Genomic DNA, 57,671 nt, shown 5'->3' with positions numbered 1-57,671 from the left:
CAGCTGTAAAATAGTATACCGATGGCTGGAATTTTAAGCCTGGCAAAATATCCCAGTTCGCACCGATTTGGATATTCGTACGATATACGTTAACATCATTGTACTTCGTTTTATAATATATTTCATGCAAACGATTCCTAAAAGAAGATATTCCTTCACCCGGTGCAGGTAAACCATCTTCATAATACTGCCGATACGTTGGAGGCATCAAAACACTTCTACTGAGCACCCATTCGTAGTTATTAGGGGCGTTGGATTTCCTTTGTTGATATGTAAATTTCGTATTTACGCTCCACTTGTCGCTAAGCTTGAAATCACCATTAAACAACGCACTATAATTCCGGTAATCCGTTCCACGAACGATTCCTTCCTGATTCAGATATCCCAAACCAAAATAATACCTCGCGCGTTCGGTCCCACCACTAATATCAAAATCCAACTCCTGCTTCCCGCCTGTTTGAAAGGTAGCATCCTGATAATCATTATCTTGAAAGATTAACATCTTACCGGTTGCTGGGTCTTCCATGGTCTCCCATCCTTGGTTAGCTAATAAATCATCAACATATTCCTGGCCATAGTCACGAATATATACGTCTAAAAACTCCAAGGTGTTATTCGAATTTCGCGGGTTACCTGTAGACATGCCATAACGCCCGCCCCCCAGATAGAAATCTGGATTGGTCGTATTAAATTCCATCGTATTTTTACGCGTCAAATAGACGTATTCCCGGGCGTTTAATAAGGGTAGTCGCTTCATCTGCTCTTCAATACCGTGTGTATAACGAAGATTGATTACCGGCTTGCCTTCTTTACCGGTTTTGGTTTTAACGATAATAATACCGTTCGCTGCACGGGCTCCGTAGATGGCGGTAGATGCAGCATCCTTCAACACTTGAACAGACTCAATATCATCAGGGTTCAGGTCATTAATACTGCGCGTACCTTGTGAAACCAGCCCATCAACGATAAACAAAGGAGCGTCACCCTCAGGAGAAGTAGAACTACCTCCCCGAATAAATATCTGAGGACTGGATCCGGGCTGTCCGTCTTGGACTTGCAATGACAATCCAGCTACCTTTCCTTGCAACTGGAGCAATGGATTTTGCCCAGGAGCTTTATCAAACTCCGCAGCTCCAACCCGAGATATCGAATTGGTTACAGTTTCCCTGCTTTGCTCTCCATATCCAATAATAACTACCTCATCTAGAGTTTCTGTATCAGCTTCCAGCGAAACAGGTATGTTCCTCTGTCCATTTATGGGAACCTCTTGTGTAATAAATCCTAAAAAAGAAAAAACCAAAACACCGTCCGGGGTCTTGGTTTCAATCACGTAACTACCTTCCTGGTCAGTTACAGTACCAATTGATGTTCCCTTTAATTTTACATTAACACCCGGGAGAGCCATCCCATCATTGCTCGCAACAACTTCACCTGAAACTGTAAAGCCATTTTCTTGGGCATTAGATTGAAAAAAGGAGACACACAATAAGCAGATAAGCAAAAAAGTTAGGTTTCTTTTCATTGTTTAAATGGTTATTTATTTAAGTTTATATGTTCTACATATCGAATGTAGAAAAGATAACCATAAAAGCAAAATAAATTTAACCTAAGATTGCTTATGTAACTGAATTATTAAAATTTTTTAATGCGGTCGAAATGAGGCTGCAAGTGTTCTTCCATCCCCTTATTGAACTCCTCTAAAGTTCCGTTCTTTAAGATTTCCACCAAATCTAAGTGACTTGTTTTTCCTCTCGTCGGCTTACCTTCTAAAGAGGTGACATAGCCAAAAATTGGCAATAACATTTTTTGGAAACGCTTTAGTGTATCATTTGCCGTAATTTCGTAAAGCTTCCCATGAAAATCGATCTCATGCTTAATTCGAAAAGAATCATCTTCAAGATCCTGATCCTTCGCTATCTTTTCCAGGTCGGCAACATCCTTTTCCGTCTTGTTTTGAAACAATAGTTTACCTAACCCCATTTCCAATACCAATCGCAGCTCAAAGATGTCTTTTATAGTTGCATCATCGATAATCAATGGATCTAATATTTTCTCAAACGAACCTAATATATCTGGGTTGACGAACACCATTCCTCTTTTCTTCCGCGATTCGATCAATCCCAGCATTTTCAGACGGCTAAGCCCTTCTCGTACAACATTTCTGCTTACCCCCAAAGCTTCGGCCATTTCCATTTCTTTTGGCAAAGCATCACCTGCCTTAAAAGCCTTTTTTTTCAAAAATTCAATTAATCTAACTTCGACAATATCAGCCATCGTCGGCGCAGTTATCTTTTGCAAATCATTTGTGAGTCCGTTTATGCCCATTGTAACTTTTATATTGAAATCAACAAATATATCAATCTTATTGATTTTGTCCATATGTAGAACAAAATATTTTCTTCAGAATATTAGCTATTCGTAACAAAAACACTCAGTCTTGGTTGTTTTTGACTGGAATTATTATTTTTATAACAAATAACCTCTCTATATGATCCGAATCCTGTTAGTATTGAGTCTTCTCTTTTCTTTGCGTCCTGTTTTTTCTCAACAAATCCGACCGAAATCCTCTGACAGGATCCATAAAGAGATCAAGATGTTGAAGAATCTACCACGGGTTCTCTATCTGGCAGCTCATCCGGATGATGAAAACACAGGGCTTCTATCATGGTTGGTTAACGACCAGCATATTGAAACTGCCTATTTATCCCTAACTAGGGGCGACGGCGGACAGAATCTAATCGGCAGCGAACAGGGAGCTGCATTAGGGCTAATCAGAACCTATGAACTATTGGAAGCCCGAAAAATAGACGGAGCCAAACAACTTTTCAGTACTGCCATAGACTTTGGCTACTCGAAGAGCTCGGAAGACACATTTACCCAGTGGAACCTGGATAGTATTACAAAAGATGTTGTATGGATTATCAGGAATTTCAAGCCTGATCTAATTATTACGCGCTTCCCTCCGACGTCCGCAGCTGGTCATGGGCAACATTCTGCGTCAGCTACGATCGCTGAAGCAGCATTCAAGGCTGCGGCGGATCCCAATAAATATCCTGAACAGTTAAAAGCGACTCAACCCTGGCAGACCAAACGCTTGCTTTGGAATACATTCCGGTTTGGGGACAATAACACGACCGACCCGAGCCAGTTTAAAGTGGAGGTAGGTCAATATGACCCTCTTTTGGGGATGGGCTATGGAGAGCTGGCCGGTGTTAGCCGCAGCAAACATCAAAGTCAAGGCGCTGGAACACCTTCGGTAGCGGGTGTTCGGAGTGACTATTTCTCCCCTGTCGCCGGCGAACCTCTACAAAGCTCTCTGTTTGATGGACTTACTCATAGCTTTGCCGATATTGATCGTGCGGATATCGACCAAGCGATTGATCAGCTATTGGATGAATATGACTTCAAACAGCCGAGTGCAAGTTTACCCTCTTTATTGGAACTTCGGTCTAAACTCAAATCATTAGAAGATGCCGACCTAAAAAAGAGAAAACTCGCCCTGATTGACCAAATAATCCTATCGTCGTCCGGGTTTATGGGGGAAATGGTGAGCAATCAAAGTAGCGCTATTCCCGGAGAAATTTTAACGTTCGATCTGAACCTTATTTCGAGGTCTCAAATACCGGTCACTGTTCAAAAGATAGTCTTACTAACGAAGGAAGACAACCCTCAACGTCAGCTACCTGCCGACTCATTGGTCAACTTTCATTTTCAACTGGAAATTCCAAAAGACACAAAGCCTACAGAACCCTACTGGCTCAGCACCCCACAAAAAAGCACTTCGCAATACGCTGTTGAGTCAGCCGAACAGGTCGGACTTCCTTTTCAAAAACCTGATTTAAACGCCAAAATCCTATTAACTATTGGCGAACAGGAATTCTGGGTACACGTCCCCTTTTCTTATAAAAAGCTTGACCCAATTAAGGGTGACGTTGTCGAACAATTGCAAATTACTCCACCTCTCAATATTTCTTTTACGCAACCCATTTTCTTTGCTAAAGGAGACTCAACGTTGGATTTAACAATTAACATTCAAAATCATAAAAACAAATACACAGGAGACCTTATTCTAACTCAAAACACAAAAGAAATCGGCGTACTCAAAGATGTCACACTTTTCCCCAATCAGGATTCAGTTTTCACGATCACACTCGCAAAAGAAACTCTTGATGAACTTCAGCCCAACGAAGCGATAGAAGCTACTTTTCATACATCGGAACATGCCTTCAACAAAAACCAGCATATTATAAAATACGACCATATACCAACACTGCAGTATTTTACACCGGCCAGCACCCTGGTATTAAATGGGAACTTGACAACGACCGCTAAGAGGATAGGTTATATTCAGGGTGCAGGCGACTTTATACCTACCTTTCTGCGACTTGCAGGTATTGATGTCACTTTCCTAACAGAGGCAGATTTAAGTAATGCAGAGAACTTAAAAGAATACGACGCGGTTATTACTGGAATCCGCGCTATTAATGTAGAAGAAAGAATGGCACGCTGGATGTCCGTTCTTAATCAATATATTTTTAACGGCGGCACAGTGATCATGCAATTTAATACACTGCAAGACATGTCTACAACCGAAATAGGTCCCTACCCCTTTACAATAAGTCGTAATCGGGTTGCCGAAGAGAATGCGAAAGTAACTTTCCTCGATCCAAAGCACCAACTTCTAAACACACCAAATAAAATCACCGAAGATGATTTCGATGGGTGGATTCAAGAAATGGGTCCATATTTTCCGTCCGAGTGGGACTCAGCCTATACCCCTTTATTTGAAATGCACGACCAGGGAGAAGAGCCACGGAAGGGGGCCTTGCTATACGCGAGCTACGGGAAAGGTCATTTTATTTATACACCACTCTCTTTCTTCAGGCAATTGCCGGTGGGACATAGCGGAGCTTCAAAACTATTCTTCAATCTGCTTTCAATCGGCCAGGATGAAAAATAAACGATTAAATAACTGGAACACCTGGTACATCCTGCTCGTCGTGGCATTGGTTGTCCAGATCGTGTTGTACTATATCTTTACTAAATATTGGGAATGAGTTTAACCGACTGGCTTGTACTTTTCTTGACTCTGATTTTTATCTTGCTATACGGAGTGTATAAAGGTCGTGGCCAAAAAGACGCGAAATCGTATCTCTTGGCAAATCAAGAACTCCCTTGGTACGTTGTACTGATCGGTCTGATGGCTACTCAGGCCAGTGCCATTACATTTCTGTCGGCTCCCGGCCAGGCTTACACCGATGGTATGCGTTTCGTACAATACTATTTTGGTCTGCCGCTCGCCATGATCGTCATATCCATCACGTTCATCCCTATTTTCCAACGACTCAAAGTCTATACTGCCTATGAATACCTGGAAAGTCGTTTCGACAAAAAGACCCGGATTCTAACCTCTTTTCTTTTTCTAATGTCGCGGGGCTTATCAACCGGTATCAGTATTTATGCTCCCAGCATTATTTTATCAACCATTCTAGGCTGGAACATCTACCTTACGAATATCCTTACCGGGGGTTTACTACTTCTCTACACCTATTCTGGCGGTGCCAAGGCCATCGCACATACACAAAAGCTATTATTCCTGATTATTTTAGGAAGCATGGCCTTTGCCGGCTATCTTTTAATTAAGCAGATGCCCGATGGAGTTACTTTTAACGATGCCCTTTTCATCGCCGGTAAATCAGGCAAACTCAATGTTATCACAACTGATTTCGATTTAAGCGATCGATATAATATATGGAGTGGTATTATTGGTGGTTTTTTCTTGGCACTTTCCTACTTCGGAACCGACCAAAGCCAGGTTGGCCGGTATATTTCAGCCAAAAATGTCCGCACCGGAAGGATCGGGTTACTTTTGAACGGATTGGTTAAAATACCCATGCAATTCAGCATCCTCCTTATCGGAGCTCTTTTATTTGCCTTTTTTGCTCTCAAACCAGCGCCGGTCTATTTCAATGAACGCTCTTATAATATCCTGGAAGAACAGCACCCAGAACTTGCAACCCAATTTAACCAGCAGCACAATGCGTTGCAAAAGAAACAAATGGCCTTATCCAACCAACTGCTGCAAGACCGTGATTCTGGCTCGGAAAACTTAGACCAGACCGTAGCTGATTATAAAGCTGTACAGAAGGAAATCAAAGAGTTACATACAACCGTAGAAACTACCATTAACGAGGCGGGTATCACCATTGAAAAAACCGATACGAACTATATATTCTTATATTTTGTCCAAAACACCTTACCCCAGGGAATGATCGGCCTTGTCTTCGCCGTTATTTTCCTCGCATCATGGGGATCCATTTCCGCTGCTCTAAACTCCCTAGCTTCATCTTCATACAAAGACATCCAATTACGATGGCGCCCTGGAGATCAAGAACACGACGGCAAACAACAGCTTCTTTACAGTCGTCTACATACACTGATATGGGCAATATTTTCAATCGGTGTGGCGATGTTCGCTACCCAAATGGGATCATTGATTGAAGCTGTCAATATCTTGGGATCACTGTTCTACGGACCTATCCTTGGCATCTTCTTGGTTGCTTTTTATTACAAGAAAATTAATGGGCATAATATGTTCATCTCTGCAATCCTCGCCGAGCTTAGCATCATTATCATATATAACCTCGACCTTATCTCATTTTTATGGTTAAACGTAATTGGTTCAGCAGCTGTATTTTTCTTTTGTTTTATCATTGATCTCTTCGGAAAGAAGAACCCTCTCTGATACTTAATTGTTACAAAACACAATCTTTTATCCCCGTTTTCATGTTTATCAAAAAATATCATAAATATTACGTTATCTTTCGCTAAAGCGACAATATCTATTACATATAGTTACGCGAACATTAAATTAATGTTATGAAAGCTGCTTTTTTTTGCAAGCAGCGAAATTATTAGTGATATTTATAGCCTCGATTAACAATAAAGAGAGGAGTCTACATGTAAAACAAACTTACTATCCAAACCTACAATCCATTTTTGTTCTGATTATCCGGTGTACAAAACACATTGGGTAAGCTGCTGCTTATCAGATAAGCCAGCGATAAGATACGTCAAAAAAACGAAATAATATGAAACACTTTAACTAAATCTATTATGCTTAAAATAAGGACTTTAATAGCATTTATGATGCTATTCTTTACGTTCCACGCCGCGGCACAGCAAAAAACAGTCTCGGGTACGGTCACGGATGAGAACGGAGAAACCCTCCCTGGGGTCAACGTACTTGTAAAAGGGTCAAACATCGGAGCCAATACCGACAATAATGGCCACTATCAAATTACAACCAATGGTGATGTGACATTAATATTCAGTCTACTCGGCTTTAATGATGTCGAGGTCAATACTGAAGGAAAAACAAGAATCGAAGTTACCTTATATGAATCCAGCCAAGACTTAGACGAAGTCGTTGTGATGGGCTACAACGCTGTGGAACGCCAGCACCTTGCTTCATCCATTGCTGAAGTCGACATGGAAAAGGTAAAATCAAGACCTATTTTTAAATTAGAAGAAGCTTTTGCTGGAACGATTCCGGGAGCAACAGTTCTACAAGGTCACAACTTACCGGGAACCGGCCCGGGTGCGGTTGCTATTCGAGGTATCAGTACTTTGCAAAGTGCCTCACCATTGGTAATTGTTGACGGAATGGAGCAGTCGCTTTCTGACTTGGATCCGAATCAAATCAAAAGTATTACAGTTTTGAAAGATGCCGCTTCAGCATCAATGTATGGATCGCGAGGTGCTAATGGTGTAATTGTAATTGAGACAGAACGAGGAGATCGTGGTCAATTTAAAGTGGATCTACATACGTGGACAGCTATTAGCGACCCAATCGATTTACCAGACTTCGTAAATGGAGCAAACTATATGCGTCTGAACAATGAAGCCAGAGCAACACAGAACCAAAGCCTTCTTTACACCGACGCTATGATCGATTCTGCAGATCGCGGCTTAAGTGCTACCACAAATTGGTTAGATGCGATCATGGAAAGAAAAGCTATTGCTCATAATACGGCTGCTAGTGTTTCCGGCGGTGGGGGTGTAGGGACGTTTAACCTTATGGTTGGCTATATCCAAGAAAATGGGTTAAACAATCAAGAAGGAACCGAAAAGTTTTCCGCCCGTTTCAATACAAACATTAATATCGATGATAAATTTTTACTACTTGCGGATTTCTATGCACATCGTTTACAAGTAGATCGTCTTTATGCAAATAATAACGGTCACGGACTCTATGCGAATGCCTGGAAAATGAATCCTACACAGGACATCTTTTACGAATCTGACCGCCCCGACCATTATATTCTACACAATAACTTAAACCCTCTTGCGTCAATTCATCATGGTGGAGCATGGAGTGCTTTACACGATCGGAGTACAATTAACTTAAGACCTCGTTATAACATCAACGATAATTTTCGCATTGAGGGAAATGTTTCTTACATGATTAACAAATCAGCCAATAAACATCAAAGGTCAACCTTTAAGTTTTTTGATGGTGACGGTAAACCTGTTACAACTTGGGCTAACGCAGTCGGCGCAAGTCAGGGTGTGAGCTCCAGCCAATTGACAGCGAGAGCCAATGTCAACTATGAAACCGACCTTAGACAGGATAAAGATAAGTTATATGTGGTGGCAGGTTCTGAAATGATGAGCTTTACCTATACAGATTATCGCGAAATAAGTAAAGCTTCTTTCTTTGGTAAAGTGAATTATTCATTTGATAATCGCTATCTGATTGAAGGTACGATACGCTCCGATGGAAGCAGTAAATTTGCACCAGGTCATCGTTGGGGTTTATTTCCATCGGGAGCGATTGCTTGGAATGCACATAATGAGAGCTTTATGAATGGATTGAGAGAGTCTGGCACTCTAAACAACCTGAAATTCCGTTTCTCATATGGTTTGATTGGTAATGAAAATGTTGAGCCTTATTTATGGCAAGAAATTGTTAACAATTGGGGTTGGACCATGCGTGTTCCAAATCCTTTATTCTCTTGGGAAAAACAAAAGCAATGGAATGTTGGTGTCGACATAAGCATGCTCGAAAACCGTCTAAATTTGACGGCTGAGCTTTATAATAAACATTCTTATGATCTAATCTATTCAGCTTTCCCGGTTCCTCCACTAACAGGTTCACATACTCTTGAGTCTTCAATAAATATAGGTGAAGTAGAAAACAAAGGATGGGAACTCTCGGCCAGCTGGGGAGAAACCAAAGGAGACTTCTCTTACAGTATCGGAGGTATGATATTCGACAACAAAAACAAAGTATTAAAGGCGGGACACACCACAACAGACACGTTGATATTCAAAGACAATGCTGATAAGATCTGGTACAGAGGCATCGCAATTGACAACTACTATGGTTATCAAAGCAATGGCTATTTCCAAGACCAGACAGAGGTTGATGCTACCGATGCAAAACTTCCTAATACACTGCCAGGCGATATAAAATATGTTGATCAAAATGGTGATGGGGTTATCAATGATATGGACCGTGTCGACTTAGGTGACCCTTTTCCTCATTTAAATTATTCTGTAACACTCGACTTACGTTATAAAAAATGGGACTTCTCCATGTTAGGCGTTGGTGTCGGCAAGCGGACCGGTCGTTTAGCTGGTTTGGAGGGATATCCCGTATTGATGGATGGGACAGATAATAACATGGGAAGTCCAAGACAATACTATATGGATAACCGTTGGACTCCGGACAACCCTAATGCACGTTTCCCTCGCGTATGGACTGGAAACAGCTCAAATGCCGTTTTAAGTGACGTGTGGTTAAGTGACGCAGCCTTCTTTAGAATTAAAACTATTCAGTTAGGATACACATTCCCACAATTAGGAAGTAGCATTCGCAATTTTCGAGTTTATGTGAATGCACAGGATGCAATTACCTTCACCAATTGGGAAGGTCTTGAGCCAGAAAGAAACGGTGGTAACGGTAATTATCCCCGGATGGCTACATTCAGCTTAGGGATAAAAGCAACAATTTTATAAAGAATCAAATTCATTAAAATGAAAAAGATAAAAATATATTTCATTGTCTTACTGACATTCGCACTTACTGGGTGTGAGAAATTTCTGGACAAAAGTGACCCCACTGCGACGGCATTTACAGAATTCTTTAATACTGAAGCCGACTTGCAGAGAGTAGCCTACAGTAGTTTTTATGATTGGTTTACACATCACAATAACCGTCGTACAATTTTTTATATGCTCGACGGTAGAAGCGACAACGGATACGCACGGGTTGCTGGCGATCATCATCAGATTATTGCTAATGGCAATATGAATAGCAACTCCGTACTGGCGCAATATTACTACAATGAAAGTTTAAAACATGTTGGCCGACTAAACAATTACATAGCAAATATTGACGAACCCTATGTTGAAAATGAATCCATCAGAACGCGTTATGAGAATATCTTAAAAGCGTTAAGAATGTGGCATTATTTCCGTCTCACGTTCCACTTTGGAGATGTTCCTTTCTTTTTAGAGCCTGCAGATTTGGAACAAGCATTACAGCCTGCAATGCCGAAAGAGGAAATTCTAAATATCATCTTCCCGATGGCAGAAGAGATAGCCAATGCGCTTCCACCAGATGAGTATACGGTTGACAAATACATGTTCAATCGCTATTCATTCAAAGCTCTAATTATGCGCTATGCATTGTTCCACGGCCGCTTTGAAACAGCGGCCCGCTTGGCAAAGGAAATTATGGACAGCGGCAAATATTCATTGCATCCAAATTATGGCGATTTATTCCAATACACTGCTGCTTCGGATAACAATGAATTTATTATGCACATGAACATTGAAAGTTTTAGTGGTGCTAATACATTTTCATTTAGAGATCTAGGTCCTCATTTCAGAACCGGCGCCGGCCAATCTTATATGGTTCCTATCAAATCATTGGTAGATGCATACTGGACAAAACAAGGTCGCCCAATTGACCAATGCCCATTGCATACTAAACAAGAATATGAATTGGATCCACACCTGAATCGCGATCCCCGTTACGATGTGAGTATTTTTGGACATGGTGATGAATTCTATGGCGAAACAATCGATATCTACAATCAAAACAACCCGATGTATTACGAAAATCAACGTGCAAGTAAATCGGGTTATTGGTGGAAGAAATTTGTATCTGAAAATGACGCATTCCGTAATGGAAATATGGAATTTGGACTATTGCGCTATGCAGAAGTTCTGATGACCTACGCAGAAGCAAAACTCATGATGGGAGACTTTGATGCTTTGGCTAAGAAGTGCATCAATGACATCCGCACCAGAGCTGGACTGGATATGACTGTTGCCGATGTTACGCTACCTTCTTACAGTAGTTACACGCAAGACCAATGGTTGAAGCTCATTCAGAATGAAAGAAGAATTGAGTTTGCAGGAGAAGGCCTTCGTTACTATGATATCATCCGTTGGAGAATCGCAGAAGATGTCTTAAATCAGCCTGCTATGGGCCATACAAGATTAGTAAACGGACAGCTGGTTTCTCTGAAGATTGAGGATAGAAAATTCTCTCCACATCAATACTTGTGGCCTTTCCACGAAAGTGCGTTAAAAGTAGAACCAGGATTAACCCAGAATCCAGGATATTAACAAAACGATACTTATAACAAGGTATCTAGTAAAAGAAAGAGAGGCAATCCCGTTAGTGGTTGCCTCTCTTTCTTTTATTAGATCTTACTTATTCCACCCGGCTCCAAACCTCATAAATTTTATCTCCTTTAGAGCTTAAACCACTGTGGTGCCACTTACCACCTTTTAATTCGCCATCGAAAGATAGGCTGGCTCCCACCCGGCTGTTATCACGCGAGAAAAACTCAATATTCTCGGTATACTTACCGTTTTCAAAAGTATAAGTTCCGCCGCCTGTGCCAGAAAATTGCTTTGTACCCGCATCAATAGCAAACCATTGAAAACGATCCTCTGTCAAGACCTTCAGGGTTTTCCGAGTGCCGGACTGATGAATCGCTACTAAATTTCCGTCTTGCATACGTTCTGTAATATGCCAGACACCGGCAAGTGGAGCATCGCCATGATCTGTCTTTTTCCAGGTTTTTGTTTTTCCCTCCTGTGTTATTGTTAACTGATCGCCGTCAATCGCTATCTTTCCGTTGAGTTTTGATCCTACACGAGCGTTGTTTTCCGAATCAAATTCCAGATTAATTTCTAACTCTGAACCATTGACCTTAAACGGCCCACCAAAACTTTTAACATATTCATTGCTTTTGAATATGCTTTCCGTGAAGTAATTATCTTGAAAGATGAGAACAGAAGTTTTATCCCCATCTTTCATTTCCCAAGCACCACCTATGGCAGCCGCTGACTGAGCATAGGTACCAGCTCCAACCAAAACTAATACTAGAGCCAGGCTATTCCTTAAATAATTCATGTAATTTTCCATAATTCTGCATTTATAGTTTTTATCTAAAATTAATCTGCCGCTGATCGAACAAAACTCAAAAACCCCTCTGTCTAAAATACACATTCTCACCTAATTGTTTGTCATTTTATAAAAACTCGTTACAAAACGGTTTAGGATTTGTTTTAGATGAACCCGTAGTGCTCCCGTTGCCAACCCGTTATGAACCCGTTCAAATCATTAAATGTACGGGTTCATGACGGCAAGGATACCAGTTTAAAATGCGAGTACCCTAAACCAGTGTTAAAGAGGTTTGCTCCGAAACTTTTCGAAGATGGAGGTTACTGAAGATGGAGGTTACTTTTGTGTGAAATTGGCGGACGGCACTCGTTTTTTGATAGCGAATTGATTAAATTGCTCCTATCTGATTAACCATAAAAAACGAGAAAAAATGAGTAAAAAAATTTTAATGTTGGCCGGCGATTTTGTAGAAGATTACGAAATCATGGTACCTTATCAGGCTCTTCTCTCTGTAGGCCTAGAGGTGGATGTAGTATGTCCAGACAAGAAAGCTGGCGACTCGATCGCGACTGCTATTCACGACTTCGTGGGATTTCAGACCTACGCCGAGCTAAAGGGTCATAATTTCGTATTGAATAAAAACTTCGATGAGGTCAATGCTAGTGACTATGATGGTCTGTACGTTTGTGGCGGACGTGCACCGGAATACATCCGCCTAAATGAAAAGGTTCTGGATTATACTCGCCACTTTTTTGACAACAACAAACCGGTGGCGGCAATCTGTCATGGTATCCAGATCCTGACTGTTGCAGGAGTTCTAAAAGGCCGGACGCTCACGGCCTATGACGCTGTCGGACCTGATATTGATTTGGCAGGCGGTACGTATAAAAAGATTCCAGCTACGGAGGCCATTACCGATGGGAACCTGACAACATCGCCAGCCTGGCCCGGTCACCCCGCGATCCTAAAAGAGTTCTACAAATTACTGGGCATAAAAATATCGGTAGAATGATAATTTGGTGCAAAAAGTAAGCCCCTGAAACGGGGAGGATCAGGGGCTTTACTAACCAATTATAAACCTAAATTATGATAGTACAAATATAAGCCCCATAATTTAACTAAAACCATATTCTACGTTAAATAATGTTAAAATTCTTGTAATTTTTCCTTGACGATCTCCTGTGGATATGCGGTTCAATCTCGATAAGCTTCTAGGAATGAAGCCAATTGTGCAGGAGAATCGGTATTTAGATAGTCAACCCCTATTTCCAAAAAAATTTTCCAGGCCAGCTCGGTATCCGGACTACCCCAAAAACGAACTTTTTTCTTTAAGCGATGTACGGAATCGGTGAATGTTTTTACTTTACTATAATCTTCAGCCGAGATGGGTTCTTCACCCTTCCATTGTGCAAATTGATTGAAGGGCGCGCTAAAAATTGGCACACGGTCTAATTGTTCGGATGTATAGTCCAGATTCGACCTGCCGTCAAAATAAAAAATTTCATCATACTTACGAAAGTCACTCGGATCAGGCATATTCCCGCTGATGACGATCCGCACAGCGTTGGGGTTATCCATTATGTCGAAAAGCTCGCGAATAGGTTTGAGCAAAGTTTCAAGAGCACGAAGCGTGGGTTCTGCCTCTGATTTTAAGTCAATAAGGAATTGCAAGCGTTCCCCGTCCCGATAAACCGCACCATCATGTTCTGCCTGCTGTTTCATCAGCGGATCTAGGTACAGACTCTTTATCGTTCGCGTCGGATCGATACTTTCCTTTTCATGCGCGACATATAACTCACCTTTCTGTAAAATAACATCAATTTCAATCGACCCGAAAGAATATTGAGCTGCTTCAAAAAACGGACGGTCCTGCAAATAGTCGTTGTGTGAATGCCCATGGCTGCTTGCTGAATAGTTTTGAGCGAAACCAATAGGAACAAGCATCACGAGAAATACATGGATGAGCGATATTTTTTGGATGAGCGATATTTTTCTTTTCATAAAATGAAATTATAAAAATGGAATTATCAGTCAGTTATCAAAAGTTTCCATTATAAAAATATAAAAGTTTCCATTAGTAGCGGAAGATTTTTCGGATTTTTAGGACTATGTAGGATTGCATAAAAAAAGCCCCGGAGTTCGGGGCTTTTTGTTGTGGGAGATACTGGATTCGAACCAGTGACCCTCTGCTTGTAAGGCAGATGCTCTGAACCAGCTGAGCTAATCTCCCTTTGGGGACTGCAAATATAGATTAGAATAATGGATTTCAAAAATATTTATAATGTTTTTTTTATCATTATGATTAATAATCTAATTTCCAGCTCATTAATTTTATAGACATCAAAAAAAGCCTGATTGATCAGGCTTTTTTTGATGTCTATAAAATTTGGGTTAAAGATACTCCAGTCTTCATTCTTTAGTTTCTGCTGAAATTAAAGATTAAATGAGCTGTCGTTCCGCCAACATCTACGGGCATACGCATTACTAAACCGCTATCATTGGCGCTCATGAGATCTAAACGGAACCCTGCTGTAACATCCTTTGGACGATCGCCAGGCATTATTTTCTTAAACTGGAATTGAGAGCTGGAAGACCCTTCAGCTTGAAATATCGACCAGAAGATATCTCTTACGGCTCCAGGTGCACAAAGTTCACCCGCGTTGGAAAAAGTAATGGATCCCTTTCCGCTTCCAGTAAGGTTCCAAGTACTACCAATAAAGCAATCGATAGGAGCTTCTTCAAAAATAGTTTTAACGGAAGCACCAGTCGGGAAGCCATCCTTTTCAACCGAATTCAAAGTCCATTGCCCCTTCACACCGTTACGCCATGCTGATGCAGACGGCCCTCCACTACCTTGCTGTGCTGAACATGCTCCTAGAAAAAGAGCAAGAATGCCTATAATTCCAAAAAGTTGAATTGATCGTTTCATAATATTCGCGTTAATTTTAGTATGTACAAGTTTACATATAAAATGTCAAAAACTATACCATGACATTGATCATTTAATTTATAAATGAGGTTTACGTTAAATTATATAGCTTTGTTTACCTTTGAAAACTAAACAAGCCCGGGTACAAGAATTAATGACTAAACAGAAACTCTGGAGCCTAACCAAGCTCTTTATTAAAATAGGCGTAACTGCTCTTTCCTTATATTTGGTATTTAGTCGGGTATCTATAAAAGATTTGGAAGAAGCAGTAACCACTTCCGATCCGATTTTCTTTCTGTTGGCTTTTATTTCATTTGGTATATCTCAAGTAATCACGTCTAGAAGATTGAACGGTTTTTTCAGAGGAATAGACCTGCGTATTACTGAGTGGTACAATTTCAAACTATACCTGTTAGGGATGTTCTATAACCTATTTTTGCCCGGTGGTATTGGTGGTGATGGATATAAGATCTTCTTTTTACGCAAGAAATTTGGCATCAAAGGGAGGCGGATATTGAAGGCCATCTTCTTTGATCGCCTAAGTGGCTTATGGGCATTATGCCTTATTACAGTAGGCTTGATTATTTTTATGCCCCAACTCAATATCCCTAACTGGATGCCGATAACGGCCATAAGCTTAGGCACGGTAGTCTATTTTATAGTCATGAAAAAAGTTTTCCCCCGATATAGTAAAACTTTCTTCATGACGCATTTTCGTGCCATCTGCGTTCAGTCTTTTCAGTTAATAAGTGCAATATGTCTTTTGTATGCGCTTCATTTTGATGGCAAGTTTTCCCCTTATCTTTTTATGTTTTTGGCTTCTTCACTGGTGGCTATCTTTCCGTTTACGGTTGGCGGACTTGGAGCAAGAGAAGTTGTATTTCTATATGGAGCGGAGGTATTTAATCTAGACCCACACTTAGCCGTTTTGATAAGTCTGCTCTACTACTTTGTCGCAGCTTTCATGTCAATCACCGGAAGCTACTTTATTTTTCATCCACAGGCTTTAGGTGAAAAGGAGCTGCCTAGAAAAGAGGAGAAAGAGGATGGCGAGGAAGACTGAGTTTTATTTTCAATTTCGTAACTTTAGATATTAGCAATTAAGAAAAAATGAACATTGTAATTACAGGTGCAAGTAGCGGCGTAGGATTTGAGGCCGTATTGGATTTAATTTTAGACTCAAAGCACAAGGTTATAGCGCTCGCCAGAAATCAACGTAAATTGAGCACGCTATATGAGATTGCTAAGGGTCTAAACCCGGACTGCACCTTGTATCCCGCACAATTTGATATTGTGCATGATGATTATGCTGGCGGACTGGTGCCCTTTGTTTCCGAACGTTTGGGAGAGGTGGATATTCTAATAAACAATGCGGGTGCGCTTATCAACAAACCTTTTATGGAGGTTAGTCAGATCGAATTTGCACAGATGATCCAGTCGAACTTGTTGGGACATGTTAAAATGATTCAAAACTTACTTCCGCTAATGAGCGAAAAATCACATATTCTTAATATCGGGAGCATGGGGGGATATCAGGGTAGTGTTAAATTCCCAGGCCTAAGCGCCTATTCAGCAAGTAAAGGGGCTCTCCATATTTTAACCGAATGTCTGGCTCCTGAATTAGCGGAAAGAAAAGTAAGCATCAACTGCCTGGCTTTGGGTTCTGCACAAACGGAAATGCTGGAAAAGGCATTCCCAAAGTTTCAGTCTCCTGTAGCTGCATTTGAAATGGGGAAATACATCGCTGACTTCGCATTGACAGGTCATAAATTTTTTAATGGGAAAGTATTGCCTGTTGCAGTAAACACACCTTAATGTTTTGTGTTGTATCTATAATAACAAAAACAAAACGAAATCATGAAGACCCTGAACTACTCACTTTTATCAGTCTTGTCGGTATCGCTAATCCTGACTGCTTGTGTAAGTGAAAATAATCAAGACGAGCAGGAGCAAGATTCTGTAGTAGTTATCGATAGTGCTTCTATTGTCGATACGACATCTTATGTTGACCTGACCCCGCCAGCACTACCATACGTGGTAGTTTTCGATGAAGAAGCTGCTCGTTTTAATATTATCGAAAACCCGGACAACTCTGGTTTCACACCCGACGGAGACGGGTATGTTGACGCGCTGAATACAAAGTATCCGGAAATCTTAATCCGCTTAGGAGAACGCAGCAATGACACGTTGAATGTTTTCATAGATAATGCAACGCACCTGACCCAAAGTATCGGATCGGCCGGGGCGAATAGCTATTTGGTAGAAGCCACTTACGCATTTACAGAATTGGATTCCGTGAATGTAGTCAACTTTAATTTTGAGACAGGTGACCATGCTGTTCCTGGCTCTTATACTCGTACATCCTTTAAGGATTTTCGTTAGAACTGAACTGCGGCATATTAAATAAACCAAAGCTACTTAACCTTGGATTCAACCTTGATGAAGTGATTCGCAAGCGTATTTTGGAACTTGTAACCGGGTCAAAATTCAGGATCCGCTTGTACCCAATGGTTGTCCCCTCTCCTGCTGTTTCCCAGGCATTTTCATTCCAGTATTCTACGACAAAGGATTCCACCCGCTGTCCTAAAGCGATGTATTCCTGTAGCTGGACTGTATTGAATTCAACCGGTTGATCTGCTTCAAATTCGATAGTTGCTGTTGTGTCAGACTCAGAATTGGTCGTCCAATAGCTATCGAAGTCATCATCCAGCAAACTGTTAAGGTTCTTTCCATCACCAGTAACTTCTGCATCCTTAATCAGGTTGATACTGAACACATCTTTGATTATTTTTCCAAATTCAGCTAATACCAAACTGTCCTTTTCGTGGATTCTGCCACGTTTATCAGGTGGTACGTTTAACAACAGCACGCCGTTTCTTCCAACTGAACTCACATAAATATCAAGTAGCTTTTCCAGACTTTTAGGTTCCTGATCTTCATGAAAGAACCAGCCTTGACGGATCGAGACATCGGTTTCTGCAGGGTACCAAACCAAACCGCTAGCATCTTTGATAACACTTCGGCTTCCGAGATCCTCACCACGCAGGTCTTTCTTAGGAGCGAAACTTACCTGACTTTGAGACTCAGCCGCTACCTTATCAATCGTTGTCCCATCAGTGGGAACAACGCTCCATTCTGTTAGACGACCGTAGCCGGTCTCGGTACCAACCCAACGCACGTCAGGTCCCATAATCGCGATCACTGCATTGGGTTGTAATTCATTAATCAATTGATAATATGATGGGAAATCATACTCTTGCGTCTTCCCATTCGGACCTTCTCCATTAGCTCCATCAAACCAAACTTCATCAATGGGTCCATAATTACTCAGCAATTCAGTCAACTGCTGACGAAAAACTTCATTATAAGCGGGCGAATCTCCGTAAGTGGGGTGGTTCATGTCCCAAGGTGAAAGATAAATTCCAGCTTTTATACCGTATTTTTTACAAGCATCGGTAAACTCTTTGACGATATCGCCTTTACCATCCTGATAAGGACTGTTCTTTATGGAATGTTCTGTTTGCTCCGAAGGCCATAAACAAAAGCCATCGTGGTGCTTAGCGGTTAGAATCGCTAATTTAAAACCTGCATCTTTCATGGTTTTTACCCACTGATCAACATCAAGATCCGTAGGATTGAAAATTGCGGGATCTTCCTTACCCGTACCCCATTCACGTCCTGTAAAGGTGTTGACTCCATAATGAAAGAACGCAGTCAATTCATATTTTTGCCACGCCAGCTGTTTTTCAGACGGACGAACATTCGCTGCTTTTCTGACAATATCAAGTTCGGTGTCAGCCGAATCGATAAATACGATATTGGAGTACTCCACATCATCTGCATTCTTGACAGCTGTGCAACTTGCTATAACAATAAGGGTAACAAACAGGAATGCAAATGGTAGTTTTATTTTCATACCTTAAACTTATTATGTATTATTTATTTTTTTTGAAGATAGAAATTTTAATCTATGAAACCGACTATTTATGAAAGATAGCCTACAATTAATTTCGCTGTTCTTTCTGATGCTCCAACCTCACCCATTTTATGGTCTAACGCTCTGTAGTTCTGAAGCATATTTACCCGGTAAGACTCGTTGTGAAGCAAACGATCCACTTCATCCTTTACCAAGTCTAGATTATATTCATCCTGAATAAGCTCACGAACAACCGGTACATTCATAATCAGATTAACCAATGAGATATATTTGACCTTGATCAACATCCTGCCCAACCAAATCGACAGTGCATTAGCCTTATAGACTACAACTTGAGGTACATGAAACAGAGCGGTTTCTAAGGTCGCAGTGCCACTGACCACAACCGCAGCTTCTGAATGGCTTAGCAAATCGTAGGTATGATTGAAAACAACAGGTAGTCTATCTCCACTGAAAAAATTTTGATAATAGCTCTCCGAAAAGTTAGGCGCTCCTGCTATGACAAACTGATATTCTGGAAAATACTTGGGTAGAGATGCCATAAGCGGCAGATGTTTCGATATTTCCATTTTCCGGCTACCGGGTAACAGGGAAACAATCGGTTTTGACGACAATCCGCATTTTTCCTTAAAATCTTCTTCTGGCTCAAAACGGCTAATGGCATCGAGCAAGGGATTTCCAACATAATCAATCTTCATTCCCCATTTTTTGTAAAAATCTACTTCAAAGGGTAATATGCAAAACATATGATCTACTACCTTCTTGATTTTTAGAACTCTTTTCTGGTTCCAGGCCCATACTTTCGGAGAGATATAATAAAAAACCCGGATGTTATTTTTCTTGGCAAATTCAGCGATTTTCAGATTAAAACCCGGAAAATCGATTAGGATCAACGCGTCAGGACGATGGTTAAGTAAATCTTTTTTTACCCGCTTCAGGTTCTTCAGAATCGTAAAAATGTTCGCCAGCACTTCCACGAAACCCATAAAAGCCATAACAGAAGTATGGATCACTGCTTTTTTATCTGCCTCTTTCTCCATAGAATCTCCGCCAACAAAGCGAAAAGATGCTTGAGTATCTAGCTTCTTTAGAGCACGTATTAAATTTGCACCGTGTAAATCGCCTGACGTTTCACCGGCTATGAGATAGTAGTTCATGTATCAGATACTTAAAGGAAGATTACTCAAAAATAACAAAAACAGCAATGCGATGAAAGTACTGAAAATTACGCCCTGCGCGCTTTTACTCAATTGAAAATGATAAAAATAACGCATGAGTAAAAGATTCAGTAAACCAACGACGGCAAAAACAGCTAACGGCTTCTGAATAGCAAACAAGTTGCCCCATATTAGTAGATAAGAAGCCAAGGGTAGGATTAATCCCACGAGGGTGCCGAAATAGAAATTATCCCTTTTCAATATATTATCCTAATCCCGGGTTAGCACCGAAGGGTTCTTCCTCGCTTTTATTTTCATTGGTGCCCGCAGGAACCTCATTGCTATTGACGTTGAAAGACCAAGAGTTTAACTCAGGAATCGCATGATGTGCTGTCATGTCAAACTGAACTGGCACAAGTGACGCGTATCCATTTTTTAATGCCCAAACATCTGTGTCTTCACCATGATCCGTAGAAACGAAAACTCCTGTCAACCAAAAATAGCTTCGCTGGTAGGGATCAACACGCTCATCAAATTCTTCCGCCCATTTAGCATTTGCTTGTCGACACACCCGTACGCCCTTTATCTGTTGGACTTTGGGAAAGTTTACATTTAATAGTGTACCTTTTTGCAAACCATGTTTTAGCACCACTTCGGTAATGCTTTTCACAAAAGGACGACAACCTTCAAAATCGGCGTCATGCGCAAAATCATCATAAGAAAACCCAATTGAAGGGATACCTTCTATGGCTCCTTCGACAGCAGCCGACATAGTGCCTGAATAAAGAATATTAATAGAATTATTGAGTCCGTGATTAATTCCTGAAACACAGATATCGGGCGACTTGCCCTTAAAGATTTTATTGACAGCCAGTTTTACACAGTCGACAGGAGTGCCGGAACATCGGTACATTTTTACACCCGGATATAAATTCACTTTATCAATTCGCAGTGGTTTACCGATTGTAATAGCATGTCCCATTCCCGACTGGGGACTATCAGGGGCAACAACGGTCACATCGCCGATCTTCTGCATTTCTTCCAGAAGAACTTTGATACCCGGAGCTGTAATCCCATCATCATTAACAACCAATATCGTAGGTCTTTGTGGTGAAGACGATTTTGTTTTTGTCATGCTACGAATTTAAGAAAAGAAAAGCGCCGCAACTAATAAAAGTCGCGGCGCTTTTCTTTTGAATCAGGAAAATCTGACTATAATTCATTAAGCCAATTAACTACTTCATCACGAGTTTTTCCCGTTTTCTTCTGCAAGCGGCCTAACAACTCATCTTCTTTTCCTTCTTCGTATAACAAATCATCATCCGTCAAATCGGCGTATGACTGTTTTGCTTTTCCTTTAATCTCATTCCAAGTTCCTTTTAATTTTAAATTTGACATTTTGTTTTATTTTAAAAAGTTAAAATATTCTGTTAATTCTACTAAAAGAACATGATCAGTAAGGATTTGTTTGTAACAATTCAGTAAATTATTTCATTTTGGCCGCGCCCTCTTTAATCTCGTCTACAACAGAAGGGTCTAGTAATGTGGAGGTGTCTCCTAAATTGCCTAAATCTCCTTCAACGATTTTACGAAGTATTCGTCTCATGATTTTGCCGGATCTTGTTTTTGGCAAGCCGGATACAAATTGAATAATATCTGGCTTTGCAATAGCGCCGATAATTCGCGAAACGGTAGCATTGATATCTTTTCTTGTTAAATCTTCATCATGGTGCACATTGTCTAGGATCACAAAAGCATAAATCCCTTGTCCTTTAACCGGGTGAGGATAACCTACAATAGCGGATTCAACAACATCACTGTGCATGTTGATCGCATTCTCCAGTTCAGCTGTGCCGATACGATGTCCGGATACATTGAGAACGTCATCTACGCGACCTGTGATGCGATAGTGACCATCTTCATCTCTTAAACAACCATCACCGGTGAAATACATATTTTCATAGGTTGAAAAATAAGTCTGTCGGCAACGCTCATGATCTCCCCATGTTGTTCTTAACATTCCAGGCCAAGGGAACTTGATGCATAGGTTTCCCGAAACACCGTTCCCTTCCAGAACCTTTCCATTTTCATCAACCAAAACAGGCTGTACTCCAGGTAAAGGAAGCATAGCATAGCCTGGTTTTGTTGGTGTTACTCCAGCAATCGGGCTGATCAAGATTCCTCCATTCTCGGTTTGCCACCATGTATCAGCAATTGGAGCCTTGCCTTTACCTACTTTTTCATTGAACCAATTCCAGGCTTCTTCGTTGATAGGCTCACCAACAGATCCAAGTTTAGTAATCGAACTTAGATCTTTACCGTCAACAAACTCATCCCCTGCAGCCATCAGCGAGCGTATAGCCGTCGGCGCCGTGTATAAGATATTCACTTGATGTTTTGCTACGACATCCCACATGCGACCAGCATCTGGCCAGTTAGGTATGCCTTCAAACATGACCGATGTAGCTCCTTGTGACAAAGGTCCGTATACTATATAGGAGTGACCGGTAATCCAGCCAATATCGGCAGTACAAAAGAAGATTTCTTCTGGGTTATACTGGAAGACATTACTAAAGGTATAACCTGTATAGACCATGTAGCCTCCGGTAGTATGAACAACCCCCTTAGGTTTTCCGGTAGACCCTGAAGTATATAAAATAAATAAGGTGTCTTCTGCGTCCATCTCTTCGGCTGGGCATGGAGGGTTGCCCTGACTTTCTACTTTATGTATTTCGTCTTCCCACCATACATCACGACCTTTGATCATGGAGACACCAATCCGTGCGCGCGTCAACACGATCACCTTTTTTACACTCGAACAGGTCACCAGAGCATCATCTACAATGCTTTTTAATTCGATCGTCTTCGTACCTCTAAACCCACCGTCAGCTGTAATCACCAATGAACACTGCGCGTCATTAATTCTATCCGAAATGGACTGTGCGGAGAACCCTCCGAAAACAACGGAATGGATAGCTCCAATTCTGGCACAGGCTAAAATTGCTATGGGCAGCTCCGGCACCATTGGCAAATAGACGCATACCCGGTCACCTTTACGAACTCCGTTATTTTTGAGAACATTGGCAAACTGCTCGACTTTTTCAAGCAACTGCTTATAGCTTAAAATACGAGCCGCTTCACTAGGATCATTAGGTTCCCAAATAATTGCAGGTTTATCGCCATTCTTATAGATATGTCTGTCTAAGCAGTTCTCTGTGATATTGAGTTTACCATTTTCAAACCACTTGATGTCGGGCTTTTTAAAATCCCAACTCAACACGTTCGTCCATTTTTTCTTCCAGAAAAACGTCTCAGCTACTTCTGCCCAAAATTCTTCTGGGTTGTTAATACTACGTTCATAGGTTTTTTGGTAATCATCAAAATCTTTTACTTTTAGTTCCATGGTTATTTTTTACTGTTCTTTTATTGTTTGTGTATTGTAGATTAGGTTCTAGAATTTTTAAATTTAAGAATAAAATTCCAAAAGCAAATCATGTTTGCTTGTTTAAGTTTAAGTGAAACGTTATCGTACCCGAAAAATCAACATCGCACTGTTTAACCTATTAAGAACTTCGTCTGGGATCGATGATACTTTCAGGAATACATAAGAAAGCGCGAACTTTTTGGACAGTGTTAAAATTATCGACGATATTTGCATTTGCACTGTCAATAAATAAAATACAATTTAAAATTCTATTGCATAATCAAAAACAATTATCGATATTTGCACACTCTTTAAAATAGTAGAGTATTATATTAGAACGAAATAGCATTAGTCATGGCAAGAGTTTGTGATTTAACTGGAAAATCAGCACTAAAAGGAAATAGAGTTTCTAACTCAAATGTTAAGACCACTCGTAGATTTTACCCAAATCTTCAAACAAAAAGGTTTTATATCCCAGAAGAAGATCGTTGGATTACTTTAAAAGTATCAACCTCTGCAATCAAAACAATCAATAAACTAGGGATTTCCGCAGTTATTAATAAATTTATCAAAAAGGGATACGTTTAGCATTTGCTCACACTTATGCTTTTCGGAATCTTAAAATAAACTTTTCGATTCACTTTTGTTAATTAGGATCGAAATCTAAGAAATACAATAATGGCTAAAAAAGGTAACAGAGTTCAAGTAATTTTAGAATGCACTGAACACAAAGAAAGTGGTATGCCGGGAATGTCTCGTTACATTACTACAAAAAACAAGAAAAACACAACCGAGCGCCTGGAGTTGAAAAAATTCAATCCAGTATTGCGTAAAGTTACTGTTCATAAAGAAATTAAATAAACATCTTTTTTATTAAGCGTGTAAACGCATAAAGACATAAAGAAATGGCAAAGAAATCGGTAGCATCCTTAAAAACAGGAAAAGGAAAAGATTATACAAAAGTTATTACAGCTGTTCGCTCTCCTAAGACCGGAGCTTACTCTTTCAAAGAGCTTATCGCACATAACGATCATATCAAAGATGCGGTAGAAGTTGCTAAAGAAATCGTTGAAACTCCAACGGAGCAATAGACTAACATAGAACTTTACTTTAAGCCGTTCCAATTTCAATCTGGAAGGGCTTTTTTGCTTTTATGCAGTTGCAAATTTCCTATCTTTATCACAAATAACTTTTAAAAGCACCATGGCATTATTTGATTTTTTTAAGAAAAAGGAAAAACCTACTGTCGAGATGAAAGAGGCTCTGGACAAGGGGCTGGAGAAGACAAAGGAAGGTTTCTTTTCAAAAATTTCGAAAGCAGTTGTTGGCAAGTCAACTGTAGATGATGAAGTTCTTGATGAGCTAGAAGAAATTCTGGTTACATCTGATGTAGGCGTAACAACGACTCTTAAAATCATCGAACGAATTGAAGCCAGGGTTGCTCGCGATAAATATGTCAATACTTCTGAATTAAACCAGATTCTGAGAGACGAGATACAGGCTCTATTAGCGGAAAACAATAGTGATGATTTTTCTGAATTTGAATATGGAAAAAGTAAGCCCTATGTGATCATGGTCGTAGGGGTCAACGGGGTCGGAAAAACAACGACGATCGGGAAACTTGCACACAAATTAAAAGAGAACGGGAATAAAGTTGTCTTGGGTGCTGCTGATACATTTAGAGCGGCAGCAGTAGACCAGATCAAACTGTGGGGTGAGCGCGTTGGAGTACGTGTTGTTCATCAAGGCATGGGATCAGATCCAGCATCAGTTGCGTTCGACACCTTGCAATCAGCTGTAGCAAACAACGAAGATGTGGCTATCATTGATACGGCTGGGAGATTACATAACAAAGTTGCTCTTATGAATGAGTTAACTAAAATCAAAAATGTTATGAGGAAAGTAATCCCTGATGCTCCCCATGAGATTTTATTGGTCTTAGATGCGTCTACCGGACAAAATGCCATTGAACAGTGCAGACAATTTACGCAGGCGACTGATGTGAATGCTCTGGCTTTGACTAAGCTTGACGGAACAGCGAAAGGCGGTGTGGTAATCGGAGTTTCAGACCAATTTAAGATTCCGGTCAAGTATATCGGGGTTGGCGAGAGTATTAATGACCTGGAGTTATTCAACAAAAAGGAGTTCGTAGACTCATTATTTAACAGATAAAATGAAGACAAGATTAGAAGGGGGAGCTGATATAAAAAAACCTAGAATAAATGTGGTAACCTTAGGTTGTTCCAAAAACACACATGATAGTGAAGTGTTGATGGGGCAATTAAAAGGGAACAAAATCGAAGTGGTACACGAAGACGAGAATGTCCGGGAAGATGATATCGTTATTATTAACACATGTGGTTTTATAGATAATGCTAAACAAGAGTCGATCGATACAATTCTCGAGTACAGTGCATTGAAGGATCAAGGGAAATTAAAGAAGGTTATTGTTACAGGTTGTCTTTCTGAACGTTACAAACCAGAGCTACAACAAGAAATACCCAATATCGACAACTATTTTGGCACCAATGACTTACAAGAACTTTTGCAATCAGTCGGAGCCGATTATAAATACGAATTAGTAGGTGAGCGTCTCTTAACAACACCATCACATTTCTCATATTTTAAGATCGCCGAAGGCTGCAATCGGCCCTGTTCGTTCTGCGCGATCCCGCTAATGAGAGGTAAACACGTGTCAAAACCTATTGAAGCTTTAGTCCAGGAAGCCAAGTATCTGGCTAAGAATGGAACGAAAGAGCTGATTTTAATTGCGCAGGATCTTACTTATTACGGCTTAGACCTGTATGGGAAAAGGAACCTGTCTGACCTACTCAAAAATCTTTCTGATGTCGAGGGGATCGAATGGATTCGGCTGCAATACGCCTACCCTTCAGGTTTTCCGATGGATATCATTGAAGTGATGAAAGAACGTAGCAATATTTGCAACTACCTGGACATGCCGCTCCAACATATTTCTGATAATATGCTGAAGTCAATGCGTAGAGGGATTACCAAGCAGAAAACCATCGATCTCGTAAACTCAATTCGGGATATCATCCCGGAAATTGCACTCCGAACAACTTTGATTTGTGGGTATCCGGGGGAAACAGAAAAAGACTTCGAGGAACTAAAGGAATGGGTTGCCGAAACAGAATTTGACCGCTTAGGCTGTTTCACATATTCACATGAGGAAAACACACATGCTTTTTCACTAGAAGATGACGTCCCTGGAGAAGTAAAGGATGCTCGTGTTGAAGAAATAATGGATATACAACAGAATATTTCTTTCGAAAAGAATCAACAAAAAGTCGGCAAGGTTTTCAAGGTGATGATAGATAAAGTTGAAGGTGACTATTATGTAGGTAGAACAGAATTTGACTCACCAGAGGTTGATAACGAAGTCTTGATATCACGACAAGATGACTATTTAACATTGGGCAGGTTTGCAGACATCAAAATTGATCGTGCAGAGGATTTTGATCTTTATGGTTCCTTTGTAAAATAAACAATAAAAAATGAAGGCTATTCCTATTGATTATCGCGAAACACTCAGCTTCTCTCCTCTCCTTTTAGATTATATTGAGGGCAAGCAATCGCTCCGCAGCTTTTACTCTAACAAAGCAACGGAGGGTGGATTCAACGATAAAATCAAAAGCAGAGAGACTTTTGAACATCGAGAAACTCTTGTTTCCAGCTTATTGAAACTAGCGTCTCCAGACTCATCAGAGGAATCTTTAGCGAATATTCATTTGTTAAAAAACAAGAAGACTTTCACTGTTACAACAGGTCATCAACTGAATTTATTTACCGGGCCGCTTTATTTCGTTTTTAAAATAGCTTCAACAATCAAGTTAACACAAGAGCTAAAGGCCAAGTTCCCTGATTATCATTTTGTCCCGGTTTACTGGATGGCAACTGAGGATCATGATTTTGAAGAAATTAACCATACACATCTTTTCAAAAACACGATCCGTTGGGAACGTGATGCTGCAGGTGCAACGGGTCGCTTATCTACGACTGACATCCAAGAAACCGTTAAGGCCTATCAAAACATTTTAGGACTCTCATCTAATTCCGAAAAACTCGCGTCGATCGTTGAAAAAGCTTATCTGAGCCATGATACCCTAGCTGATGCTACGCGGAGTATGGTTGATCAGCTATTTGGGAAATACGGTCTTGTAGTCATTGATGCTGATCAAGCTGAGCTAAAACGTCTGCTAGCACCGATTATTTCAGCAGATATTGTAGAGCAAAATAGCAGTAAAAAGGTTTCTGAAACCAGCAAAGAGCTGGAACAGAATGGCTATAAAGCACAGGTTCACGCCCGTGACATCAACTTTTTTTATTTAAAAGACAATGTGAGAGAACGCATCGTCCTTAATAAGGAAGGCGAGTATGAAGTACTTAACAGTGATATCAGCTTTACAAAAGAAACCCTATTAATCGAGATTGATCGACACCCCGAACGCTTTAGTCCAAATGTGATTATGCGCCCGTTATACCAGGAGGTAATTCTCCCAAACCTAGCCTACGTAGGCGGCGGCGCTGAGATAAGTTATTGGCTGCAATTAAAGAGTCTTTTCGATTATTATCAGGTCGAGTTCCCCATTTTGATACCGCGAAACTCGGCCATGTTTGTAAGTAGGGAACTGAGCGAAAAGATATTCAGGTTAAACTTCACCTATAAGAGCTTTTTTAAGGATCCATCCGAGTTAAAAAAAGAATATGTTCGCGTTCACAGCAAACATCGACTCAATCTTCATGACGAGTGGAGAGAGTTCAATTCGATCTTTGAAAAAATTAAATTGCGAGCTCATAAAATCGATCCCACACTCGGGCCAAGTGCAGAGGCGATAGAAGCTAGGTTGAAAAAAGCTATTGATCGACTCGAAAAGAAACTTTTAAAGGCGGATCAGAAGAATTATGCCGAAGCACTTGAACAGATCGACCTGATTAAGGAAAAATTATTCCCAAAGGGTGTTCTGCAAGAAAGAGTTGAAAATTTCGCTCCACTTTATCTAAAATTTGGAGATCGCCTTATCGAAGAATTGATCGAAAACTTCCAACCACTAGAGTTTAAATTCAACGTGTTATATTAGGCCAGGTTTACCTTGATGGACTATTACAGTTCATCGTTTATCATACCACACTAATCTTTTTGTGCTGACTTTTTTTCGCGATAGCGCTTATACATCTTAATTGCAATCATTAAGATGACTGCCAGAGAAACCAGCCCTACCAATCCAAACACCCAATTAACAGCACTCTTTAAGACAACAATAAAAACAATCGCAAACAGTATGATTGTGGAAACCTCATTCCACATCCTTAAACGTGAGGAGTTCCATTGATTCTTCTCTAATGCAAGATTTTTAATAATCTGCTGACATTTAAAATGATATAATATCAATGCAAGAACGAAACAAAGTTTAACATGCATCCAGGGAGCCTGTAATAGCGCCGGATTAACGATCAACATCACAATTCCGGCAATTATTGTCAGGTACATAGAAGGTGTCGTGATTACCCACCATAACCGGTTTTCCATTATTTGAAACTGACGGTGCAATACATTGTATTCACCGACGCTTTTCTGCTTCGCTTCTGCATGATAAACGAATAGCCGGACTATATAAAAAAGTCCGGCCATCCAACAAATGACGAAGATAATGTGGATCGATTTAGCGTATAAGTAAATCAAAGCTTATAACCTATATTCCAAATTTCTAATTAATATCGATACTCTTTTATTGCATCGACAGCATATTTTACTTTATCAAAAGAGAAATCAGGCATAATGCCATGCCCTAAGTTAAAAATGTAACCATCGACACCGCGCATGCTATCAAACAACTTATATATTCTCTTTTTTATGACCTCTTTATCTGCGTAAAAGATAAAAGGGTCAAGATTTCCTTGAACAGCAATACTCTGAGGCAAGGACTCTTTTAACGAACGAAGATCGGCATTCCAGTCGACTGAAATCACGTCAGGCTTAGCTTCAGCCATTAATGGTGCGAAAACCGAACTCCCTTTTGCAAAGGAAATTACCGGAACGTTGTCCCGATTCAAATTTGAGATAATTTCTTTAATATAACGATGAGAGAACTCAGTATAATCATCCCAGGAAAGAACCTGCGCCCAACTGTCAAAAATCTGTAATGCATTGACTCCTGCATCAATCTGCATATTTAGGTAGTCGATCGTAACTTTTGTAATCTTATCCAAAATAAAGTGGGCTAGTTCGGGATTACTATGTAACAGTTGTTTTGTTTTCTTAAAATCTTTCGTAGATCCACCTTCAATTAAATAACTCAATACTGTGAAGGGGGCGCCGGCAAAACCAATTAATGGAATCCGTCCATTAAGTCTTTGCTGTGTTTCTTTAACAGCTTCTGCAACATATTGAAGTTTATCTATCACATCTGTACGGAGAGCTTCCGCATCTGACATATTTCGTACCGGATTCGAGAAACGGGGTCCTACTCCCTGTTCGAAGCTTAGATCACCACCCATTGCTTCAGCTGTCACTAGGATATCCGAAAACAAGATAGCTGCATCGATATCTAATAAATCGACCGGAAGCATCGTAACATCAGCCGCTAGCTCGGGCGTTTTGCACATCTCAAGGAATGAATATTTATTTTTTATTTCCCAATATTCAGGCATAAAGCGACCTGCCTGCCTCATCATCCAAACTGGCGGTCGTTCCGTCTGCTTTGACTGAGCTGCACGGATAAACAAACTGTTTTCTACTTTTTGACTCACTTTTTTCTAGGTATTTCGTTTTCTATTCTATTAATTATTTGTGCTATTCTTGAACTCACATCCAATTCGGAGGCCTTCTCTAAATAGGCTCTTACACGCTCATAATTCTTTTTCCTCAAATTAATATTAGCAAGATGGACAAAGATAATTGCCTTATCATTTGGGCGTCTAAAAGGTAAACGTGAAGCAATCTGAAAGTGATATTCGGCTTTCTCGTCATCTAACAACTGCAAGGCCAAGCTACCACTTATAAATTCATAATAATTCCGACGTTTTTTACGGAGATATTCAGGATTCTTAATATCGGCCAACAGCATTCTGGCCTTATCATATTCCTTGTCTTTAAAAGCTTGTGACGCTGATACAACCGTACCCTCCTTAAAGTGCGACCATATCGTATAAGCTATTAAAGCCACCAGTAAATAAACCAGTTGATAAGAACGATTGTAGAGATTCCATGCTAAAAGCATCATTGCAACTACTATGATCGTCCACCGCCACTTGGATGTAAGCATTAATCTTTATTAGGATCAGTAAATTTATAACCTACCCCGCGAATGGAATGGAAATAAATTGGGTTTTTCTGATCGGGTTCAAAATATTTTCTAAACGTCAGGATGAAGTTATCAATTGTTCGTGTAGAGGGATATACGTCATAGTTCCATACAGTTTCCAAAATCTGTTCCCTAGACACTGCTTCACCACGGCGCTCAATTAAAAGTTTCAGCAGCATAGTTTCCTTTTTTGTTAATGCAGCCACAACCTCGTTATCTTGACGCAATTCGAAAGATTTAAAATCGATCGTTTTATCACCTATCTTGTATGTTGTGAGTTCTTTTAACTCATCGCCTGTCAGACTCCTCCGTACAAGAATACCTACCCGCAGAATCAACTCTTCCAAATTAAACGGCTTCACAAGATAGTCATCGGCACCCTTCTTTAAACCTGTAACCCGATCCTCACTTGTATTCTTGGCGGTTAAGAACATAATAGGAATGTCTGAGTTCTCCAGACGAATGGTTTCCGCAACCTGGAAACCATCAATTTCTGGTATCATGACATCCAAAATGATCAGATTAAAACGTTCTTCTTTGTAGATTTTCAATGCCTTCTTACCGTCCGTAGCGGTTGATACCTTATAGCCTTCCAACTCAAGATTGAGCTTAATAGCCTCTAAAAGATGTTCCTCATCTTCAACGAGTAATATTTTTTGTTTACTATGTTGCATATTTACTAATTAAAAGTTATCTCAAAAATGGTTCCAGTAGGTTTGTTATCTATCACCTTAATATGACCATAATGCCTGTCAACTACCGTTTTTACAATATATAGTCCAAGTCCGGTTCCTTTCGTTTTTCGCGTATCTTCACTACCTACACGATAAAACTTACTAAATATACGTTTTTTCTCTTCGTCACTGATTCCGATTCCAAAATCAGCTACTGATAGCACAATATCTCCTTTATCTTTATACAGTTTGACGGCAACCTGTTCACATGGAGGTGAATACTTAATTGCATTTTCAAGTAGATTTGTTATCATCGAAGAAAGGGCAAAATGATCTCCTACAATAAAAATGTCAGGCTCTACATTTAACTTGATAATTTGTGTGGTACATGAATAGACCTGCAGGCGCTCGGATATTTTGGTCACCACATCAGAAAGATTGAATTGCTCCTTCTGGAATTGTACCTTTTGACTTTCCAACTTGGTAGCAATTAAAACATTCTCCACCAAATCATCGAGCCTCTCAATATCTTTCAAAGAGTTCTTTAAAAATTGCTGTTGCTGTTCGCGATCCAGTTCTCTTTTTAGTATGGTTTGGATATAAAGTTTAATCGACGCTAGCGGCGATTTGAGCTCATGGGTAACAGAGAGCATGAAATTGTGTTGTTGTTTATGTAACTTCTTCTCTCTCTTCAAGGCTTGTTTCAATTTTATGGCACCGCCGATGAATATAACAAAAAAGAAAAGCCCTTCGCCGATAAACATAGCTTTACGTTCTGGAGCGATCTGTGCGAGGAGTACCCCCCACCATATCAACTGCATGATCGCATAGAAAAAAAGAAAATAGAAAATAAATAGCGGTTTACGCAGCATGAGTATCTTGAATGATTTAAAACAAAAATATCAATTGTAATTGGTTTATGGTCAAAGAGAAGCGAATTATGACACTAAAGAGAAGATTTTAACCCATTTTAGTAATTATTATCGCTTTTGCTTTCTAACTTTGGGATCAGGGAGATCCGTATGTCAACATTTAATCATCGAGAAACACTAAAGAATATTCCACATAAACCCGGTGTCTACCAGTACTGGGACTCCAACGATAATTTAATCTATATAGGAAAGGCTAAGGATCTTCGAAACCGCGTAGGTTCCTATTTTAATAACGACCTGAACAATAACACAAAAACCAGGGTACTCGTTCGAAAAATCAACAAGATCACTTTCACGTTGGTTGACACAGAGATCGATGCATGGTTGTTGGAAAACAGCTTGATAAAAAAACATCAGCCTCGGTACAATGTCATGCTGAAGGATGACAAGACCTACCCCTGGATCGTTATCAAAAATGAGCCATTTCCTCGTATTTACTGGACAAGGAAAATCGTTAAAGATGGCTCTAAATATTATGGCCCCTATGCTTCGGTTAGTATGATGCATGCTATATTGGATGTTATCAAGGAACTGTTCCCTTTACGTACGTGCAATCTTAGACTCACGGAGGACAATATCGAGAAGAAGAAATTCAAAGTTTGTCTTGAATATCAGATAGGTAACTGTCTTGGTCCTTGCGAAGGCTTGCAGAGCGAAGAGGATTACGATGCTAATTTAGAGCAGATTGAAAATATTTTACAGGGAAGAATTTCGATTGTGATCAACCGGTTAAAGAGCGAACTGGAATTGGCCATTGCGGAACTTCGCTTTGAGTACGCACAAACCATTAAACGAAAACTTGATCTCCTCGCAAACTACCAAAGTAAATCAACTGTTGTCAGTACCTCGCTCAGCAAAGTCGACGTATTTAGCATTGCTTCAGAAGGGGATGTTGCTTTTGTGAATTACCTAAAAGTAATGAATGGCACAATCGTACAAACGCAAACGATCGAAATGAAGAAAAAGCTCGATGAGAGCGACGCTGAACTTCTCGCACTCGCCATCTCTGAGCTTCGTAGTCGTTTCGAAAGTGACTCTAGGGAAATCATCGTTCCTTTTACAATCGAAATAGATAATACCGAAGAACTAAAATTCACCATTCCAAAACAGGGTGATAAGCGGAAACTACTGGATCTGTCTCAAAAGAATGTACTCTTTTTCAAAAAGGAAAAACTGGAACAGTATGAAAAACTAAATCCAGAGATCCGCACCAATCGAATTTTGGACAGAATGAAAAAGGATCTCCGCTTGAAAGAACAGCCCCGGCATATCGAGTGTTTTGACAATTCCAACTTTCAAGGTAAATACGCTGTCTCCGCAATCGTTGTTTTCAAGAACGCTCGCCCCTCGAAAAAAGATTATCGTCATTTTAACGTGAAAACCGTAGAAGGGCCCGACGACTTTAAAACCATGGAAGAGGCTGTTTTCCGGCGCTACAGACGACTTTTGGAAGAAAACCAGTCATTACCACAGCTAATTGTAATTGATGGAGGTAAAGGGCAACTTTCTTCAGCCGTGAAGAGCTTGAAAAAACTTGGCATCGAGAAAGAACTTACTGTCATTGGTATCGCCAAAAAACTGGAAGAAATCTATTACCCTGGAGACCCCTACCCTATGTATTTGGATAAAAAATCAGAAACCCTGCGGATTATTCAGCAACTACGAGATGAAGCACATAGATTTGGCATTACATTTCACAGGAATCAGCGAAGCAGAAAAACTTTCCAGACCGAACTGACCTCAATCCCAGGAATTGGAAAGCTTACAGCTGAGAAACTGCTTCGGAAATTTAAATCCGTGAAGAAAATCCGCGAAGCTAAAGAAGAGGAGCTTCTACAGGTATTGAGCTTTAAACAAACAAAGGCTCTCCAAGAGTTTTTCATCTCGCAAGAGCCTTAGAAGTTCTATAAGGATTAACTACTTTACAACCTGAGTAACATATTGCTCAATTGCCATCGTCATACTGGGTGCTTCAGGCGTAGGGGCAGCTATGTCAAGAACCAACCCTCTATCCAAAACAGCTTGGTGTGTACTTGGTCCAAAAGCAGCTAAGCGTGTATCGTTTTGTTCAAAATCAGGGAAGTTTTCAAAAAGAGACTGCACACTGGAGGGGCTAAAGAATACAATAATATCATAAAAAACCTCTTTCAAGTCTGACAGATCACTCACTACCGTTTTAAATAATACAGCCGGCGTGAAATCATAACCATTATCGGCTAACCAATTCTGTGTCTCCTCACCCGCAACGTTTGAACAAGGAAATAAAAATTTCTCTTTAGCGTGCTTCTTTAAAATATCTTCCAAATCTTGCGCTGTTTGCTTACCAAAGAAGATCTTGCGCTTTCTATACTGGATGTATTTCTGAAGATACAAGGCAATCGTTTCTGATAAACAAAAGTATTTTAAATCGGAGGGCACGTCATAACGCATTTCCTCGCAAATCCGAAAGAAATGATCAACAGCGTTTCTACTCGTAAAAATGATGGCTGTAAAATCCGCCAAATTGGTGCGTTCTTTTCGAAATTCTCTAGCAGAGACGCCCTCAACGTGGATAAAGGCTCTGAAATCAAGTTTTAAATTGTACTTTTTTGCTAAAGCAAAATAGGGTGATTTTTCATTTTCCGGCTTCGGCAAAGTAACCAAGATGCTTTTTACTTTCTTTGCTCTTTCCTCTATTGGTTCGTGCATTTCCATATTTTTTTAAAACCCCAAAATCTTTATCAAGATAAGAATTGGACCTATTTCAAGGGCGCAAAGATACAGAATTAAATAAAACTTTGAAAGTGAATAGGTTTTAAAAATTGAACTCCCCGCTCGCAAAAACTGCAAAATAAAGATTCCAACCAACAAAATAAACGCAAAAACAATGTAATATTTCGCAAGAAGTCTTGACGAAAAAGCCATGATAAGTACAATGGGCAAGAATAGCAGAGCGGCATTAAAATAACTTAAGTAAAGAATAGAAACATACTCCCTCACTAATCTTGAAATATCGAACAGGAAACCTAGAAACCGAACTGTAACAATCTTGACCGTAAATAAAATCAAGACGCTGACAGAAAATGCGATATAAAGATTAATACCCTCGGTTACCCCACCTAGCCTGGTAAACTTACTGACCAAAAACAAGAACATCCCGATGGTAAAGCCAAAAAGAAGATAGAGAAATATAAACGGCCAAGAGTTAAAAAGATTGTCTTCTTTACTAATCTGAGCAAGCACACGATTGTTGTAAAATCCCTGAAACATCACCAAGGTCTCGTTAGGGTAGCTAATACGAATTGCAGCCAGGACAACAAACAAAGCAATAATAATCCCTATGATCCATTGATCTCGGTGCAATTTGATCGGAGCAATGCGAAATTGCTTTTTATCTTTGGCAAATTGCTCATTCCAGGTAAAGAAATCACCATTCTTAACCGTATAGAGATCCCGCAAGCTATCTAAAAACATGTTGGGACGATCTGGATCAGGCGGCTTTAACCAGACCATCTGCAAAGAGTCCTGAACATGCTTAATAGAATCCGCTATCCGCTGCTTCTCAAGTCTTTCAGCACGTTGTATCGAATCTCGCTTTTGCCAATAAGTCAGTGGCTTTCGAACCGCTTGAGTATCTTGCACTGCTTCACTTTGAGCATAGGTAACAACGCATAGGAAACTAAAAATAAAAGAAAACAAATACTTTAACATCCGTGTTCGACATATAAAACCGGCTATAAAGTTATTGGTTTAAATTATTAAATTTAACGATTGCTGAAATAATTCAATTTTACCACACTCAGCAATTCACAATGAACAACGTCAAAATGAAAAAGGCCAACAATCTGATTATCGAACAATCATATATAAACGGAAAATGGGAGAAAGGTAAGAAAAGCTTCCCGGTTATCAACCCTGCTGACGGCAAAGCAATTGCCGAAGTGGCTGATCTGTCTGTCAAAGAAACCCGATCAGCTATCAAAGCAGCTCATAAAGCTTGGTTATCATGGCGTCATGAGACAGCTCAAAACCGTGGAGACCTCTTGAGCCGACTTGACAGGCTGATCGATGAAAACAAGGATAAAATCGCAGAGATAATCACCCTAGAGAGCGGAAAGCCCATTAGCGAAAGCTACGCGGAAATCAGCTACGGTGCTTCTTTTATTGCTTGGTTTGCTGAAGAGGGGAAACGAGCATACGGAGAAACTATACCATCCCCCAATCCGGCCAACCGCATTGTTACGATAAAACAGGGTGTGGGCGTCGCTTCGGCTATCACTCCTTGGAATTTCCCTTTGGCAATGATAACACGAAAAGTAGCCCCTGCGTTAGCAGCCGGCTGCACAGTAGTTATCAGACCGGCATCAGAAACTCCGTTGACAGCTCTGGCCTTAGCCAAGTTAGCTGAGGAAGCAGGCTTCCCCAAGGGCACTTTCAATGTGGTCACCGGAAAAGACAGCTCAGGTATGGGCAAAGAACTTAGCACCAACCCTCTTGTCAGAAAAATATCTTTTACTGGATCTACTGCAGTCGGACAAATTCTCATGGCTCAAGCTTCAGAAACAATCAAAAAAGTATCTTTCGAGCTAGGAGGGAATGCGCCTTTCATTGTATTTGACGATGCTGATCTTGATAAGGCGGTCGAAGGGGCAATCATCGCGAAATTTAGAAACTCCGGGCAAACCTGCGTTGCAGCCAATCGGTTTTTAGTTCATGATAAAGTATTTGAAAAATTCGCCGATAAGATGACTACTGCGGTCAACTCATTAAAAACGGGAAACGGATTAAAAAAAGACGTTCAAGTCGGTCCTTTAATCAATAAAAAAGGCCGGGAAAAAGTAGAACAACATGTCGCGGACGCAATCAAAAAGGGTGCAAAGCTATTAACTGGAGGTTCTGCAATTAAGGACTTATTCTTTCAGCCTACGGTAATCGCTGACGTCCCGACCGATGCGTTATTGGCTAACGAAGAAACATTTGGCCCCGTCATAGCTTTGTTTCGTTTTAAAAATGAAGATGAAGCAATTCAACTCGCCAATTCAACCGAATTTGGACTTGCCGCTTATTTCTATAGTCAGGATATAAATCGTTGCTGGAGGGTCGCCGAAGCTATCGAGTCAGGCATGGTGGGCATCAATACCGGGTTAGTCTCTACGGCTCCGGCACCATTCGGTGGAATTAAGCAATCAGGCATTGGCAGGGAGGGTTCTAAGCATGGCCTGGATGAATTCATGGAACTTAAATATCTCTGCTTCGGTGGCAATGAACCGCATTAAAAGAAAAAGCATTAAGGTTCATACATCCGGAGCTTCTCTTTGAGATATAAAATTTCGGATTGCAAATGTTGTATTTTTGTGACTGCATTCCTTAGCGCATCGATCCCTTCAATATTGATCTCCATTTCATAATGCCAGTTTGCGTAACGATCAAGATCACGCAGCTGATCCTCATGAATAAATCGTTCGCCATCGATTACCGATGTTTCAATCAGCCCGATCTCTTCTAATGAATTGACAAAGTCGAGATCCGCTTGACAATAGCTACAATATTCAGTGATTTTTACAATTGATGTCTTCATTTCATCTCTGCTAATTTCCTAAATAATTCCTTTTGTTCAGAAGACAAGTTGGTTGGGATTTTTACATCATAGACAATGATCAGATCACCAAATTGTCCTTCTTTTTTATATACCGGAAAACCTTTTCCTTTGAGTTTCACCTTTGCGTTGTTTTGAGTCTCCGGTTTAACTTTCAGTTTCACCTTTCCGGTCAGCGTCTCAACCGTAATTTCACCACCTAAAACGGCTGTATAGAGGTCGATTTCTTTATTTACAAATAAATCATCCCCACTACGCTTGAAAACGGGGTCATCGGCGACTAAAAATGTAATATACAGGTCGCCGTTAGGACCATTGTTTATCCCCGGGCCTCCGTATCCTTTTAGTTTTATTTCCTGTCCATTGCCAACACCCGCCGGTACGGTAATCCGAATTGCCTTTCCATCGACGTTTAAACTTTGTTTATGTGTTTCAGCAGCCTGCCTGAGGCTCAAGTGCAATTCGGCGCGGTAATCGCCTCCTCGAAACTGAGTCGAGCGTCCGCCACGACCATCTGCCTGCCCAAACATGGACGAAAAGAAATCAGAGAAATCCCCTCGCCCAAAGTCAGCTGATCCAGAGAACCCTTCAAAAGGGTTACCAGCAGATTGATAGGTAGAACCCTGTCCCCTGCTAGACTGCTGGGATCGTCTTTGAGCTTCGAAGGCATCGGCATGCTGCCAATTTTCGCCGTATTGATCATATTTCGCACGTTTTTCAGGATCGTTTAGCACTTCATTTGCTTCATTGATTTCTTTAAACTTCTTTTCCGCTTCCTTGTCGTTCGGGTTCAGATCCGGGTGATATTTCCGCGCTAGTTTTCGATAGGCTTTTTTGATTTCGGCAGCCGACGCTGACTTATCTACGCCTAATACTTTATAGTAATCAATATATTCCATAAAAAACATTTTGTACACTATACTAAAGGTTATTTACCTCAAATTGTTTTAAGCAAACCAGTCGTACATGTCAGTTAGTTCCAGCTGTTTCTTCGTCTCGCCTGATATATCTTGAAAAACCTCACCTTCCTTCATAACGAGTAAACGCTTACCATATTGATGTGCTTCTTTCATGTTGTGTGTCACCATCACTGCGGTTATTCCATACTCTTGAACAAGCTGATCCGTTAGTCTCAATACAGTCGCCGCAGATCGCGGATCCAACGCAGCTGTAGGTTCATCCAATAATAAGATATCCAGATCAGCCATAACGCTCATGAGCAAACTCAATGCTTGTCGCTGGCCGCCCGAAAGACTGCCCATCGATTGCTCCAGTTTATTTTCCAGCCCCAGTCCCAAAGCTGCTACTTTTTCTTCGACCGTCTTTACGAAGTCCTTATTCAGACCAATTGCTAGCTTTTTCGAGGAAGACCGAAGTGCAGCCAAACGGAAATTTTCAAGGATATTCAATCCACCAGCAGTACCTTGTAGAGGGTCTTGAAAAACACGGGCGAGCCATTTGCTTCTTTTGTATTCAGGTAGCCGACTAACGTCGGTCCCATTTATGCGTATCGTACCTGTCGAACTAGGAATACTTCCAGCAATAATATTTAACAATGTCGATTTACCAGAACCGTTCGAACCCACTATGGTAACAAAATCCTTCGCCTTGATATTTAAATCAATCTGCCGCAGTGCTGTAACTTCATTCGGCTTTCCTTTGTTGTAAACTTTAGAAATATTTTTAAGTTCAATCATGATAACCTCCTCCTCAATTGAAGGTGTGGTAAACTTACAATCGCCAATACAAATAGAGCAGTTGTCAGTTTCAGCAGAGTGGGGTCAACCCCCATACTTAGCGTAAATGCCAATGCAAATTGGAAAATGATAGCGCCAAAGCAAACTAGAAGTAAACTAATGACGATCGACTGGATTTCAAACCAATGAATAATCGTTCCGGCAATAATTACTGACCCCAACCCAACGATGACGATACCGATCCCCATATTGATGTCCGAAAAACCTTGGAACTGCGCCATTAGAAATCCGCTACAGGCAGTCAGTGCATTAGCAAATGCCAAACCCATTATCTTCACCGAGTCTGTATTCGCACCAAGAGCTTTTACCATATTCTCACTTTGCCCCGTAGCACGCATCGTAATACCATAATCCGACTTGAGAACATAGGTTATGATCAGAATAAACAATAAAATAATTACAGACAACACGATCAGCGTGTTAAAGTTCAGATTATCTATCAGTTCAAATTGATTAAAAAGAGTTTCGACACCGATTAACGGGATGTTTGACCGACCCATGATCGTCAGGTTTATTGAATACAGTCCCGTCATCACCAAAATTCCTGACAACAAGGGGTCAATCTTCAACTTCGTATGAATCAACCCGGTACACATTCCTGCGACAGCTCCTGAAGTTAGAACCAGTAGAAAACTAAAAACGAGAGGCATATCGCTCGTCAACATCAGAGCACCCATCGCTGCACCCAATGTATAGCTTCCATCTGTTGTGATATCCGGAATATTAAATATTTTCAGCGTCAGAAAAATACCTAAAGCCATAACAGAAAGACATAAACCCTGTAGAAGTGCAGTTAAATACAAGTCCATTTTATATTGCTTCAAACCCTTCGGGAAAGGTATAACCAAAGTGCTTAGCAGCATCGGGATTAAATACTCGCTTTCGTACTTTTACCCTCTCAATAGCTAATTGGCCAACTTTATCACCCTCCAAAAATTTGGCAGCCTGAATACCCGCCTGATACCCCCACGCATAAATGTCGGCTCCAAATGCTGCGACTGCTCCACGTTCTACCAAGCCCGACTCACTCGTAAAGATTGGAACATTCTTTTCATTACAATTTTTCACGATCGTCTCAAAAGCAGCGAAAACGGTATTATCCGGATTCGCAAAAAAAGCATCGATCCCTTTATCAAGCAAAGACGTCGTCACCAATTGTGCCTCAGCCGAATTATTCAGCGGCAACGCTTCGATCACAACTCCCAACTGCCGCGCATTTTCACGCATCCGTTCTAAAGCATTAACTGATTGTGGTTCAGATTGGTTATAAACCATTCCAATAACGATCTGATCCTTTTTAGGCTTCACAAATTCTGGGATGAGTGCAAAAGCTGTGTCGATATAATCTAAAGATTCAGCAACACCAAACAGGTTTTTTGGTGCATCACCGGCGTCATCAACAACATTTATCAAGCTAGGCTCCGGTGAAACCATCATAAAAACTGGTATTTCAGATGTACGCTGAATAGCCGTAATGGTAGCCAAGGTAGTATTCGAAGCAATCAAATCGACCTTCTCCGAAATAAAATAATTTACCATCTGGGTTAGTGTAGGAATATCCCCTTGGGCGTTCCGGTACTGAATACGAATAGTTTTATCATTTTCACTAAATCCCTGTTCCGCAAGCGCCGCAACAAAGCCTTCACGTGCCTGGCCAATTGTCTCATCTTCAAAAGCATCTGCAAAGCCTATCAACGGACTGGAATCATCAGCAGGCTGGCAAGCAAAAAAGCACAAGACAAAAAAGAGGGATAGGTGTAGATAACGATATTTCATATCGTTAAATATACTATTATATATTTCTTTTTCTAAGAGACTTCAACTAAGCTTTCGCATCTACCCGATCCCATTCAGATGTTTCGTGGAACTGGATCTTTGGATAGTTAGTTAACGCATAGTCGATATCCCATTGCGAACCCGCTAAAAAAACGGGACGATCTTCTTTATCGTAAGCAATCTTGGATGCATGGCTACGCAGAAACTTTTTAAGAGCCTCCGGATCTTCTGATGACACCCAATTGGCCTTGCTCGTACTCATGGATATAAAACGACAGGAAGCGCCATATTCCTGCAACAATCTGAACTGAATTACTTCAAACTGTAGCTCTCCAACGGTCCCAATTATTTTCCGATTTCCAGGGTTCTGGATAAACAATTGTGCCACCCCTTCGTCACTCAACTGCGTGATTCCCTTTTCCAACTGTTTCGTTTTAAAAGGATCCGTATTTTCCAGCTCTTTGAAGATTTCGGGAGAAAAACTAGGAATGCCGACAAAGTTCATTATCTCACCCTCCGTCAGTGTATCTCCGATTTTAAAATTTCCCGAATCGTATAGGCCGATAACATCTCCCGGCCAGGCTTCTTCGACTACACTTTTATTATCAGCCATAAAGCTGGTTGGTGAAGCAAACTTTAGTTTTTTATCCAGTCGTACATGATGATAAAAGGTATTTCTTTCGAATTTACCAGAACATATTCGGCAAAATGCGATGCGATCACGATGCTTTGGGTCCAAGTTGGCATGAATCTTAAAAACAAAGCCCGTAAACTTTTTTTCATAAGGATCAACGAGTCGTAAATCCGTTGAACGAGGCTGTGGCTCAGGTGCGATTTCTATAAAAGTTTCCAGCAGTTCCTGTACCCCAAAGTTATTGATTGCACTACCAAAAAACACCGGCGCCAGATATCCCGAGCGGTACAAGGAAACGTCAAAAGGTTCATACACTGTATCAACCAGTTCGACCTCATCGCGCAATGTTGTTGCTGCTTTCTCACCTAACAGTTCATCCAACTGCTGATCTTCTAAGCTATCAATCGGTATATAATCGTCTGAAATGGCTTTTTTGTTCGGACTGTATAAATTAAGCTTATGCTTGTGCAGGTGGTATACCCCTTTGAATGTACTCCCGATTCCGATTGGCCAGCTCAGCGGTCGTACCGAAATATTGAGCTCATTTTCCAACTCGTCCAATAAGTCGAGGTGCTCCTTACCCTCTCGATCCATTTTATTGATAAAAATAATTACAGGCGTGTGGCGCATTCGACATACCTGCATGAGTTTACGCGTCTGCTCTTCTACCCCTTTTACAGAATCGACAACCAAAATTACCGAATCAACCGCCGTTAAGGTCCGATACGTATCTTCCGCAAAGTCCTTGTGTCCGGGGGTATCCAGAATATTTATTTTATGATCCAAATATTCAAAACCCATTACTGATGTCGCGACTGAGATACCACGCTGTTTCTCAATTTCCATAAAGTCAGAAGTAGCAGTCTTCTCCGCTTTATTCCGTTTTACCGTACCTGCTTTTTGAATTGCCCCTCCGAATAAGAGGAGTTTTTCTGTCAAGGTAGTTTTACCCGCATCTGGGTGACTGATGATACCAAAGGTTCTTCTTTTCTTTACTTCGCGACTCAACATCTGTTCGTTATTTTTCGATAAGGGTGCAAAAATACATAAAATAATATGTTACGATAAACAGAAAGCATGTCAAGAACCGATTCTTTTTCTTCTAATAGCAATATGTTTTGTAGTTTTAAGCTCTATTTTTTTCTTAACCTTTAACGATACAACATGAGACACCTTTACAAAACCATTAAGATGAGAAAATGGGCGATCAACTTATTCATCTTTTTTCTCATTTTTTCAGTAAAACAAAGCTTTGCTCAACCAGGTCAACGAGCTGAAGCTCCCAAGAACCCAATTGTTGAAGCGATTATCGATGAAGCCAATAACAACTCACAACTTGAACAATTAGGTTATGAATTGCTGGATAAGATCGGCCCTCGGTTAGTAGGATCACCAGGAATGCAGACAGCGCACGATTGGGCGGTAAATAAGTTCAATTCATGGGGAATTGATGCCGAAAATCAAAAATGGGGAGAATGGAGAGGCTGGGAACGCGGCATCACCCATATCGATTTGGTAGAGCCCAGAGTAAAAACACTCACTGGTACACAATTAGCATGGAGCCCATCGACCCCTAGTAAGGGCATTACAGCTGAAGTGGTGATCCTTCCTTTAGCAGACGACTCGATTGCTTTCCAAAATGCTATCAAAAGTGTCAAAGGCAAATTCGTGATGATATCAATGGTTCAACCTACGGGTCGGCCAGATGATAACTGGGAGGAGTTTGCTACCGAAGATTCTTTTGAAAAGATGAAGAGCGAGCGTGAAAAGTTACAAGAGGCATGGTATGAGCGACTGAGTAATACAGGCTATAATTCTCGGACCCTTCCAGCAGCTTTAGAAGAAGCTGGTGCTGCAGGTATTGTTATGTCAAACTGGTCTAGAGGTTTTGGCGCGAACAAAATATTCGGAGCCTATACTAAGAAAATCCCAACGATAGACTTGTCATTAGAAGATTATGGTCTGTTATTCCGTATGGTAGAACATGGAGATAAACCGCAAATTAAGGTGACTGCCATATCAAAGGAAACAGGAGTACAACCCACCTTTAACACCATTGCCGAAATCAAGGGTACCGAAAAACCAGAAGAATACATCATTCTATCTGCTCATTTCGACTCATGGGATGGTGGCTCCGGCGCAACGGACAATGGAACGGGCACTCTTGTTATGATGGAGGCTGCGCGCATTTTAAAGAAGGTTTACCCAAATCCAAAAAGAACCATCATCGTCGGCCTATGGGGCGGTGAAGAGCAAGGTTTAAATGGGTCGAGAGCCTATGTAGAGGATCATCCTGATATTGTAAAGAATATCCAAGCTCTATTCAATCAGGACAACGGAACCGGACGTGTTGTCAACATATCCGGCCAAGGCTTTCTTCACTCATATGATTATGTAGGACGGTGGCTATCTGCGGTTCCAAAAGAAATCACCCAACATATTGAAACATCTTTCCCAGGCTCACCAGGCAGGGGCGGTTCAGACTATGCTTCCTTTGTTGCCGCTGGCGCGCCGGCATTCAGCCTAAGCTCACTTAGTTGGGATTATGGCCGGTATACATGGCATACGAATGTAGACACCTATGACAAAGTGGTATTCGACGATGTAAGAAGCAATGCCATTCTTACCGCAATTTTAACCTATATGGCGAGTGAAGACCCTGAAAGAACTTCTCGGGACAAAATCAAACTTCATATCGATCCGCGGACAGGGGAAAAAGCAGAATGGCCAACACCAAGAAGCCCGACTCGTCGTGGTGGGTTAGATTAATAAGTTGAGAACAGAATTAATGACTGAAAGGGGTTGCAACGACAGCCCCTTTTTTAATTTGATCGAACCGCATGGAGAACAACAAAGCAACGGTTGCTAACTTAGTGGCAAAGCGCGGGAGCCGGCTTTTTCAGCGAAAACTCAAACCGATCAAAAAGCTCAGCCGTAAAATCTGTATCTGGCTTTGCGCCTTTAGGTATTGTATAGTATTCCCCAACCAGTCGTAGTACCCCGTCGACTTTTTTAATTTTAAGCTTCAGAAAACCATACTGTTTTGTACAATAACGTTTCAAAACGACGCCGTCAAAACGGTCGGAATCCATTTCGATATTCGGATTCTCATAGGTAGCTATATCATGCAGGATGGTATATCCACCAGCACCTGCAACAATATAAGGCACCCTGTCTCCGTCCGGATACTGCTTCATAAAACGCTGATAATTATGAACATGCCCACTTAAGACAAGATCCGGTCGAACCCCAGCCTCCCAATAGGCCTCTTCCAAAAAGTCAATCATTGCTAAGCTGGATCCATGATTTGTATCTGCCGAAAAGGGCGACTGATGAACACAAACGATCAGTGCTCGCTCCCCCTTTTCATCTGCCACATTTTTCAATTCCTGAATAAACCACGCTCGCTGATCCGGTTTGATGACTCCAAACTTCGCCACATTGCCATACAAACCGATAATCGTAGCCAATGGGGTGTTTAAAGTCCAATAAACGTTCGGCTGAATCATACTCTTACGAGAACTACCGTTCGAGAAAGGAATATACGCAGGTTCTTCCGAACAGAAAACTTGCAAATAAGCATCCAGACTCTCATAAGGTGTTTCACAGAGAGGATTAATTTCGGCGTCGTGGTTGCCCGGAATTGAGAAAATGGGTCCTGGATAATTTTCAAAGGGTTGAAAAAACTGGGCTGCATATTCATGTGCTTCGCCGTGATCATAGACAATATCACCGAGGTGATAAAGGAATTGAGGTCGACTTTTCACGTCCATGTCACGACTCTGTTTGATTAGCTGTTGAGCCAATAGACGTTGAAAACTTAAATCTTTCGCGCTTCCTGAATCACCTACAACATGGAAAGACATCTCTTGATCAATAGAAGTATTAGAAGTGTTCATCACCTCATTAATATCGAGTCGGAACGGTGCTTCGCCAGTTGGCTTCGGAAGGGGCATAAACTTTACTGCATCGGCGAACGTTCCCTTCAAAGCAATAGGCGTTCGCACTTTGTTTAATGTCTTATTTTCTAATGTTATCACAATCAAATACCTTCAAAAAAGATACCACTAAACTCCCTAAATATCAGAAAATTGTTAAGAAACGATCAACTTTAGTCGCTTTCCCCCAAACTCCTCTGTACGATGGGACTAACCACTATAAACTGATAAAGAAAAAAATAAAAAATCTTGCAGTTATAAAAAAGTAAACGTATTATTGTCGACTAAAACGATAGATAATATTTACTTTGCTCAAGTTAGATGCCCCAGAAGGAAAAAGTCATCATAGAAGAGAAGAGATTGAGTGATCAATCGAATGGGAAATTCCAAGAGATAGACTTTCAACCTCAGGGCAATAATAGCAATAATATAAAAACCTCAAAACCTGTATCATCCATCGGTAAGAATCAGGAATTAAAATGGAAGAAAATTGCCAATTGGAGTCTCTTTGCGGTTGCAATCCTTTTTCTGACTTTTGCGGTTTATCCCTTCATCCCTAAAGAGTTTATCAACTCCATTCCTTCTTACTTCGATGAAACATTTTTTATAATGCTGACCATCGGATTCGCTGCACAAATGGTCGATGGCGTTTTAGGAATGGGATATGGGGTTATCTCGACTACGCTGTTGCTATCTGGTGGAGTCAACCCGGTCATTGTAAGTGGCAGTATCCATACTGCAGAAATGTTTTCCAGCGGAGCATCTGGCTACAGTCATTATAAGTTCGGAAATGTCAACAAAAAACTTTTCAAAACACTATTAATCCCGGGTGTTATTGGTGCAGTTTGCGGAGCCTTGCTACTAGGCTTTTTTGGAGAACGTTATTCAGAATGGCTACGTCCAATTATTTCACTTTATACGCTGATTTTAGGTATAAGAATTCTCGCGGGTGCCTTTAAAAAGAAAATCAAAAGCCAAAAGATCAAAAAAGCAGGTTGGCTCGCCGGGGCCGGTGGCTTTCTCGATTCCTTTGGTGGTGGCGGGTGGGGGCCTCTGGTAACCAGCACGCTCATCTCAAAAGGTAAGACTCCGAAATATGTGATTGGCTCTGTGAGTTTAACCGAGTTTTTTGTAACTCTCTCAAGCGCATTAACTTTCTTTGTAATTTTGGGCACTAGCCACATCGATACCATTTTAGGTTTGATTTTGGGCGGTATTTTAGCGGCCCCTCTTGCGGCGCGGTTTGCCGGTCGCCTACCTGTTAAAAAAATGCTTCTGGCAGTCGGTATGCTCGTTATAATTTCAAGTATCCGAATTATCTGGAATTCAATTTTCTAAGCTCTGCTGAAGCACTACTCAACTTCATTAAGTAATATCTGCGCGTGATCCTAATCACTCTTGATCATATTGGAGATTGCATGGATGATCTTCGTGATTTATTGTAAATTGCCTAATAAAATATCTAATTTTAGGCCAATAAAACCATCTATTTTATTATTACAATATGTCACAAGAAATAAATCACTTAGAACCTACTGCACTTTGGAAGAATTTCATTAATCTTAATCAGATACCCAGAGCCTCTAAAAATGAAGAAAAAGCCATTGCTTTTGTCATGAATTTCGGACGGCAGCTTGGCCTTGAGACAGAAAAAGACAATACGGGAAATGTGATTATCAGAAAACCTGCAACGATAGGTTTGGAGGATCGAAAAGCAGTTATCCTACAAGCTCATCTTGACATGGTTCATCAGAAAAACAATGACACCACCTTCAACTTCGACCAACAAGGCATTCAAATGTTTATCGATGATGATTGGGTACGAGCGCACGGAACTACACTGGGTGCCGATAACGGTATTGGTGTTGCTGCTATGCTGGCTGTGTTAGCTGCAGACGACATCGCTCACCCAAAGTTAGAAGCCCTTTTTACCGTCGATGAGGAAACTGGCATGACGGGTGCTACCGGCTTAGATAAAGATAAGCTTCAAGGCGAAATCTTATTAAACCTGGATACGGAAAATGATGAGGAAATATGTATCGGGAGCGCTGGCGGACTCGACATTAGCGCCACAAAAACATTTCGTGAAGTAGCGGTTGTCCCCAGTGCTGAAATCTATAACCTCTCTGTTAAAGGTTTACGCGGCGGACATTCAGGGATGGATATCCACCGTGGTTTGGCGAATGCCAATAAAATCATGAACCGTATCCTTTACGAATTAAATCGTCAAGCCGAAATCCAAATCATCGATATACAGGGAGGCAGCCTCAGAAATGCAATTCCAAGAGAAAGCGTAGCAACAATAGCTATTACATCTTCCGACGAAAATACAGTAAATGATTTAGTTGAAAATATTTCAGCAAGTCTGCGACACGAATTCCAAACAACGGAGCCCTCACTTCAAATATTGGCCGAAAAGCTTCCTTACCGGGAAACGAAAGCAATGAACGCCGATGATCAAAAGCAACTGCTAAACGCACTTTACGCTGCACCGAACGGCGTATATGCTATGAGTGCCGACTTCGATAATCTTGTCTTATCCTCCAATAACCTTGCGATCGTTTCTGTTGCCAATGGAACTATTGACATACAGAGCTTAACCCGCTCATCTTTGGACTCCTCCAAAACCGATCTGGCAAATACACTCCGCGCTGCATTTGAACTAATGGCTGCAAAAGTTGAATTTTCAGGATCCTACCCCGGATGGCAACCGAACCCCGATTCTGAAATACTATCCGTTCTCGCCCAAATTTATAAAGAACAAAACAATCGGGATGCGAATATCATGGCAGTACATGCTGGATTAGAATGCGGCATCTTAGGGGAAAAATACCCTCATCTAGATAAGATCTCGTTCGGACCGACCATCCTAGGAGCCCACTCGCCCGATGAGCGTGTCTCGATCAAGTCGGTGCAAAAATTCTGGGCCTTTCTGGTAGAAATCCTCAAAAACATTCCATTAAAGAAGGACCAGGCCGAACAGAAGGAGCAGGCAGCCTCAAAATAATGCATTCTCCTAGCGGACAGACTGGTTTGACCCAGCATCGTCCGGAGAAAGTGCTTGTATAGTATACTGAGGAATAACAAGCTGTTGATCCTTAAAGAGCATCTTGACTTTCTCGTAGAGATCATGATAGGCATCCCAATAACTACTTTTTGGCGACCAATAGCGAACGACGAGGTTAATAGCGCCATTACTTAACCCATTGACCAGCACCTCTGGTGCGGGCTTTTTAAGTACACGTTTATCCTGATGCAGCAGATCGAGGATCAGCTCCCGAATCTTCGTTGTGTCACTATCCAATGCAAGGTTGATGCTGTACTCTGCCCTACGCTCTACCAAATTCGAATAATTTGTAATCACCGAGTTTGCTAGGGGGCCGTTGGGCGCAAAAACAAGCGTTCCTTCCGCTGTACGCAAAGTCGTATAAAGCAAGTCAATATTTTCTACGGTACCACTGGCATCACTCGTACTAGAAATATAATCTCCGACGCGGAAGGGCTTAAACAGAAGAATCAGAACCCCGCCGGCAAAATTGGAGAGACTTCCCTGCAAAGCCAACCCGATTGCCAAACCAGCCCCACCCAGAACTGTCAGGAAAGAGGTAGTTTGAATCCCCAAATTACCCGCAATCGAGAGTATAAGCATAATATAGAGAACGATCTTTATGATCCTCGACAGGAAGAGTCGCAACGACAGCTCAACATTCCGCCGTTCGAAGCGAGAATGAACGTAACGCATAAAAAGCTTGATCAACCAACTGCCCAGTATCAGCATGAAAATTGCGAGTAAAATCCTCGGAGCTACAATAAAAAACAGCTCATGTATATTCTCTTGGATATTCTTTGTATCAAACATTGACTTTCGTTGAATAAATTAGAAAAGTAAATTTAAAAACATTTAAAACCTTTACCCTCGATTAACGATTTTTTCTTCGATTTGTTTCATTAGCACCTGTTACACTTTCCTTCAAGTTAAAAAGCACAAATTCTACTGATGTTTTTATCGCATTCTTATCTAACACGGATATTTAACGTATGTTAGTCGTATGTCAAACGGATATTAGTCGGGTTCACTCGACTAATATCCGAACAATGTCCGAACTAAGTCCGACTAATGTCCGTCTAATAGTGAAGCAAAAGTTATCGGTATTTTGCACAGAGTTACTTCAGATCCATACTTTTTTGGGACGGTCGCGATCGGAAAAACAGGCGTTTATCGACTTTCGATTTAGGAAAGGTTTTAACCAAAACGAAATTACTAATGAAAGTATGTTCTGGCAGGATTTCTGTATATTTTGGTTAGGTGTTAGATATAATTAAGATAATCGGTTGAAAAGTAAAGGTAACCGGTTAAAAAGGCTACATGAAAATGACAAAAATTAAAATTAAAACGGACTGTGGAAACTCTCCGAAGCGAGAATTTTTAAAAAAATTTAACATTGCCTTCCCTGACGGGGATACCGATTTTATTATTCAGCATATATCGGAGAATATCAGATGGGAAATGGTTGGCCATAAAACCCTGACGGGGAAAGACGAAATCCTTAAGGAACTGGATGAAGGAAAGAAATTAGCGATGGCAGAATTCGAACTGTCTACCATTATTACGCATGGGAAAGAGGGTTCTGCAAGTGGTCAGTTTACATTGGAAAATGGCAAGACGTTCGCTTTTTGTGACGTTTATAAATTCAAGGGCACGAAATCTATTATTGAGGAGATGCAATCATTTGTGATCGAGACAAAATAAATATCAAGAAGATGTTTTTTCTCCCCGGCATTCGTTCTGTATCTTTTCCCGGTGCTTTTTCCCCCATTTTTCCATCTCATCAATGATGTTCTGAAGTGTCCTTCCATAATCGGTAAGTTCGTACTCGACCGTTATCGGTTTCGTATCACAGACCTTTCGCAAAACGAGATCATTTGCTTCGAGGTCTTGTAACTCCTTGGAGAGCATTTTAGCGCCGATCCCCCCTACCTCACGCTGTAATTCTAGAAACCTTCTTTTGCCAAAGCTTAAGCAACTAATTATTGAGATCTTCCACTTCCCTTTTAAGATATCCAAGGTATCTTGTACGGAACAAAGATATGCTTTGCATGTCGCGCTTCCCGCACTTGCAGCCGTCTTGTTCTTAACAGGGTTCTGATTAATTGTTTCCATAATGACATTTTATATATAGTTTCAAAAAGGGAACTATTATTTTTAATATATATACTTTCAAAAGTAAAGTATTATTTTAAACTTTGCAAAAAATTAAATAAAACATGGAATTATTAGACGCACTACAATGGCGCTATGCCACGAAAAAAATGAACGGCAAACCCGTTTCACAAGAAAAAGTAGATATGATATTAAAAGCAGCTCATCTGGCACCTACGTCATCAGGGCTTCAACCATTTGAAATCATTGTTGTTACTAATCCAGCGCTTAAAGACAAAATTAAAGCGGTAGCTAACGGGCAGAGCCAGATCACAGACAGCTCTCATGTACTAATTTTTGCAGCTTGGGATCGATATACTGAAGAAAGAATCAATACAGTATTTAAATACATGAATACCGAACGTGGGGTGCCGGATTCGCAAACCGATGCTTACAGAACAAGTTTGATAAATGCTTATACCACCCAAACCGCAGAGCAGAATTTCGAGCACGCTGCTCGTCAAGCTTACATAGCTTTCGGAACGGCAATAGCCGCCGCCGCTGGACTTCAGGTTGACGCCACACCAATGGAGGGTTTTGATAATGCAGCCTTAGACTCCCTGTTAGGTTTAAATGAGAAGGGACTAAAAAGTGTTACCCTCCTGCCGTTGGGTTATCGTGATGAGGAAAATGACTGGCTCTTCAAATTAAAAAAGGTTCGTAAACCCAAAGAAGAGTTTATCACCGAATTGGCATAAATATCTAAATCAGAACTCGTCTACATTGTTCATGTAACTAAAAAAATAAATCAATCATTAAATTTTTGTTTTATTTGAACAAATAGCGCTCATTTCTGTTGTTAATAATAGCGAAGTAATATTCTATTACTTGCTTCATAATGTTTAACAAAAAAACGAAAAGAAATGAAAAAGTTTATGTTATTTATTGGTGCAGTAGCCTTGTCTGTCGGAATCACATTTGGACAAATAGAGACGACTCCACAAACAAGTTCAGCAGTCGGTACCCGTCCTATACAACAAGGTAATTGGATGGTAGGGGGCGGCATAGGTTCGTTGGGGTATGACTTTGACTCTGAAGTTTTCAATATAGCGGTGGAGCCTAGTGCAGGTTATTTTGTTAGTGATGGCGTGGCATTAGGACTCAAGCTTATCGCTAACTTCCAAACAATTAAAGATGGAGATAACCCATTCAGCTATGGTCTGTTGCCTTTTGCTCGTTATTATTTCCCAGAAGGTGCATCTCCGAGCAACCGTTTCTTTGCAGAAGCGAAAGCTGGAATCGCGGGAAGCCGAGGTGGTGATGATGTGAATTTCGGTTTCGGAGCAGGTTTAGGCTATGCGCATTTTATTACCGACAATGTTGCATTGGAAGCATTAGCAGGTTATAATGATCTTTCTGGTGCATCAGCATCGGGAACACAAGGTGGACTTGGTCTGACACTAGGGTTTCAAATATATTTACCTGGGCAGAGATAAGCAGTTCATTAGAACAGAATAAATTTTATCATTAAAAAAATATCCCATATAAATCCTTTATGGGATATTTTTTTTACTCTCCCATTAAAGGATGGATAACGGTCCACAATTTAAAAAGCATCGTAATTTATAAGCATTTTGATATTATCCGCATCTTTAAAATACTAAACCCCGATGTGATGGAGAATACGAGCGAAATGATTGTTGAGGTGTTTGCGAATTGCTTTACGATATAGATCTGCATCCCGCTTTTTCAGCACCTCGACAAGCTCTTTATGAGAAATAAACTCCCCTTCAACAATTGGCCTTTCTAATAGTCCGCTTTGATGCACATATTGGAAAATAGGTATGAGCAATTCCTGCAGTTCAAGCAAAACTTTATTCCCGGATATTTCATAAAGCTTACCGTGAAACCTGATCTCATCCTTAACCTGCCAGGGATCTGCCGTATCACCCGAGACAATATCGTTGGCAATCTGCCGAAGATCATGCAGGTCTTTCTCTGTAATTCGATCAACGATAAAATCCGCCATGCCCACTTCGAGTGCCAAACGCATTTCAAACATGTCTTTTAAAGTCGTCCGATCTAAAATAGACGGATGAAATACTTTTCTTAAAGGACCTAATACATCAGGGTTACGGAGCACAGAACCCTTATGCTTTTTTGACTCAATTAAACCTATGGTTTTCAATCGCAGCAAAGCTTCTCGGATTACCGTCCGACTAACGCCTAATTGTTCTGCCAAATCTAATTCCTTGGGCAAAACATCTCCAACTTTGAGACTATTCTGCCGAATAAAATCGATAATACGCTGTTCCACTTTATCTACCAAACTTGAAGTATCAATTCCACTGAGCTTAGCAAAAGAACTTTTTGAGTCTATCATGTCGCAATTTATTTTCCGAAACAAAAATATCAAAAAAGTTTGGAGATTTGGTATTATGTCATACATTTGTGTGAGAGATATGGAAGATCTCTTAAAAACACACTGTTTAAATCAAAAATAAAGTATTTCTTGAACTACCAAAGTGGGTCCGAGGATTAATCATGTATAATATGCTAAACAAAAAAATTGAAGGCTTAGTCGCTGCGCCATTTACGCCTTTCGACGAACAGGGAGAACTAAATCTTGAAATAATTCCTTCGTATTATTCTTCGCTTAAAAAGAACAATGTTGTAGGGGCTTTTATTTGCGGGTCAACTGGAGAAGGGGTGTCCCTTACGTTCGAAGAAAAAATCAAAGTCATGACCACTTGGAGTTCTTTAACCAAACACGATGAGGACTTTGTTCTTATGATGTTCCTAGGTGGCACAAACATCAAAGAATGTCAGGAGTTAGCGAGACTATCGGAAGCTGAAGGTGTAGACGCCATCTCTTTTACGTCACCCTATTATTTTAAGCCGGCCAATGCCAAACAGCTAGCTTTGTGCTGTGCCGAAGTAGCTTCGGCGGCGCCAAACACAGCTTTTTATTATTATCACATTCCAGTTTTAACGGGTGGCAATTATCCGATGATCGAACTTTTAAGGGAAGTCGATGGCCTAATTCCAAGTTTTAAAGGAATAAAATACACGCATGAGGACTTTATGGACTTCCTATCATGTTTGAATTTTAATAACCGGAAATACGACCTCTTATGGGGGCGTGACGAAAACATGCTGGCATCTTTAGCTGTGGGAAGTAAAGGTGCAGTAGGAAGTACATATAACTATGCAGCACCGCTTTATCGCGATCTCATAGCGGCTTATGAAAAGGGAGATTTAGATAAAGCAAATGCCTTGCAGCAAAAATCAATCGATATGATCACATTGCTCGGAAAGTACGGTGGTATTGCAACTGGAAAAGCTTATATGAAACTTGTGAATCTTGATTGTGGGAAATTCCGTTTACCAGTAGCTAATATGAGTGAAGAAACTTTTCAGGAATTTAAAAAAAATGTGGACGAACTTGGCTTTGCTTCTTTCAAATCTGAGAGATAAACCAAACTCATGCTAAGAAATAGTAAATATTACCCTTGGGTCGTCGTAGCTTTGCTATGGGTTGTCGCACTTCTAAACTATCTAGATCGCCAAATGCTTTCTACAATGCGGGAAGCGATGCTCGTTGATATCGTAGAACTGCAGACTGCTGAGGCTTTTGGGATGTTGATGGCTATTTTCCTCTATATTTATGGTTTTATGAGCCCTGTAGCTGGTGCCATAGCCGACCGGGTTAACAGAAAATGGCTCATTGTTATCAGCCTCTTCGTATGGTCTGCGGTAACCTATGCGATGGGCGTAGTGGATAACTATAATCATCTGCTTGTCTTACGTGCCATTATGGGTGTAAGCGAGGCGCTTTATATTCCTGCTGGACTGGCTCTTATTGCAGACTATCACACGGGGAAGACACGCTCTTTGGCAATCGGAATCCACATGACTGGACTTTATATGGGGCAAGCGCTTGGCGGATTCGGTGCAACAGTAGCAGCTGCTTACGGATGGCATACCGCCTTTCATTGGTTTGGGATTGCTGGGATCATGTACGCATTTATTTTAAGTGTTCTCCTGTATGAAAAGAAACAGGAAGAGCTGACAACAGAGGGAGAAAAGTCTGCATCAAAAATCCCTTTCTTAAAAGGTTTATTAAGCTTATTTTCAATGGTGGCTTTCTGGGTTATTTTGTTTTATTTCGCTGCACCTAGTTTGCCTGGTTGGGCAACCAAAAATTGGCTACCGACATTATTTGCCGATAACTTAAACATCCCCATGGCGGAAGCTGGTCCTCTATCGACCATCACCATAGCGGCTTCTTCATTTTTCGGTGTAATTATCGGAGGAGTTTTAAGTGACCGCTGGGTATTGAAGAATATCCGCGGACGAGTGTACACAAGTGCTATCGGTCTTTTCCTTACGATTCCGTCATTGATTTTATTAGGCATGGGACATACTTTTATAGCTGTCGTAGGAGCGGCTGTTTTGTTCGGGATCGGATTTGGTATGTTCGACGCCAACAATATGCCTATTTTATGTCAATTTGTCCCACGTCGGCTTCGTGCAACTGCATACGGGTTCATGAACATGGTAGGTGTATTTGCAGGTGCGGGCGTCACTCAGTTACTCGGGAAATTTAAAGATGACGGACACTTCGGAAGTGGTTTTACGATGCTAGCAGTTGTCGTAGCTATTGCTCTAGTACTACAATTAATGACATTACGCCCAAAAGTAGTAGATTGTGTTGATTAATTTTGAGACATGGTACGATTAAGTATAATAATTTATATTTTATCGCTTTCTTTCCTCTACCCCGCTTCCGTATGGGCTCAGGAAAAGATTAAAATAGCGGCAATTGGTGACTCTGTTACTGAGGGTCTCGGTCTCGAAAACCCCGAAAAAGAAGCCTATCCTTCGGTTTTACAGAGTATACTTGGAGATGATTACGTAGTAGGTAATTTCGGTCACAGCGGCGCGACATTATTGAAAAAAGGACACAGACCTTATGTCGAAACCCCACAATTTAAGGAGGCAATCAATTTTAAGGCTGATGTCGCCGTAATCCATCTAGGTCTGAACGATACCGACCCGCGTAACTTTCCAAATTATCGTGATGAGTTTGTTTCCAATTACCTCTGGCTGATTGATACACTAAAAACAAACAATCCCGATATACAAATATTTATAGCGAACCTATCGCCAATCTTTACAGGTCACCCGCGATTTTCATCAAGTACATTTACTTGGTACCATGCGGTTCGAGAGCTTATCAGTCAAGTCGCCAACGTAAGTCAATTGCCGGTCATTGACTTGTATGCCGCGCTTCACAACAGACCTGATCTGATTACGGACATCCCTACTCTGCATCCAAATAAACAAGGTGCAGCGATGATAGCCAAGACCGTGTACCAGCATATTACTGGAAATTTTGGAGGATTACAACTCCCTTCTGTTTTCGGAGAACATATGGTCGTTCAACGAGATAAACCATTCCAGGTATGGGGAATTGCCAATGCGAAGACAGCTGTTCAGGTAACGTGGGAAGGACAAACCCAGGAAACTATTACTGGGGTTAATGGCCGATGGATATTAACATTTCCCGCTCCAAAATTAAACGCAAAACCTCAGCCTTTAATCATTAAAAATGATGGGCAGGAATTGATATTTTCAGACGTGTTAGTTGGCGATGTATGGCTCGCAGCAGGTCAGTCGAACATGGAGTTCCAATTAAACGGTGCTTTGCGAGGAGACAGTCTGGCCAGCCTTGCTGCTACAAGACAGAATGTTCGACTTCTGCAATTCAATTCCTATGCTCGAACCGACAATTTTGTATGGGATTCCGTCATGCTAAGAAAAGCAAATGACCTAAGCTTCTTCACAGGTGAATGGACGCAAAACAACAAGGAAAATGCACTGAACTTTTCAGCAGTAGCTTATTCGTTCGCCTCTGAAATTGCTAAACAACAGAACATCCCTGTTGGCATTATCAACATCGCTGTAGGCGGTTCACCACAGCTAGCTTGGTTGCCACGCCTCTCCCTTGAAAAAAACCCGGACTTTGTTCAGTCGCTCCACC

At 40.8% G+C, this 57,671-nt stretch carries 52 protein-coding genes and 1 tRNA gene (2 of these 53 running past the window's edge); 25 read left to right on the top strand and 28 right to left on the bottom strand.

What is annotated here, in order from left to right:
• Both D3P12_RS05265 and D3P12_RS05260 read right to left on the bottom strand, forming a co-directional pair.
• On the bottom strand, window positions 1–1,522 hold the start of the coding sequence (locus tag D3P12_RS05265) for a SusC/RagA family TonB-linked outer membrane protein (RefSeq protein ID WP_118194013.1). It extends 1,709 nt beyond the left edge of the window; only the first 1,522 of its 3,231 coding nucleotides appear in the window; it begins with the start codon at window positions 1,520–1,522; its stop codon lies beyond the left edge, outside the window.
• A 110-nt stretch (window positions 1,523–1,632) separates the two neighbouring features.
• Complete coding sequence (locus D3P12_RS05260) at window positions 1,633–2,379, bottom strand: FadR/GntR family transcriptional regulator (protein WP_245977393.1); 747 nt, start codon at window positions 2,377–2,379, stop codon at window positions 1,633–1,635.
• Window positions 2,380–2,593: 214 nt separating this feature from the next.
• On the opposite strand from D3P12_RS05260, the gene D3P12_RS05255 reads away from it, so the two are divergent.
• From D3P12_RS05255 to D3P12_RS05240, 4 genes are all read left to right on the top strand, one after another.
• Window positions 2,594–4,960: a PIG-L family deacetylase gene (locus tag D3P12_RS05255; protein ID WP_205941062.1), complete on the top strand. Its 2,367-nt coding sequence runs from the start codon at window positions 2,594–2,596 to the stop codon at window positions 4,958–4,960.
• 93 nt (window positions 4,961–5,053) lie between these two features.
• Window positions 5,054–6,745 carry a sodium:solute symporter family transporter gene (locus D3P12_RS05250; RefSeq protein ID WP_118194011.1) on the top strand — a complete coding sequence of 564 codons (1,692 nt, stop codon included), beginning with the start codon at window positions 5,054–5,056 and terminating at the stop codon, window positions 6,743–6,745.
• A gap of 401 nt (window positions 6,746–7,146) precedes the next feature.
• Window positions 7,147–10,023: a SusC/RagA family TonB-linked outer membrane protein gene (locus D3P12_RS05245; RefSeq protein ID WP_245977392.1), complete on the top strand. Its 2,877-nt coding sequence runs from the start codon at window positions 7,147–7,149 to the stop codon at window positions 10,021–10,023.
• Window positions 10,024–10,041: 18 nt separating this feature from the next.
• Window positions 10,042–11,643, top strand: coding sequence for a RagB/SusD family nutrient uptake outer membrane protein (locus D3P12_RS05240; protein WP_118194009.1), 1,602 nt, complete (start codon window positions 10,042–10,044; stop codon window positions 11,641–11,643).
• Window positions 11,644–11,731: 88 nt separating this feature from the next.
• On the opposite strand, the gene D3P12_RS05235 is transcribed toward D3P12_RS05240, so the two are convergent.
• A complete protein-coding gene (locus D3P12_RS05235) occupies window positions 11,732–12,451 on the bottom strand; it encodes a membrane or secreted protein (RefSeq protein ID WP_157970255.1) in 720 nt (239 codons plus the stop codon).
• Window positions 12,452–12,860: 409 nt separating this feature from the next.
• Here D3P12_RS05235 and D3P12_RS05230 point away from each other — a divergent pair, with 409 nt between their 5' ends.
• Entirely contained in the window at window positions 12,861–13,442 is a 582-nt protein-coding gene (locus tag D3P12_RS05230) for a DJ-1/PfpI family protein (protein ID WP_118194007.1), read from the top strand.
• 182 nt (window positions 13,443–13,624) lie between these two features.
• Here D3P12_RS05230 and D3P12_RS05225 read toward each other — a convergent pair whose 3' ends face one another.
• The 3 genes from D3P12_RS05225 to D3P12_RS05215 all read right to left on the bottom strand — a co-directional run bounded on the left by D3P12_RS05225 (window position 13,625) and on the right by D3P12_RS05215 (window position 15,359).
• Window positions 13,625–14,431, bottom strand: coding sequence for a phosphatidylinositol-specific phospholipase C/glycerophosphodiester phosphodiesterase family protein (locus D3P12_RS05225; RefSeq protein ID WP_118194006.1), 807 nt, complete (start codon window positions 14,429–14,431; stop codon window positions 13,625–13,627).
• 154 nt (window positions 14,432–14,585) lie between these two features.
• Window positions 14,586–14,660: transfer RNA gene (locus D3P12_RS05220), tRNA-Val, on the bottom strand.
• 186 nt (window positions 14,661–14,846) lie between these two features.
• The gene (locus tag D3P12_RS05215; RefSeq protein WP_118194005.1) at window positions 14,847–15,359 is read right to left on the bottom strand and encodes a hypothetical protein; all 513 of its coding nucleotides are present in this window, start codon (window positions 15,357–15,359) and stop codon (window positions 14,847–14,849) included.
• 154 nt (window positions 15,360–15,513) lie between these two features.
• Here D3P12_RS05215 and D3P12_RS05210 point away from each other — a divergent pair, with 154 nt between their 5' ends.
• Genes D3P12_RS05210 through D3P12_RS05200 form a run of 3 tightly spaced genes read left to right on the top strand, consistent with a single transcriptional unit; the run spans window position 15,514 to window position 17,741 of the window.
• Window positions 15,514–16,422: a lysylphosphatidylglycerol synthase transmembrane domain-containing protein gene (locus D3P12_RS05210; RefSeq protein WP_118194004.1), complete on the top strand. Its 909-nt coding sequence runs from the start codon at window positions 15,514–15,516 to the stop codon at window positions 16,420–16,422.
• Between the two features lie 47 nt (window positions 16,423–16,469).
• Window positions 16,470–17,174, top strand: a complete 705-nt coding sequence (locus tag D3P12_RS05205; RefSeq protein ID WP_118194003.1) for an SDR family NAD(P)-dependent oxidoreductase — start codon at window positions 16,470–16,472, stop codon at window positions 17,172–17,174.
• Window positions 17,175–17,216: 42 nt separating this feature from the next.
• Window positions 17,217–17,741, top strand: a complete 525-nt coding sequence (locus D3P12_RS05200; RefSeq protein ID WP_118194002.1) for a hypothetical protein — start codon at window positions 17,217–17,219, stop codon at window positions 17,739–17,741.
• Here D3P12_RS05200 and D3P12_RS05195 read toward each other — a convergent pair.
• The 5 genes from D3P12_RS05195 to acs all read right to left on the bottom strand — a co-directional run bounded on the left by D3P12_RS05195 (window position 17,725) and on the right by acs (window position 23,856).
• Complete coding sequence (locus D3P12_RS05195) at window positions 17,725–19,275, bottom strand: alpha-L-fucosidase (RefSeq protein ID WP_118194001.1); 1,551 nt, start codon at window positions 19,273–19,275, stop codon at window positions 17,725–17,727. The two genes, D3P12_RS05200 and D3P12_RS05195, sit on opposite strands and share 17 nt — an antisense overlap.
• A gap of 68 nt (window positions 19,276–19,343) precedes the next feature.
• Window positions 19,344–20,453, bottom strand: a complete 1,110-nt coding sequence (gene lpxB / locus D3P12_RS05190; protein WP_118194000.1) for a lipid-A-disaccharide synthase — start codon at window positions 20,451–20,453, stop codon at window positions 19,344–19,346.
• A gap of 265 nt (window positions 20,454–20,718) precedes the next feature.
• Window positions 20,719–21,588, bottom strand: coding sequence for a 5'/3'-nucleotidase SurE (surE, locus tag D3P12_RS05185; RefSeq protein ID WP_118193999.1), 870 nt, complete (start codon window positions 21,586–21,588; stop codon window positions 20,719–20,721).
• A 77-nt stretch (window positions 21,589–21,665) separates the two neighbouring features.
• Window positions 21,666–21,851: a CsbD family protein gene (locus D3P12_RS05180; protein WP_118193998.1), complete on the bottom strand. Its 186-nt coding sequence runs from the start codon at window positions 21,849–21,851 to the stop codon at window positions 21,666–21,668.
• Between the two features lie 88 nt (window positions 21,852–21,939).
• On the bottom strand, window positions 21,940–23,856 hold the full coding sequence (gene acs / locus D3P12_RS05175; RefSeq protein WP_118193997.1) for an acetate--CoA ligase: 1,917 nt from the start codon (window positions 23,854–23,856) through the stop codon (window positions 21,940–21,942).
• Window positions 23,857–24,231: 375 nt separating this feature from the next.
• On the opposite strand from acs, the gene rpmB reads away from it, so the two are divergent.
• The 6 genes from rpmB to bshC all read left to right on the top strand — a co-directional run bounded on the left by rpmB (window position 24,232) and on the right by bshC (window position 28,976).
• Window positions 24,232–24,465 (top strand): 50S ribosomal protein L28, encoded by a 234-nt coding sequence (gene rpmB, locus D3P12_RS05170; protein WP_118193996.1) that lies wholly within the window; start codon window positions 24,232–24,234, stop codon window positions 24,463–24,465.
• A 90-nt stretch (window positions 24,466–24,555) separates the two neighbouring features.
• Complete coding sequence (gene rpmG / locus D3P12_RS05165; RefSeq protein WP_074490316.1) at window positions 24,556–24,738, top strand: 50S ribosomal protein L33; 183 nt, start codon at window positions 24,556–24,558, stop codon at window positions 24,736–24,738.
• A gap of 44 nt (window positions 24,739–24,782) precedes the next feature.
• A complete protein-coding gene (locus tag D3P12_RS05160; protein ID WP_118193995.1) occupies window positions 24,783–24,968 on the top strand; it encodes a DUF4295 domain-containing protein in 186 nt (61 codons plus the stop codon).
• A gap of 112 nt (window positions 24,969–25,080) precedes the next feature.
• Window positions 25,081–26,049: a signal recognition particle-docking protein FtsY gene (ftsY, locus tag D3P12_RS05155; protein WP_118193994.1), complete on the top strand. Its 969-nt coding sequence runs from the start codon at window positions 25,081–25,083 to the stop codon at window positions 26,047–26,049.
• Window position 26,050: 1 nt separating this feature from the next.
• The gene (gene rimO, locus D3P12_RS05150; RefSeq protein ID WP_118193993.1) at window positions 26,051–27,382 is read left to right on the top strand and encodes a 30S ribosomal protein S12 methylthiotransferase RimO; all 1,332 of its coding nucleotides are present in this window, start codon (window positions 26,051–26,053) and stop codon (window positions 27,380–27,382) included.
• 10 nt (window positions 27,383–27,392) lie between these two features.
• Entirely contained in the window at window positions 27,393–28,976 is a 1,584-nt protein-coding gene (gene bshC / locus D3P12_RS05145; protein WP_118193992.1) for a bacillithiol biosynthesis cysteine-adding enzyme BshC, read from the top strand.
• 50 nt (window positions 28,977–29,026) lie between these two features.
• Here bshC and hemJ read toward each other — a convergent pair whose 3' ends face one another.
• From hemJ to D3P12_RS05120, 5 genes are read right to left on the bottom strand one after another with little or no spacing between them, the layout of a single operon-like run.
• Window positions 29,027–29,578 carry a protoporphyrinogen oxidase HemJ gene (gene hemJ, locus D3P12_RS05140; RefSeq protein ID WP_118193991.1) on the bottom strand — a complete coding sequence of 184 codons (552 nt, stop codon included), beginning with the start codon at window positions 29,576–29,578 and terminating at the stop codon, window positions 29,027–29,029.
• Between the two features lie 29 nt (window positions 29,579–29,607).
• On the bottom strand, window positions 29,608–30,645 hold the full coding sequence (hemE, locus tag D3P12_RS05135; RefSeq protein WP_118193990.1) for a uroporphyrinogen decarboxylase: 1,038 nt from the start codon (window positions 30,643–30,645) through the stop codon (window positions 29,608–29,610).
• Window positions 30,642–31,160, bottom strand: coding sequence for a hypothetical protein (locus D3P12_RS05130; protein WP_118193989.1), 519 nt, complete (start codon window positions 31,158–31,160; stop codon window positions 30,642–30,644). Before D3P12_RS05130 ends, hemE begins: the two co-directional genes overlap by 4 nt.
• The gene (locus D3P12_RS05125) at window positions 31,160–31,873 is read right to left on the bottom strand and encodes a response regulator transcription factor (RefSeq protein WP_118193988.1); all 714 of its coding nucleotides are present in this window, start codon (window positions 31,871–31,873) and stop codon (window positions 31,160–31,162) included. Before D3P12_RS05125 ends, D3P12_RS05130 begins: the two co-directional genes overlap by 1 nt.
• Window positions 31,874–31,878: 5 nt before the next feature.
• Complete coding sequence (locus tag D3P12_RS05120) at window positions 31,879–32,742, bottom strand: sensor histidine kinase (RefSeq protein ID WP_118196977.1); 864 nt, start codon at window positions 32,740–32,742, stop codon at window positions 31,879–31,881.
• A gap of 153 nt (window positions 32,743–32,895) precedes the next feature.
• On the opposite strand from D3P12_RS05120, the gene uvrC reads away from it, so the two are divergent.
• Window positions 32,896–34,704 (top strand): excinuclease ABC subunit UvrC, encoded by a 1,809-nt coding sequence (gene uvrC, locus D3P12_RS05115; RefSeq protein ID WP_118193987.1) that lies wholly within the window; start codon window positions 32,896–32,898, stop codon window positions 34,702–34,704.
• A gap of 18 nt (window positions 34,705–34,722) precedes the next feature.
• Here the strand turns inward: uvrC and D3P12_RS05110 are convergent, their stop codons facing one another.
• Window positions 34,723–35,493 carry a uroporphyrinogen-III synthase gene (locus D3P12_RS05110; protein ID WP_118196976.1) on the bottom strand — a complete coding sequence of 257 codons (771 nt, stop codon included), beginning with the start codon at window positions 35,491–35,493 and terminating at the stop codon, window positions 34,723–34,725.
• A 12-nt stretch (window positions 35,494–35,505) separates the two neighbouring features.
• Window positions 35,506–36,495, bottom strand: coding sequence for a DUF4271 domain-containing protein (locus D3P12_RS05105; RefSeq protein ID WP_118193986.1), 990 nt, complete (start codon window positions 36,493–36,495; stop codon window positions 35,506–35,508).
• Between the two features lie 116 nt (window positions 36,496–36,611).
• Between D3P12_RS05105 and D3P12_RS05100 the strand changes: the two genes are divergently transcribed.
• Window positions 36,612–38,060: an NAD-dependent succinate-semialdehyde dehydrogenase gene (locus D3P12_RS05100; protein WP_118196975.1), complete on the top strand. Its 1,449-nt coding sequence runs from the start codon at window positions 36,612–36,614 to the stop codon at window positions 38,058–38,060.
• Window positions 38,061–38,071: 11 nt separating this feature from the next.
• Here D3P12_RS05100 and D3P12_RS05095 read toward each other — a convergent pair whose 3' ends face one another.
• From D3P12_RS05095 to D3P12_RS05070, 6 genes are read right to left on the bottom strand one after another with little or no spacing between them, the layout of a single operon-like run.
• Entirely contained in the window at window positions 38,072–38,362 is a 291-nt protein-coding gene (locus D3P12_RS05095) for a chaperone modulator CbpM (RefSeq protein ID WP_118193985.1), read from the bottom strand.
• Window positions 38,359–39,279, bottom strand: coding sequence for a DnaJ C-terminal domain-containing protein (locus D3P12_RS05090; protein ID WP_118196974.1), 921 nt, complete (start codon window positions 39,277–39,279; stop codon window positions 38,359–38,361). Before D3P12_RS05090 ends, D3P12_RS05095 begins: the two co-directional genes overlap by 4 nt.
• 48 nt (window positions 39,280–39,327) lie before the next feature.
• A complete protein-coding gene (locus tag D3P12_RS05085; RefSeq protein WP_118193984.1) occupies window positions 39,328–40,077 on the bottom strand; it encodes an ABC transporter ATP-binding protein in 750 nt (249 codons plus the stop codon).
• Window positions 40,074–40,946 (bottom strand): ABC transporter permease, encoded by an 873-nt coding sequence (locus tag D3P12_RS05080; protein ID WP_118193983.1) that lies wholly within the window; start codon window positions 40,944–40,946, stop codon window positions 40,074–40,076. The genes D3P12_RS05085 and D3P12_RS05080 overlap by 4 nt, the downstream gene beginning before the upstream one ends.
• Window position 40,947: 1 nt before the next feature.
• A complete protein-coding gene (locus tag D3P12_RS05075) occupies window positions 40,948–41,913 on the bottom strand; it encodes an ABC transporter substrate-binding protein (RefSeq protein WP_118193982.1) in 966 nt (321 codons plus the stop codon).
• A 46-nt stretch (window positions 41,914–41,959) separates the two neighbouring features.
• Entirely contained in the window at window positions 41,960–43,558 is a 1,599-nt protein-coding gene (locus D3P12_RS05070) for a peptide chain release factor 3 (RefSeq protein ID WP_118193981.1), read from the bottom strand.
• 153 nt (window positions 43,559–43,711) lie between these two features.
• On the opposite strand from D3P12_RS05070, the gene D3P12_RS05065 reads away from it, so the two are divergent.
• The gene (locus tag D3P12_RS05065; RefSeq protein WP_245977391.1) at window positions 43,712–45,316 is read left to right on the top strand and encodes a M20/M25/M40 family metallo-hydrolase; all 1,605 of its coding nucleotides are present in this window, start codon (window positions 43,712–43,714) and stop codon (window positions 45,314–45,316) included.
• Window positions 45,317–45,417: 101 nt separating this feature from the next.
• Here D3P12_RS05065 and D3P12_RS05060 read toward each other — a convergent pair whose 3' ends face one another.
• Window positions 45,418–46,587 carry a metallophosphoesterase family protein gene (locus D3P12_RS05060; protein ID WP_157970254.1) on the bottom strand — a complete coding sequence of 390 codons (1,170 nt, stop codon included), beginning with the start codon at window positions 46,585–46,587 and terminating at the stop codon, window positions 45,418–45,420.
• A 219-nt stretch (window positions 46,588–46,806) separates the two neighbouring features.
• Between D3P12_RS05060 and D3P12_RS05055 the strand changes: the two genes are divergently transcribed.
• Complete coding sequence (locus tag D3P12_RS05055) at window positions 46,807–47,823, top strand: sulfite exporter TauE/SafE family protein (protein ID WP_118193979.1); 1,017 nt, start codon at window positions 46,807–46,809, stop codon at window positions 47,821–47,823.
• 166 nt (window positions 47,824–47,989) lie between these two features.
• Window positions 47,990–49,492 carry an aminoacyl-histidine dipeptidase gene (locus tag D3P12_RS05050; protein WP_118193978.1) on the top strand — a complete coding sequence of 501 codons (1,503 nt, stop codon included), beginning with the start codon at window positions 47,990–47,992 and terminating at the stop codon, window positions 49,490–49,492.
• 9 nt (window positions 49,493–49,501) lie between these two features.
• On the opposite strand, the gene D3P12_RS05045 is transcribed toward D3P12_RS05050, so the two are convergent.
• Window positions 49,502–50,344 carry a mechanosensitive ion channel family protein gene (locus D3P12_RS05045; RefSeq protein WP_118193977.1) on the bottom strand — a complete coding sequence of 281 codons (843 nt, stop codon included), beginning with the start codon at window positions 50,342–50,344 and terminating at the stop codon, window positions 49,502–49,504.
• Window positions 50,345–50,851: 507 nt separating this feature from the next.
• Here D3P12_RS05045 and D3P12_RS05040 point away from each other — a divergent pair.
• Complete coding sequence (locus D3P12_RS05040; RefSeq protein ID WP_205941061.1) at window positions 50,852–51,235, top strand: nuclear transport factor 2 family protein; 384 nt, start codon at window positions 50,852–50,854, stop codon at window positions 51,233–51,235.
• Window positions 51,236–51,238: 3 nt separating this feature from the next.
• On the opposite strand, the gene D3P12_RS05035 is transcribed toward D3P12_RS05040, so the two are convergent.
• Window positions 51,239–51,646, bottom strand: a complete 408-nt coding sequence (locus D3P12_RS05035; RefSeq protein ID WP_118193976.1) for a winged helix-turn-helix transcriptional regulator — start codon at window positions 51,644–51,646, stop codon at window positions 51,239–51,241.
• 104 nt (window positions 51,647–51,750) lie between these two features.
• Between D3P12_RS05035 and D3P12_RS05030 the strand changes: the two genes are divergently transcribed.
• Window positions 51,751–52,383, top strand: coding sequence for a nitroreductase family protein (locus tag D3P12_RS05030; RefSeq protein WP_118193975.1), 633 nt, complete (start codon window positions 51,751–51,753; stop codon window positions 52,381–52,383).
• A 165-nt stretch (window positions 52,384–52,548) separates the two neighbouring features.
• Complete coding sequence (locus D3P12_RS05025) at window positions 52,549–53,121, top strand: hypothetical protein (protein WP_118193974.1); 573 nt, start codon at window positions 52,549–52,551, stop codon at window positions 53,119–53,121.
• A gap of 164 nt (window positions 53,122–53,285) precedes the next feature.
• Here D3P12_RS05025 and D3P12_RS05020 read toward each other — a convergent pair whose 3' ends face one another.
• Window positions 53,286–54,008 (bottom strand): FadR/GntR family transcriptional regulator, encoded by a 723-nt coding sequence (locus D3P12_RS05020; protein WP_118193973.1) that lies wholly within the window; start codon window positions 54,006–54,008, stop codon window positions 53,286–53,288.
• A gap of 170 nt (window positions 54,009–54,178) precedes the next feature.
• On the opposite strand from D3P12_RS05020, the gene D3P12_RS05015 reads away from it, so the two are divergent.
• The 3 genes in view from D3P12_RS05015 to D3P12_RS05005 are tightly spaced (at most 9 nt apart) and all read left to right on the top strand, a layout consistent with a single transcriptional unit that may run on beyond the window.
• Window positions 54,179–55,102: a dihydrodipicolinate synthase family protein gene (locus D3P12_RS05015; protein ID WP_118196971.1), complete on the top strand. Its 924-nt coding sequence runs from the start codon at window positions 54,179–54,181 to the stop codon at window positions 55,100–55,102.
• 9 nt (window positions 55,103–55,111) lie between these two features.
• Window positions 55,112–56,347: an MFS transporter gene (locus D3P12_RS05010; protein WP_118193972.1), complete on the top strand. Its 1,236-nt coding sequence runs from the start codon at window positions 55,112–55,114 to the stop codon at window positions 56,345–56,347.
• A gap of 9 nt (window positions 56,348–56,356) precedes the next feature.
• Window positions 56,357–57,671: the 5' portion of a GDSL-type esterase/lipase family protein gene (locus D3P12_RS05005; protein ID WP_118193971.1), read on the top strand. 779 nt of this gene lie beyond the right edge of the window; 1,315 of the gene's 2,094 nt are visible here — the first part of the coding sequence; the start codon lies at window positions 56,357–56,359; the stop codon falls past the right edge of the window.

Origin of the sequence: Pedobacter indicus, assembly GCF_003449035.1 — a bacterium.
Classification (GTDB): domain Bacteria; phylum Bacteroidota; class Bacteroidia; order Sphingobacteriales; family Sphingobacteriaceae; genus Albibacterium; species Albibacterium indicum.
This window is presented reverse-complemented; position numbering and strand designations above follow the sequence as displayed.

Coding starts and splice junctions, on each gene's coding strand:
- D3P12_RS05260 (WP_245977393.1), bottom strand. CDS start 2,379: ATGGACAAAATCAATAAGATTGATATATTTGTTGATTTCAATATAAAA.
- D3P12_RS05255 (WP_205941062.1), top strand. CDS start 2,594: ATGTTGAAGAATCTACCACGGGTTCTCTATCTGGCAGCTCATCCGGAT.
- D3P12_RS05250 (WP_118194011.1), top strand. CDS start 5,054: ATGAGTTTAACCGACTGGCTTGTACTTTTCTTGACTCTGATTTTTATC.
- D3P12_RS05245 (WP_245977392.1), top strand. CDS start 7,147: ATGATGCTATTCTTTACGTTCCACGCCGCGGCACAGCAAAAAACAGTC.
- D3P12_RS05240 (WP_118194009.1), top strand. CDS start 10,042: ATGAAAAAGATAAAAATATATTTCATTGTCTTACTGACATTCGCACTT.
- D3P12_RS05235 (WP_157970255.1), bottom strand. CDS start 12,451: ATGGAAAATTACATGAATTATTTAAGGAATAGCCTGGCTCTAGTATTA.
- D3P12_RS05230 (WP_118194007.1), top strand. CDS start 12,861: ATGAGTAAAAAAATTTTAATGTTGGCCGGCGATTTTGTAGAAGATTAC.
- D3P12_RS05225 (WP_118194006.1), bottom strand. CDS start 14,431: ATGAAAAGAAAAATATCGCTCATCCAAAAAATATCGCTCATCCATGTA.
- D3P12_RS05215 (WP_118194005.1), bottom strand. CDS start 15,359: ATGAAACGATCAATTCAACTTTTTGGAATTATAGGCATTCTTGCTCTT.
- D3P12_RS05210 (WP_118194004.1), top strand. CDS start 15,514: ATGACTAAACAGAAACTCTGGAGCCTAACCAAGCTCTTTATTAAAATA.
- D3P12_RS05205 (WP_118194003.1), top strand. CDS start 16,470: ATGAACATTGTAATTACAGGTGCAAGTAGCGGCGTAGGATTTGAGGCC.
- D3P12_RS05200 (WP_118194002.1), top strand. CDS start 17,217: ATGAAGACCCTGAACTACTCACTTTTATCAGTCTTGTCGGTATCGCTA.
- D3P12_RS05195 (WP_118194001.1), bottom strand. CDS start 19,275: ATGAAAATAAAACTACCATTTGCATTCCTGTTTGTTACCCTTATTGTT.
- lpxB (WP_118194000.1), bottom strand. CDS start 20,453: ATGAACTACTATCTCATAGCCGGTGAAACGTCAGGCGATTTACACGGT.
- surE (WP_118193999.1), bottom strand. CDS start 21,588: ATGACAAAAACAAAATCGTCTTCACCACAAAGACCTACGATATTGGTT.
- D3P12_RS05180 (WP_118193998.1), bottom strand. CDS start 21,851: ATGTCAAATTTAAAATTAAAAGGAACTTGGAATGAGATTAAAGGAAAA.
- acs (WP_118193997.1), bottom strand. CDS start 23,856: ATGGAACTAAAAGTAAAAGATTTTGATGATTACCAAAAAACCTATGAA.
- rpmB (WP_118193996.1), top strand. CDS start 24,232: ATGGCAAGAGTTTGTGATTTAACTGGAAAATCAGCACTAAAAGGAAAT.
- rpmG (WP_074490316.1), top strand. CDS start 24,556: ATGGCTAAAAAAGGTAACAGAGTTCAAGTAATTTTAGAATGCACTGAA.
- D3P12_RS05160 (WP_118193995.1), top strand. CDS start 24,783: ATGGCAAAGAAATCGGTAGCATCCTTAAAAACAGGAAAAGGAAAAGAT.
- ftsY (WP_118193994.1), top strand. CDS start 25,081: ATGGCATTATTTGATTTTTTTAAGAAAAAGGAAAAACCTACTGTCGAG.
- rimO (WP_118193993.1), top strand. CDS start 26,051: ATGAAGACAAGATTAGAAGGGGGAGCTGATATAAAAAAACCTAGAATA.
- bshC (WP_118193992.1), top strand. CDS start 27,393: ATGAAGGCTATTCCTATTGATTATCGCGAAACACTCAGCTTCTCTCCT.
- D3P12_RS05130 (WP_118193989.1), bottom strand. CDS start 31,160: ATGCTTACATCCAAGTGGCGGTGGACGATCATAGTAGTTGCAATGATG.
- D3P12_RS05125 (WP_118193988.1), bottom strand. CDS start 31,873: ATGCAACATAGTAAACAAAAAATATTACTCGTTGAAGATGAGGAACAT.
- uvrC (WP_118193987.1), top strand. CDS start 32,896: ATGTCAACATTTAATCATCGAGAAACACTAAAGAATATTCCACATAAA.
- D3P12_RS05110 (WP_118196976.1), bottom strand. CDS start 35,493: ATGCACGAACCAATAGAGGAAAGAGCAAAGAAAGTAAAAAGCATCTTG.
- D3P12_RS05105 (WP_118193986.1), bottom strand. CDS start 36,495: ATGTTAAAGTATTTGTTTTCTTTTATTTTTAGTTTCCTATGCGTTGTT.
- D3P12_RS05100 (WP_118196975.1), top strand. CDS start 36,612: ATGAAAAAGGCCAACAATCTGATTATCGAACAATCATATATAAACGGA.
- D3P12_RS05095 (WP_118193985.1), bottom strand. CDS start 38,362: ATGAAGACATCAATTGTAAAAATCACTGAATATTGTAGCTATTGTCAA.
- D3P12_RS05090 (WP_118196974.1), bottom strand. CDS start 39,279: ATGGAATATATTGATTACTATAAAGTATTAGGCGTAGATAAGTCAGCG.
- D3P12_RS05085 (WP_118193984.1), bottom strand. CDS start 40,077: ATGATTGAACTTAAAAATATTTCTAAAGTTTACAACAAAGGAAAGCCG.
- D3P12_RS05080 (WP_118193983.1), bottom strand. CDS start 40,946: ATGGACTTGTATTTAACTGCACTTCTACAGGGTTTATGTCTTTCTGTT.
- D3P12_RS05075 (WP_118193982.1), bottom strand. CDS start 41,913: ATGAAATATCGTTATCTACACCTATCCCTCTTTTTTGTCTTGTGCTTT.
- D3P12_RS05070 (WP_118193981.1), bottom strand. CDS start 43,558: ATGTTGAGTCGCGAAGTAAAGAAAAGAAGAACCTTTGGTATCATCAGT.
- D3P12_RS05065 (WP_245977391.1), top strand. CDS start 43,712: ATGAGACACCTTTACAAAACCATTAAGATGAGAAAATGGGCGATCAAC.
- D3P12_RS05055 (WP_118193979.1), top strand. CDS start 46,807: ATGCCCCAGAAGGAAAAAGTCATCATAGAAGAGAAGAGATTGAGTGAT.
- D3P12_RS05050 (WP_118193978.1), top strand. CDS start 47,990: ATGTCACAAGAAATAAATCACTTAGAACCTACTGCACTTTGGAAGAAT.
- D3P12_RS05045 (WP_118193977.1), bottom strand. CDS start 50,344: ATGTTTGATACAAAGAATATCCAAGAGAATATACATGAGCTGTTTTTT.
- D3P12_RS05040 (WP_205941061.1), top strand. CDS start 50,852: ATGAAAATGACAAAAATTAAAATTAAAACGGACTGTGGAAACTCTCCG.
- D3P12_RS05035 (WP_118193976.1), bottom strand. CDS start 51,646: ATGGAAACAATTAATCAGAACCCTGTTAAGAACAAGACGGCTGCAAGT.
- D3P12_RS05030 (WP_118193975.1), top strand. CDS start 51,751: ATGGAATTATTAGACGCACTACAATGGCGCTATGCCACGAAAAAAATG.
- D3P12_RS05025 (WP_118193974.1), top strand. CDS start 52,549: ATGAAAAAGTTTATGTTATTTATTGGTGCAGTAGCCTTGTCTGTCGGA.
- D3P12_RS05020 (WP_118193973.1), bottom strand. CDS start 54,008: ATGATAGACTCAAAAAGTTCTTTTGCTAAGCTCAGTGGAATTGATACT.
- D3P12_RS05015 (WP_118196971.1), top strand. CDS start 54,179: ATGCTAAACAAAAAAATTGAAGGCTTAGTCGCTGCGCCATTTACGCCT.
- D3P12_RS05010 (WP_118193972.1), top strand. CDS start 55,112: ATGCTAAGAAATAGTAAATATTACCCTTGGGTCGTCGTAGCTTTGCTA.